Here is a 45228-nt window from a genome sequence, read left to right as displayed (position 1 = left end):
CCGCCCCCGCCGCGACCGCCGCCCGACGGACGCTGCCTCGCCGGCTTGCGCGCGGCGCGCGGCGGTTCGCCCCGCGACCGCTGCGGACGCGCGGGCCCGGGGACCTTCCGTCGCGGGTCGGGGCGCTGGCTCACTCGGTGACCTCCGCTGACTCGGCGTCGCCGCGGACGCTGCCGTCGGGTGCGAGGAAGACGGGGACGCCGCCGGGCACGAGCCCGAGCCCTTTGGCCCTGCGCTCCAGCACGGCGGGGGCCGAGTAGCCGTCGACCTGCTGCTGGAGCGCCTGCTGCTGGTCGGTGAGGCGCTCCGTCTCCTGCTCCAGCTTGCTCAGTCTGAACGACCCTTTGTTGAGCGAGGCGTTGAGGAGGAGCAGCGTCAGCAGTCCGGACCCGAGGAGAACGACGACGAGCAGGACGAAGGGTGTGCGCCGCGCGTGGGAGGCGCCCGCCGGAACCAACCGCGCCAGGCGCGCGATCCTGCCCTGCGCGCTCACGGGCGCACCTCCGCTGCCCCGCGCCGGCGGGCCGGCACCGCGGTTCCGCTCCCCCGCCTCGCTCCGCTGACGCTCACCGGTTCGCCTCCCTGATGCGCTCGGCGCCGCGCAGCCTCGCCGGTGCCGCACGGCGGTTGCTCGCCACCTCGTCGTCGTCCGGCAGTTCGGCGCCGCGGGTGAGCAGCCGCAGCCGCGGCTGGTACTGCTCGGGGACGACGGGCAGGTCGGCCGGCGCGGTGCTCGTCGCGCCGGCGCCGAGGACCCGCTTCGCCATGCGGTCCTCCAGCGAGTGGTAGGCGAGGACCACGACCCTGCCGCCGACGGCGAGCGCGTCGACGGCGCTCGGCAGCGCACGCTCCAGCACCGCCAACTCCCCGTTCACCTCGATCCGCAGGGCCTGGAAGGTCCGCTTCGCCGGGTTCCCTCCGGTGCGCTTCACCGCCTGCGGCAGCGCGTCCCTGATCACCTCGACGAGCCGCGCACTGGTACGGAACGGCTCGACGGCACGCTCCCGCACGACGGCCTCGACGATCCGCTTCGCCTGCTTCTCCTCGCCGTAGCTCCGCAGAATGCGCACGAGGTCGCCCGGCGGATAGGTGTTGAGCACGTCGGCGGCGCTCGGGCCCGTGCTCTGGTCCATGCGCATGTCGAGCGGCGCGTCCCGCGCGTAGGCGAAGCCGCGCTCCGCCTCGTCCAACTGCATCGAGGAGACGCCGAGATCGAAGAGCACACCCTGCACCCGGGGCGTGCCGAGCCGGTCCAGGACCTCGGGGAGTTCGTCGTAGACGGCGTGCACGAGGGTGGCCCGCTCGCCGTACGGCGCGAGCCGGGCGCGGGCGAGACGGAGCGCCTCGGTGTCGCGGTCGAGGCCGACGAGGCGGGCCTCGGGGAAGGTCTTGAGAAGCTCCTCGCCGTGACCGCCGAGCCCCAGGGTGCAGTCGACGACGACGGCACCCGGCTCCCGGAGCGCCGGAGCGAGCAGCTCCAGGGAGCGCCGGAGCATGACGGGGTCGTGCCTGCCGAAGGCCGGGCGCTCGTCGGTGGTCATGTGCCCTCTCAACTCTGGCGGGCAGCTGTGCACATGCTCCTTGGTCCCCGCCCGCTCGAAGGGGATACGGCGCGAGACCCCCGGGTCACGGGAGGCTGCGGGCCGGGAGCGGGAGGAGGCCGAGCCGCACGTACGCGCCCGCGCACGCGAGGGGATTCGGGGGTCCTTGGGGAGGTTCGCCTCCCACTGCGCGTCACTCTAGTCCACTGCACGCGCCGGTCAACTACGGGCCAAAGGCGCGTCCCTCCCCTGCATCGAGCCCCCGCTGCGCACCGGGAACCACTGTGGGTTACCTCACATCGACGCCACGCGGTCCCTTTCGCCCCCACCTGCGCGAGCCGAAGGGCGGCAGGGCGTCTACCGTCGTAGCCATGTCGAAATCCGCCTCCCCGCAATCCGGAGCAGCGCCGCAGGCGACCGTCACCGACCGCCTCGTGGCCGCCAACCACCGCTACTCCGAAGGGTTCACCGACCCCGGCATGGACGCCAGGCCGGTGCAGAGGGTCGCCGTCGTCGCCTGCATGGACGCCCGGCTCGACCTGCACAAGGCGCTCGGCCTCGACCTCGGCGACTGCCACACCATCCGCAACGCGGGCGGCGTCGTCACCGACGACACGATCCGCTCCCTGACGATCAGCCAGCGGGCGCTCGGCACCCGCTCGGTCGTCCTCATCCACCACACGGACTGCGGACTCCTCAACCTCACCGAGGAGTTCAGGAACGACCTGGAGGCCGAGGTCGGCCAGCGCCCCTCCTGGGCCGTGGAGTCCTTCCGCGACCTCGACCAGGACGTCCGGCAGTCGATGGAGCGCGTGCGCACCAACCCGTTCCTGCCGCATCGGGACGATGTGCGCGGATTCGTCTTCGACGTCTCCACCGGACTGCTCCGCGAGATCGACCCGGAGATCGCACGGTAACCGTGACGAAAGGCCCCGCGGGCGTGAAGAATACGCCGGTAGGAGCACGGGAGGTCGGCTGCGGCAGCGGGACGCCCAGTCAGCGACGAGGACGAACAGCACGGGGCCGAGGAGGGCCGGGTGACGACCTATGACGAGCGAGCGAGCCTCAGCGAACTGAGCGCGACCGCAGGGGCGGTGAGCCGTTCGGTGGAGTCCGTGATCGAGGGGAAGCCCGAGATCGTACGGATCTCGTTGACCGTGCTCCTCGCCGAGGGGCACCTCCTCCTGGAGGACGTCCCCGGGGTCGGCAAGACGATGCTCGCCAAGGCGCTGGCGAAGTCGATCGACTGCTCGGTGCGGCGCATCCAGTTCACGCCGGACCTGCTGCCGTCGGACATCACCGGGGTCAGCGTCTACGACCAGCAGCGCACGGACTTCGAGTTCAAGCCGGGCGCGATCTTCGCGCAGATCGTCATCGGGGACGAGATCAACCGCGCCTCCCCCAAGACGCAGTCGGCGCTGCTGGAGTCGATGGAGGAGCGCCAGGTCACCATCGACGGCGAGACGCACCAGCTCCCCGAGCCGTTCATGGTGGTCGCCACGCAGAACCCGGTGGAGATGGAGGGCACCTACCCGCTCCCCGAGGCGCAGCGCGACCGCTTCATGGCCCGCGTCTCGATCGGGTACCCGAGCCCCGCCGCCGAGTTGGAGATGCTCGACGTCCACGGTGCGACCTCCCCGCTCGACGACCTCCGGTCGGTGACGCACGCGCACGACGTGTGCAAGCTGATCGGGGCCGTCCGCGAGGTCCACGTCTCGGACGCCGTCCGGAGGTACGCGGTCGACCTCGTCGCCGCCACCCGTTCCCACCCCGAGCTGCGGCTGGGCGCCTCGCCGCGGGCCACCCTCCACCTGGTACGCGCGGCGAAGGCGGCGGCGGCGCTCGCCGGGCGCGAGTTCGCGCTCCCCGACGACCTCCAGTCGCTCGCCGTGCCCGTGCTCGCGCACCGTCTCCTGCCCACCGCGCAGGCGCAGTTGAACCGCCGCACGGCCGAGCAGATCGTCGGCGAGCTCCTCCAGCAGACACCCGTCCCCGCGTCCGACCAACGCGCAGGCGTACCGCCGCAGCCCCAGGCGCAGGGAGCACGCGGCACCCAGCAGGTCGCGCAGCCGCCCGCGGGCACCCCGCCCACGCCGGGCGTCCCGGCCGCGCCCCCGGCACCGGGTACGGCGCAGGCCGGGCGGGCTGCTCCCGCGGCGCCTCCGGCGCACCCCAGCCAGCCTCCGGCCGCCCCCGGTCCTTACCCGTACGGACCGCCGCAGCCCCGGACCCGATGATGCCGGCGGGCCCGGTACCCGGCCCCTACTCTGGCCGCACCGCCGACCGGCAACCGGATTCCCCGCAGGCCGAACAGAGCCGGGGACCGCTCCGCACGGCGCTGGGCGGGCTGACCACGCGGGGGCGTTCCTTCCTCGCCGCGGGCGTGGCCGCCGCCGTCTGCGCGTACCTGCTCGGGCAGCCCGAACTGCTGCGCGTCGGCCTGCTGTTGGCCGCCCTTCCCGTGGTGTGCGTCCTCGTGCTCCACCGCACCAGGCACCGCGTCGCCGGGTCGCGGAGGCTCTCCCCCGCGCGGGTGCCCGCACGCGCCGAGGCGCGGGTGCACCTGCGGATCGACAACGTCTCGCGCCTCCACACCGGGCTGCTGATGCTCCAGGACCGCGTCCCCTACGTACTCGGCCCGCGGCCGCGCTTCGTCCTCGACCGGGTGGAGCCGGGAGGCAGGCGCGAGGTCTCCTACAAGGTCCGCTCGGACCTGCGCGGGCAGTACCCGCTCGGACCGCTCCAACTGCGGCTCACCGACCCGTTCGGGATGTGCGAACTCACCCGCGCCTTCAGCACGCACGACACGCTCACCGTCGTACCGCCCACCGAGCCGCTGCCCGCCGTACGGCTCACGGGGGACGCCTCGGGGTACGGCGAGGGCCGCCAACGCTCCCTCGCGCACGCCGGGGACGACGACATCATCCCGCGCGGCTACCGCCACGGCGACGACCTGCGCCGAGTGCACTGGCGCTCCACCGCGCGGTACGGCCAGCTCATGGTGCGCCGCGAGGAGCAGCCGCAACAGGCCCGCGCCACCGTCCTGTTGGACGCCCGCAGGTCCGCATACCTCGGCTCGGGCCCGGACTCCGCCTTCGAATGGTCGGTCTCGGCCGCCGCCTCCGTCTGCCTCCACCTGCTGGAGCGCGGGTACGCCGTGCGCCTGCTCACCGACGCCGGCTCGGCGACCCCCGAGGGCAGCACAGGCGACTCCTCCGACACCGCCGGCATGCTCCTCGACGCGCTCGCCGTCCTCGACCATTCGCAGAGCAGCTCCCTCGCCCCGGCCTACGACGCGCTGCGCGGCGGGACGCCGGGTTCCGAGGGGCTCCTCGTCGCCTTCCTCGGCGAGCTCGACGAGGAACAGGCGCTGACGCTCGCCCGGATGCGCCAACGCACCACGCGCGCCCTCGCGTTCACCACCGCGCCGTCCGCGCAGGGGCAGGCCGCAGGGCCTCCGGCGCTCCAGGCGCTCCGCGCGGGCGGATGGCAGGTGCTGCCCGGGGGAGCCGGGCTCTCTCTTTCCGGTCTGTGGCAGGAGGCCGGGCGATCGACTGCGGAAGGGGTGGGCCGGTGAGCGTGGGGGGACGGTTGGCTTTCTGCGGGTGGGTGGCGACGCTCGCCGCGTCCTGTGCGCTGCTGCCGCTCGCCGAACCGGCGACGTGGCTGCTCCAGGCCGCGTTCCTCATCGGCGTGCAGAGCACGGTCGGTGTGGCGGGGCGCCGGGTCCCGCTCGCCCGACCGCTCACGGTGCTGCTCCAAGTCGTCGTCTCCGCGCTGCTGTTGACGCTGACCTTCGCCCGCGAACAGGCGATCGGCGCCGTGCTGCCGGGGCCCGACGCCATCGCGCGGTTCGGCGAGCTCCTCGCCTCGGGGGCCGAGGACGTCAACCGCTACGCCACCCCGGCGCCCGTGACCGACGGCATCCGGCTGATGCTCGTCGGCGGGGTCCTCGTCATCGGGCTCCTCGTCGACGTCCTCGCCGTCACCTACCGCACCGCGGCCCCCGCGGGGCTGCCTCTCCTCGCGCTCTACTCGGTCGCCGCCGGCCTCGCCCAAGGGAGCCTCGCCTGGCTCTGGTTCCTCTGCGCGGCCGCCGGCTACCTGCTGCTCCTGCTCGCCGAAGGGCGCGAAAGGCTGTCGCGGTGGGGGCGCCTCTTCGCCGAGCGCGGCCCCGAACGTCCGCTCGGCGGACGCTCGCGCGCGACGGTGCCGGTGCGCACCGGGCGGCGGATCGGTGTGGTCGCGCTCGGCATCGCCCTCGCCGTCCCCGCGGTGCTGCCCTCGCTCGGCGGCGGCCTGCTGGAGAACGCCGGCTCCGGCGGGGGCCGCGCGGAGAACGGCGGCAGCACGATCTCGGCCGTCAACCCGCTGGTGGCGCTCCAGGACAGCCTCAACCAGCCGCGGGACCGCACCGCCCTGACGTACACCACGAGTTCGGAGGAGACGGGCGAGCTGTACCTGCGCATCGTCGCGCTCGACCAGTTCGACGGCTCCGCCTGGAAGCCCTCGGAGCGGAGGATCACCGACATCCCCTCGGCGCTTCCCCCTCCGCGCGGCCTCTCCCCCGAGGTCAGCACCGAGGAGGTGCGGATCAACCTCAAGGCAGCCGACTGGTACGCGCAGGACTGGCTCCCGATGCCCTACCCGGCGCAGCAGGTGAAGCTCGACGGGGACTGGCGGTACGAGCCCGAGGGCCGCACGGTCGTCGGCTACCGGGGGCAGAACACCCGCGGCCAGGAGTACGAGGTGGAGAGCCTCCAAGTGGAGCCGACGCGGCAGCAGTTGAGCCAGGCACCCGAGCCGCCGCCCGAGCTGAAGCGGGAGTACACCGACGTACCCGAGTCCCTGCCCTCCGAGGTCCGCGAGAAGGCGCGCACGGTGACGCGCGGGGCCGACAACGACTACGAGCGCGCCGTCCGCCTTCAGGACTGGTTCGCGCGCGACGGCGGCTTCACCTACGACACCCAGGTCCGCGCAGGCAGCGGGTCGGCCGCGATCGTCAACTTCCTGGAGCAGAAGGAGGGTTTCTGCGTCCACTTCTCCTTCGCGATGGCCTCGATGGCCCGAACCCTCGGCATCCCCGCGCGGGTCGCGGTGGGTTTCACGCCCGGCACCCCGCGCGGCGACGGCGTGACGGCCGTCGGACTCCAGGACGCTCACGCCTGGCCCGAGCTGTACTTCGAGGGCGTCGGCTGGACGCGGTTCGAGCCGACACCGTCCCGCGGCATCGCCCCGCCCTACACGCAGCCCGACGCACCCGACCCCAGCGAGAACCCGGGCGAGCAGCTTCCCGAACGGAACCCCAGCACCTCGCCGACGCCCGAGCCGTCCGACTCTCCCTCCTGCACCGCGGAGGAGAAGCGTGCCGACCCGTCCTGCGGCGGCCCGGCCGCGCCCGCCGACGGTGCCGGCGGCGGGGGCGGGTTCCCCTGGGGCGAGGTCGCCGGGATCGCCGGGGCCGCGCTCGCCGTCCTCGCGGTACCTCTGCTCCCTCTCGCGTGGCGGGCCCGCAGACGGGCCGTACGGCTGCGCGCAGGCCGCGGGCCGGCCGAGACAGTCCTCTCCGGCTGGCGAGAACTCCTCGACACCGCCTGGGACCACGGCGTCGTGCCGATGGAGTCGGAGACACCGCGGAAGTCGGCGGAGCGGGTGGTGCGCGTCGGGGAGCTGGAAGGCGAGGCGGCGGCTGCGGTGCACCGTGTGGCCGACTCGGTCGAGCAGGTCCTCTACGCGCCTGCGCCGCGTCCGGCGCCCACCGTGCGCGGGGACGTGGAAGCCGTACGCGCCGGGTTGCGGCAGGCCGCGCCGCGCGGCGTGCGCCTGCGGGCGCTGCTGCTGCCGCGTTCCGGCGCCCGGCTGTGGTGGGCCGCGCGGGAACGCTCGTCGGCGCTGCGTGCGGGGATCGTCGGCAGGCTGACGCCGCGGTTCTCCAAGGGCTGACGAACGCGGGTGACCGCACGCGTCCGCCCGCGAACGGCGGGTACCTGCGGGCCCGGCGATCCGGTGGCCCGCGGTTGCTCCGAAAGGGTGAACTCCCCCTCTGCCGACGGTAGTTGGGGCAGGCAACGACCGCGGACCGTCACGCTCCCTGACGCACCGGAAGCGGCCCCGGGCACGAAGAAGCGCCCGACAGCGGGCGGTTGGCGCGATCGCCGGATGCGGCGCTCACGCACCTGCCTGTCGGACGCTCGGAGACGAAGCGGGAGGCCCGGCCCCTGGAGCCGGGTCCCCATCGGTGGCGGTGGATCGGGCGGCGGGCTGCTCCCGCCGCTCCTCAGCGACCGTTCAGTGCTGACCCTCGTCCCTGCGGCGCTGCCAGCGCTGCTCGATCCGGTTCATCATCGAACGGCGCTGTCTCGGCTGCTGTCGGCGGGAGCGGGGTGCCTCGGACGAGCCGCCGGCTGTCTGCCGGCCTTCGCCCTGCTCCCCTGTCTCCCCGGACTTGGGGGCCTTGCGCCAGCCGGTCACCGCGAGCACGGCACAGCCGAGCATGACGAGGAAACCCACGACGCTGACCCAGACCTGCTGCGCGACCATGCCGGCCATGAGGAGCGCGATGCCGACCAGAAAGCCAGCAACCGCTTGGTATACCCGCTTGCGGGTGTACCGGCGCAGCTCACTTCCTTCGAGCGCTGTCGCGAATTTGGGATCTTCGGCGTACAGCGCTCGCTCCATCTGTTCGAGCATCCGCTGCTCGTGATCAGAGAGCGGCACGGAGTCCTCCTACTCGTCGGTCGCGGGGGCGACCGGATGCGACTCTTCAAGGATAGGCAGGGAATCGCCCCCGTGAAACCCGCCCCTCTACGCCAATTCCTCCCACCACAAGCGACCTGCCGGAAGGCGGTCGGCCACGGCCTGTTCCGCGTTCATTCCCGCACCACCCTCCTGTCAACCCGGCGGTTCATTCCGATCATACGGCGCACGGCCGATGATCGGGCGGGCGGCGAGGAACTCCGCCGCAGGGCATCTCACCAGCACGGGGACGGAGCGCGACAACCCGGGACGAGGGTCCGGGGCGGTGTTCCCCTCAGGCCCCGGAAGCGGGTGGGACCTCCCGCCCCGTCTCGGCGAGGAGGTGCAGCCGGGCGGCGACGGCACGCAGGTCCGAGCGCTCGGCGGCGGCCGACTCGAGACGTGCGAGCGCTCCGAGCCCCTCGGGCTCCGTATCGACCAGCGCGCCCGGAACCAGGTCGCTGAAGACGCTGACGCCGTGCAGGGAGACGATCTCCAGCCCGCTCCCGGAGACGAGTTCGGCGAGGCCCTCAGGCGTGAACCGCCGCGGCATCGGGTCGCTCTCGCCCCAACGCCCGTCGGGGGAGCCGAGCGCGGCCCGCGCCTCGGTGAACCGCCCGGCGAGCGCCCTGCCGAGCACGGCACCGCCCAGCCCGGCGGCGAGCAGGCTGAGGGTCCCTCCCTCGGGCCGGAGGGCCTCGACCGCGTTGTGCAGACCGGCCGCCGGATCGTCGACGTGCTCCAGGACGCCGTGGAAGAAAACGACGTCGTACCCCTGGCGTTCGACGACGTCGAAGAGGCCGCCGACGTCCCCCTGCACCCCGTGCACCTGCTCGGCGACGCCCGCCTCGGCCGCGCGCCGCTCCAGCGCGAAGAGCGCGTTGGGGGAAGGGTCGACCACGGTGACCCGGTGGCCGAGCCGGGCGACGGGGACGGCGAAGTTGCCGGTTCCGCCGCCGGTGTCGAGGACGCGGAGCTCGTCGCGGCCCGACGCCTTGGCGCGCTGGTCGAGGGCTCCTTGCAGTGCCTCCCAGACCACGGTGGTACGGAGGGATGCGCTCGGGCGGGACATGCGGCTGCTCCTCGGCTCAGTTGCTGGCCGTCCCACCCTATTGCCTGCGGGACGGCGCCGAACCGAGCCGCCCCGGGCTCCGTGACGGGCGTCATGCCGCTCCCTCCCCGCCGGCCGTGCGGGGGCCCGGCAGCGCCGGCTGGTCGACGAGCATGCGCTCGACGGAGCGGAGGAAGGCACCGGCGGCCCGGAGGAGCTCGCGCGCCTGCGGCTCGTCCGCGGCGCCGGGGACGCCCGCTTCCGCGAGCTGCCGCCGGCGCGCGCCTGCGGCGAAGTAGGCGCTCCACTCGGCGAGTTCGGGAGCGGCCTCGGGGAGGGACTCCCACGCGCTGCGGATCGGCCGGCGTGCGGGCCGGGTGCGCAGTGCGCGGTGGGGGCGCGGCGGCTCGGGGCGGCCGGGGGCCGCGAGGACCGCCGCTGCCGTGCGGAGCGCGGCGAAGTGGGCTGCCGCGTAGCGGTCGTTGGGGTCGTTGAGTGCCGCGGCCTCGTCGAGTGCGAACTGCGCCTGGGCGAGGAGTTCGAGGACCGCCGGCGGGGTCGCCGCGCGGCGCAGGACCGGGTGGACGTCGCGCTGGGCGCGGCGGTGCGAGGGCTCCGGGGGCGGTGTACGGGACGTGCGCGCCACGGGGACCAACCTCCTGTCGGCCGTCTCCGACCCGGACGGGCCGGACGTACCACCACATCGTGGCGCCTCCCACTGACACTCCCCGCCGACCTGCACGAACGCCTCGGCGGTGCGTCCAACTCGCCTGCGGGGAACCGCGGGAGACCCCGGGTGCGGTCGCGGTCGCACGCCCTTGCATACTTGAACTGACCAGTCAGTCCAAGCGTGCCGTCAGGAAGAGGAGGGCCAGTGTCGGACGACGAGGCCGGCGGAGCTCCCGCGGACGAAAACGACCGGACGGACGCCGCCGGGCGGGCCGCGAGCCGCAACGAGGCGGAGGAAAGCGGACGCCGCATGCCACGCCGGCGAAGCGCACCCGGACGCTCCGACGACGAGGGCGCCGCGGTGCACGCCGAGCGATTGGGTCTCGTCGGGCCGCACGGGCCCGTCTTCACCGACGTCCGACTCGACGCGGCACCCGGCGCGTTGGTGGCGGCGGAGGGACCCGCGGGATCGGGGCGGACCTGCCTGCTCCTGGCGCTCACCGGACGCATGAAGCCCAGCTCTGGACGGGCGGAGGTCGGCGGGCACCCTCTGCCGAAGAAGATGGCGGCCGTGCGGCGGATCAGCGGGGTCGGCTCGATGCCGGGCGTCACCGACCTCGATCCGTCGCTGAGCGTCGCCGAGCACCTGCGCGAACGGGTGCTGCTCCAGCGGCGGTTCGTCGGACGTCCCGGAGCGCTGCTCCTCCCCCGCAGGCGGCGGGCGGCCGACGTGCGGGAGCGGGCGCACGCCGCGCTCGACGCCGTCGGTCTCGACCCGGACGAGCTCCCCAAGGGCTCCCGCACGCGCGTCCGCGACCTGGAGCGCCTCGACGAACTGCGGCTCTCGCTCGCCCTCGCGCTCGTGGCCGAGCCGCGGGTGCTCGCCGTCGACGACGTCGAACTCGGACTGCCGGCAGCGGAGCGGGAAGCGGCCTGGGACCTGCTCCGGCGGCTCGCCGCGGCGGGGACGACCGTCCTCGCCGCGTGCACCCAGGCACCGCCGGACGCCGTCGTGGTCCGGACCCGTCCGGACCACGAGACGGACCGACCGGAGCGTGAGGAAGGGGAGGAGAGCGGGGATGCGTTCGCCGAGACTGGCCGCGCTTGAGCTGAAGCGCTTCACGAGGGGGCGGATGCCGCGGGCCGCGCTCGTCGCGATGGTCCTGCTGCCGCTGCTCTACGGCGCCCTGTACCTGTGGTCGTTCTGGGATCCCTACGAGCGGCTCGACCGGATACCGGTGGCGCTCGTCAACGAGGACGAGGGCACCGCGATATCCGGCGAGAAGCTGCACGTCGGCGACTCGATCGTGGAGGCGCTCCACGACAGCGACACCTTCGACTGGCGGGAGACCGACGCCGCGGACGCCCGCGAAGGCGTCGAGGACGGGCGCTACTACCTCTCCCTCACCATGCCGTCCGACTTCAGCAAGAAGGTCGGCTCGGCCTCCGGCGACGAACCGGACACCGGCGCCCTCCAGGTACGGAGCAACGACGCGAGCAACTACATCGTGGGGCAGATCTCCCGCACCGTCTTCTCCGAGGTGCGGGCCGCCGCCTCCAGCAAGGTGTCGCGCGGCTTCTACGACCGGATCTACCTCTCCTTCTCCACCCTGCACGGCAAGACCACGGAGGCCGCCGAGGGAGCGGACGAACTCGGCAGCGGCATCGGCAGGGCGAAGAGCGGCGCGGGTGAACTCGACGGGAAGCTCGGCGAGCTCCACGAGGGCACCGGCGACCTGAAGTCGGGCACCTCCGAACTCCGCAAGGGCGCGGGAAAGTTGAAGAAGGGCTCCGCGCAGGTCGCGGAGGGCACGGGAGAGCTCGCCGGCAAGGTGAACAAGGCGGCGGACGCGCTCCGGCCCGTCCTCGACGAGCACGGGGACGAGATCGGGAAGACCGCTCGCGGCGTCGCACGCGCGAGCAAGGAGCTCAAGGACGACCTCGGCGCACTCCCCCGCGAGGCACGGAAGGCGGAGTCGGAGGCGCAGCGCGCGGCGAAGACCCTCGCCGTGCTGGAACGCACACGCTGCGGGGAGGATTCCACCGACCCGGAGTGCCCGGCGCTGAAGAAGGCGGTCGACGCGGCCGAGCGCTCGGCGGAAGTCGCCTCGGACGTCAACGACTTCGTGGCCGACCAGGCCGAGCAGCGCAACCTCGACCGGCTCGGCGAACGCCTCGACGACCTGCACGGCGTCGCGACGCTCCTCGCCGACCGCGCGCCCGCACTCGGCGACGACCTCGACTCCGCGGTACGCCAGATCGACAAGCTCGACCGCGGCGCGCAACAGGTCTCCAAGGGAGCCTCGCGGTTGCACACGGGGCTCGCCTCGGCCGACCGCGGCGCGGGCGAGGTGGACGAGGGCGCTGGCCGCCTCCAGGCCGGAGCCGGGGAGCTCAAGAGCGGTCTGGTCCGACTCTCGGAGGGTTCCGGCGAGTTGTCCACCGGACTCCACGAGGGCGCCGAGCAGATCCCCGACCTCGGCGACGAGGAGCGGAACGACCGTACGGGGCCGATGTCCGACCCCGTCGACCTGGAGTCGGAGAAGGCGCACGCGGCGCCCAACTACGGCACGGGGTTCGCGCCGTACTTCATCCCGCTCGCGCTCTGGGTCGGCGCCATGATCGCGTACATGCTGCTGCCGCCGCTGAGCAGGCGCGCGCTGGCGGCCGGAGCCCCGGCATGGCGGATCGCGCTCGCCGGCTGGCTGCCGGTGGCCGGGCTCGGCGTCGCGCAGGCGGGAGCGCTCCTCGCCGTCCTGCACTGGGGCCTCGGGCTCCAACTCGCCAGAGGCGCAGGGACGGTGGGCTTCCTGCTGCTGGTGACGGCCTGCTTCACGGCGATCGTGCAGTTCCTCAACGCCCGCTTCGGTCCGGCGGGGCGCATCCTCGTGCTCGCGATGCTCATGCTCCAGCTCACCTCGGCCGGCGGCACCTACCCGATCCAGACGAGCCCGGAGTTCTTCAACGCGCTCCATCCCTTCCTCCCGATGAGCTACGTGGTCGAGGGGCTGCGGCATCTGATCACCGGTGGCGGTCTCGGCCCCGTGTGGCAGGCGTGCGGGGTGCTCGCCGCGTACGCGGCGGGTGCGCTGGCGCTCACGGCGTGGACCGCGCGACGGCGCCAGGTGTGGACCGTCGACCGGCTCCATCCTGAGCTGGCGCTGTGAGGAGGGAGAATCGACGCATGTCGAGGAGGACCACAGCGAACGGGACGGGCGGCACGCAGCCCGCGGCGGGCGGCGCGCCCGAGGACGAGTCCGGCCCGAAGGGCAGGCGCAGTCGGATTTCCACCCGGCAGAAGCTCTTCCACGCTGCGGTGACCCTCATCGCCGAACAGGGCTTCTCCTCCACGACGGTGGAGGAGATCGCCGAGCGCGCGGGAGTCGCCAAAGGCACCGTCTACTACAACTTCAGCAGCAAGACGGAGCTCTTCGAGGAGTTGCTGCGGCACGGCGTCGGGCTGCTCGCAGCGGATCTCCAGCAAGCGGCGACGGAGACGGTCGCGGCCGGAGGCACCCGCGTCGACGCGCTCGACCGCATGATCCGGGCCGGCCTGGTCTTCATCGACAGGTACCCCGCCTTCACCCAGCTCTACGTGGCGGAGCTGTGGCGGACCAACAGGGCGTGGAACGACACCCTGCTCGTCGTGCGGAAGCAGGCCGTCGCGATCGTGGAGGAGGTGCTCCAGGACGGCGTGCGCGAGGGCGAGTTGAGCGAGGAGATCGACGTCCCGCTCACCGCGGCCGCGCTCGTCGGGATGGTGCTGGTGGCGGCGCTCGACTGGAAGGCGTTCCAACCGGAGCGGTCCCTCGAGGACGTGCACGCCGCGCTCTCGCTGCTGCTCCAGGGGCGGGTGGGCGGCGGTGCGCGTCTCCGGTAGCCGTTCGGCCACCGGAGACGCGCACGGCGCATCCCCCGTTCCCCCGTTCCCCCGTGCACCGGTATCCCCCGATTCCCGGTGCCCGTTCCCCCGTATCCCCCGTACCGCGCGGGACGCTCCCGAACCGCCGCCCCGTGCCGGCGGTCCCGGGTGCGTCCCGGCTGCGCATCACTCTGCCGTTCCTGCCGCTTCCGTCCCATCCGCGTGGGTACTCAACCAGCGCGCTGAGTCACCGTGAGTACCTGTACTCACCGCCGCACGGCCCACGCTGAGCACCCCGGCGGACAGGCCGGATGCGGGTCACGCCGGACGCGCGGCTAGAGTCACGGGCCATGGCACGAATCGCGGTGATCGGCGCGGGGATGGGCGCGATGGCGGCGGCGGCGCGGTTGGCCACCGCGGGCCACCGGGTCGAGGTCTACGAGCGCACGGGGACGTACGGCGGTTCCGTCGGGCGCTTCGCGCGCGACGGGTTCGCCTTCGACACCGGTCCCGGGCTGCTCCACCTCCCCGCCGTCTACCGCGACCTCTTCGTCAAGACCGGCCGACGGCCGCTCGAGGACGCCGTCCAAATGCGGCAGGTCGAGCCGGCAGCGCGGCATCTCTTCCCGGGCGGTGTCCGCGTCGACTTCCCCAACTCGTCGCGAGGGAAGGCGATCGAGGCGCTCGACGGCGGTCTCGGTCCGGGCGTCGGCGAGCGGTGGGCCGCCTTGATGGGGAAGGCGCGCGACGTCTGGGACGCCACCCGGCGCCCGCTCCTGGAGGAACCGCTCCGCGCCGGCGCACCCGGGCCGGAGGTCGCACTCCGTGACCCGTACCCCGCGCCGCGGCGCGGGTTGCTCCGCCGGCGTGCGCCCTCGTTCGCGCGCACGGTCCTGCGCGAGCTGGGGGACAGGCGGGCCGCTGCGCTGCTCTCGGCGCAGGTCGCGGGGTTCGGCGTGGACCCGGCGAGCGCGCCCGCGGGCGCCGTCGTGCTGCCGTACCTGGAGCACACCTTCGGCACCTGGTACGTCGGCGGCGGCCTGCGGGCGCTCGCCGAGGCGCTCCACGAACGGTGCCGGGAGCGGGGCGTCGAGTTCCGCTTCGACGCTGAGGTACGCACCGTCCACGAGGCGGCCGGCCGCGCGGCAGGCGTCGAACTCGCCGACGGCAGCACCGAGTCGAGCGACCTGGTGATCGCCGCCGCACCCGGCCCCGGACACCCGGCCGACGCACCCACCGCGCCCGCACGCTGCACGCTCCTGCTCGCGCTCCGCGGCGGCCGGCCCGCGGGCACACCGCACCGGACGGTCGTCCACCGCGCCGACTCCCCCGACCCCGTCACCGTCCTGCGCCCCGACGACCCGGCCCTGCGCCCCGACGACGACCACGAGGCCGCCGTCCTCACCGCCCACGTCCCGGCCGGCCGCGCCCCCGACCCCGACGCGCTCCTCGCCGCCGCGGACGCCGCGGGGCTGGGCCTCGGTCCTCGGGTGCTGTGGCGGGAGGTGCGCACGGCCGACGACGTCGCAGCGCAGACCGGCGCACCCGGTGGTGCGGTCCCGGGACCCGCGCTCTCCGGGCAGCCCGACGCCCGGACGAACACGGCGGAGCTGCCCGGGCTCTACCGCGCAGGCGGCTGGGCGCATCCGGGCGGCGGACTGGCGCACGCGGGGATGTCTGGGGCGCTCGTCGCGGGGTTGATCGTGGAGGGAGACGGCTGGCAGGGGTCGTACTGAGCCGGGCGCCCGCCGGCGGGTCGGTCAGTACCGCCAGTCCCCGTAGTAGCCGTTCTGCTGCTCGTTCTGCTGCGGCTGCTGGTACTCGCCGTACTGCTCGTACCCGTACTCCGGCCGCGCGTACGGGAAGCCTTGGCCGTCGCTTCCGTACCCCTGCTGCCAGGACTGGTACTGCTGCTCCTGCTGGGCCTCGGGCGCCCGCTGCTGCGGGACCCAGACGCCGCCGGGCGGGGTGTCGCCGGGCTGCTGGTAGGAGGGCGCCGGCTGGTAGCCCTGGTCCCAGCCGTAAGTGGCCGCGGGATAGGCCGGGTCGGGCACCTGGTCCGGGTGGGCCGCGGAGTGGTCCGGCTGCGGAGCGTAGGGCTGTTCCGGGGCGTAACCGGTGCCGCCGAAGACGTTGGGGCCCTCGTCGAAGGCCGCGGCCGTGCCGTAGGCGGGATCCTGGTAGGCGGGCTGGCCGTAGCCGTCGGTCCACGGCTGGTAGGCGGGCGCGTAGCCGTCGTAGCCCTGGTAGCCGGCGTACTCGTACGGGTCGGGCTGGGGAGGCCGGCCGTACTGCTGGTCGGCGAACGCGTAGGCGTGGGACGGCTGTTCGCCGTAGAACGGCTGCTGTGCGTAACCGTCCTGGAAGGTGCCGTACGGGTCGTAGAAGGTCTCCTGGCCCGGGTCGGCAGCGGCGTACGCGGCAGGGGCGCCCTCCTGCGCCTCGGCGTACGGGGCGTCGTGCGTCTGCGGAGGCACGGGGCCGGCCTCCAGGTCGCTCACTTCGAGCGAGGGCTCGGAGTCCGCGGCGTCGTCACGACGACGCCGGCTGGACCCCGGCATACCGCCGAGGGCCCAGCCGGTGGCGAATCCGCGCCGGTAGGAGAGCGTCACGAAGGTCTGGCCGACGGCGAACGCGGCGACGCCCACCGCGATCACCAGCATCGAGGGCATCAGGGTGCCGACGACGACACCCATGAACCCGAGGAAGGCCAGCACCCTCCAGCGGAGCCGTGCCTTGTGCTGCAGCAGCACTTCAGCGAGCAGCCAGAGCGCGACGCCGCCGAATGCGATGTAGAGGACCGTCCAGCCCATGTACGCCCCTCTCCCGCTCCCGAGCCGGCGCCGAGGGCTCAGGATTTGTTGGTCAGGCCCAGATTCTGGTGGATCTCCAGTGTCGCCGTTGAGTGGTTGAGCGTGATGAAGTGCAGCCCGGGGACGCCCTCGGACAGCAGCCGCTCGCACATCTCAGTGGCGTACTCGATGCCAACAGAGCGTACCGCCGCCGGATCGTCCGCGACGGCCTGCAGCCGATCCGTCAGCGCCTTGGGGAACGTCGTCCCCGAGAGCTGCGAAAACTTCTCCAGCTGGCCGATGTTGGTGAGGGGCATGATCTCCGGGATGATCGGGGTTTGGCAACCGGCGGCTGCGACCCTGTCCCGGAGCCTGAGGTAGTCCTCCGGCTCGAAGAACATCTGCGTGATGGCGTAGTCGGCGCCGGCCCGGCACTTGTCGACGAAGTGCTTGATGTCCGTCTCCCAGTCGGTGGAGCGCGGGTGCATCTCGGGGAAGGCGGCGACGCCGACGCAGAAGTCGCCCGACTCCTTGAGAAGTTCGACGAGTTCGGAGGCGTACTCCAGTCCTTCGGGGTGCTTGACCCACTCGCCCATGGGGTCGCCGGGCGGGTCGCCGCGGAGGGCGAGGACGTTCGTGATCCCCACGTCGGCGAACTGGCCGATGACGTTGCGCAGCTCCGCTCGGGAGTGGCTGACGGCCGTGAGGTGGGCTACCGCGGTGAGTGTGGTCTCGGTCGCGATCCGCTCGGTCTGCCGCACGGTTCCGTCGCGGGACGAGCCGCCGGCTCCGTAGGTCACGGAGACGAAGGTCGGCGAGACGGCCTCGACACGGCGCAGGGCGTCCCAGAGGGTCCGCTCGCCCTTCTCCGTCTTCGGTGCGAAGAACTCGAAGGAGAAGGACTGTTCGCCGGAGGCGAGCAGGTCACGGACGGTCAGGGAACGTTCGGTCCTTGGGGGTGAGATACCGATGGCCATGGCTGAAGGCTAGTGCCACCTTCCTGCGAGCGGACGAAAAAGTTTTTCAGAATGCTCCCCCTTGTACAGATTGTTCCCCTTATCTCTGACGGAAAGTGTCCAGTAACTGGACGGACATTGGCCTCTTGACGAGCGGCGACGCCGACTGGCATCGACGTCGCCGCCGGTCAACGGCGACGGAGGCGCCCTGCGAGCTCCGCGGCAGCCGCACCCGGGTCCGCCGCATCGGTCACTGCGCGTACCACAACCACCCGCGAAGCTCCGGCCTCCATCACCTCGTCCAGGTTCCCCTCGTCGATCCCGCCAATCGCGAACCACGGCTTCGCCGTCCCCAGCGAGGCCGCGTACCGCACCAGCGCGAGGCCGGGGGCGCGGCGGCCGGGCTTGGTGGGGGTGGGCCAGCAGGGGCCCGTGCAGAAGTAGTCGACCTCCCGGTCCGCGGCGGCCGCCGCTGCCTCGCTCTCGGCGTGCGTGGAGCGGCCGAGCAGGGGCGAGGGGCCGAGGAGGCTGCGGGCCGCGCCGAGGGGGAGGTCGCCCTGGCCGAGGTGGAGGACGTCCGAGCCGGCGGCGAAGGCGACGTCGGCGCGGTCGTTGACGGCGAGCAGGGCGCCGTGCTGGCGGCAGGCGTCGCGGAAGACCTCCAGGTACTCCAGCTCCTCGCCCGCCTCCAGCCCCTTCTCCCTGAGCTGGACGATGTCGACGCCGGCCGCGAGGACGGCGTCGAGGAACGCGGGCAGGTCCCCCTGGCGGCGGCGCGCGTCGGTGCAGAGGTACAGCCGGGCGTCGGCTAGGCGTTGGCGGAGCCGGGCGCCCTCGGGCGCGGGCTCCGTCGACTTGGCGGGCATGGGTCCCTCTCCCCCTGCGCAGCGCTGTGCGGGCCGCGCACGCGGCCCGCACAGCATCGGTCTCCTCCGCGGCCGGCGGCCGCGGGACTCTCTCTCAAGGTTCCGGCGCGGAGCGCGCCGGCGCACTCAGACGGCGAGCGCCTGGGCCCGGCGCTTCACCTCCGTCCCGCGGTTCTCCCGCAGTGCGGTGACAGGGCTTCCCGGGAGGCTCTCATCCTCGGTGAAGAGCCACTCCAGCATCTCCTCGTCGGTGAAGCCGTCGTCCTTGAGCAGGGTGATGGTTCCGGCGAGGCCCTTGACGATCCTGCCCTCGCCGAGGAAAGCGGCGGGGATCTGCAGCACACGCTCCTCTCCGCGCCGTACCGCGATCAGCTGGCCCTCCTTGACCAACTGGCGGACTCGGGTCACCTCGACGCCGAGCTCTTCGGCGGCGTCGGGAAGGGTGATCCAGGCGGGGACGAGAGCATCGGTCTTCGCGTCAATCTCGGTCACGCCTCCCAGAGTGCCACCTGCCACCGACAGCCACTAGACGGGCCGGCGCAGCCGGCCCACCGCGCACCCCTGGACGCCGGGGTCACCCCTCCAAGGCGGCACGCTTCAGCGGGAGTCCGGCGTCCGCGAGCAGCGCGCGGTCCACCCGGGCTCCCCGCTGCACCAGCTTGCGCCCCTGGGCGAGGTCCCGTGGCCTGCCCACGGCGAGCAGCGCGACGAGTACGCCCTCCCGCAGCCAGCACACCGACCAGGCGGCATCCTCCCCGTCGCCCCGCCACACCAGGTCGTCGCCGGGGGCGTGGTGCCCCGCGTACTGCACGAACCTGCCGAACTGCTCCGACCAGAAGTACGGCACCGGGTCGTGGACGAGGTCCTCGGCAGCGCCGTCCGGGTGCCCCTCCGCGATCAGGTTGGCGGCGACGATCTGCGGGGCGCGCAGCGCGTTGTCCCAGTGGTGGACGAGGAGCCGCTCGCCGTACCTGCGGGAGGGGAAGGACGCGCAGTCCCCGACGGCGTAGACGCCGGGGACGTCGGTGCGCAGCCGGTCGTCGACGAGGACGGAGCCGTCGCTGCCGAGCGCGACGCCCGAGCCGGCGAGCCAGTCCGTCGCCGGGCGGGCACCGATGCCGACGAGGACGGCGTCGGCCGGCAGCTCGGCGCCTCCGTCGAGCAGGACACGGCCCGGCTCGACACCCACCACCCGTACACCCGTGCGGAGTTCGGCGCCGCTCTCCTCGTACCAGGCCCGCATCGGCGCCGCGACCTCGGCCGGGAGCGCGCCCGGCAGCGGCTCGTCCGCCGCCTCGACGACCGTGACGGTGCAGCCGCGTTCGCGCGCGGCCGTCGCGAACTCGGCGCCGATCCAGCCGGCGCCGACGACGACGATCCGTCCCCGCGCGGCGAGGACGGGGCGCAGCGCCGCCGCGTCGTCGAGCGTGCGGAGCTGGTGGACGCCGGGTACGCCTGCCGCGCCGGGTAGTTGGAGCGGTTCGGCGCCGGTCGCGAGGACGAGCCTGTCGTAGTGGACGGAGCCGGCGTCGGTCTCGACGGCGCTCTCGCCGGGGCGGAGCGCGGTGACCGTGCGACCCAGCTCCAGGTCGATGTCGAGCGCGGTGAAGTCGATGTCGAAAGCGGTCGGGCCGGACGGGGGCTCCTCGGCCGCGCGGTCGAGGAGCACCGCCTTGGAGAGCGGCGGCCTGTCGTAGGGGTGGTGCGGTTCCGCTCCGAGCAGTCGGATCCCGCCCTGCCAGCCCTGCTCCCGCAGTTGCACCGCCGTCTGCACCCCGGCCATCCCCGCACCGGCGACGACCACACGCTGCCGCTTCTGACTCTCGCTCACCCGCGCCACTCTATGCGCCTCCTTCCCCACCGCGCGGCCCGCACTCGGCGAGGGAGCAGTAGGCTGGGCGGCGGTACGCACGAAGAGCCGCACCGACGGCGGAGCCGGAAGCCCGGTCGCCGTCCTCGGGCGGCACCGCGGGAGCCCGGCGCACCGGGCTGAGAGGGAGGCTGACGGCCTCCGACCGTACGAACCTGATCCGGTTCATACCGGCGAAGGGAGGAGCAACGCCCCCATGTCCAGTACGCGTTCGGCTCCGGACGTCGCCGTGGTCGGCGGCGGGCTCATCGGCCTGGTGACGGCGTGGCGCGCGGCGCAGCACGGGCTGCGGACCGCCGTCGTCGATCCCTCTCCCGGTGGCGGCGCGGCGCACGTCGCCGCCGGGATGCTCGCGCCCGTCACCGAACTCCACCACGGCGAGGAGCGGTTGCTCGCGCTCAACCTCGCTTCGCTCGCCCGGTACCCCTCGTTCGTCGAGGAGTTGGAGGAGGCGAGCGGGCAGCGGGTCGGCCACCGCACCGAGGGGACGCTCGCCGTCGCCTTCGACGCCGACGACCGCGCGCAGCTCCGCGAGCTCCACGCGCTGCACCTGCGGTGCGGGCTCGACTCCGAGTGGCTCGGTGCCCGCGAGACCCGGCGCCTCGAACCGATGCTCGCGCCCTCCGTCCGCGGCGCCCTGCGCGCCGGCGGCGACCACCAGGTCGACCCACGGCTCCTCGGCGCCGCCCTGGTCTCCGCCTGCACGCGTGCGGGCGTCGCGCTGCACCGCACGACGGCGGTAGGGCTGCGCTCCTCCGCCGGCCGCGCGCACGGCCTCGACCTCGCCGACGGCACCCGCCTCGACGCCGGGCGCACCGTGCTCGCCGCGGGTTGCCGGAGCGGCGAACTCGCCGGACTGCCGCCGGAGGCCGCTCCCCCGGTACGTCCCGTCAAGGGCCAGGTCCTCCGCCTGCGCATGCCGGAGGCCGGCGGCCCCTTCCTCACCCGTACCGTCCGCGCCGTCGTCCACGGGCACACCGTGTACCTGGTGCCGCGCCGCAGCGGTGAACTCGTCGTCGGTGCGACGAGCGAGGAGACCGGGTGGGAGACGAGCGTCACGGCGGGCGGCGTCTACGAGCTGCTCCGCAACGCGCACGTGCTCGTCCCGGGGGTCACCGAGCTCCCGCTCGTCGAGACGCTCGCCGGGCTGCGCCCCGCCTCCCCCGACAACGCACCGCTCCTCGGCGACTCGCCGCTCCCCGGACTCCTCCACGCCACCGGGCACCACCGCAACGGCGTGCTGCTCACCCCCGTCACGGGCGACGCCATGGGCACGCTCCTCGCCACCGGTGAACTGCCGCCGGAGGCGCAGGGGTTCGCGCCCGACCGGTTCGCGGGCAGCCGGTGACCGGCGTGCACCCGCCGACCGGGCAATCCCACACGAGACAAGGAGAGGCGATGCCCACCGAGGACGCCGCACCCGTCACGCTCTCCGTCAACGGCGCCGTCCGACGCGTCGCGCGAGGGCTCGCGCTGGACGCGCTCGTCGCGGAGACCACGGCCGCGCCCTCCGGCGTGGCCGTCGCCGTCAACGAGGACGTGGTGCCGCGCAGCCAGTGGCCGTCCACCCGGCTCGGCGAGGGCGACCGCGTGGAGATCCTCACCGCCGTCCAGGGAGGCTGACCGATGACCGACACGGCACCTGCGCCGCTCACCGAACTCGACCGACTCTCCCTCGGCAGCGCCCGCTTCGGCTCCCGGCTGATCATGGGGACCGGTGGGGCGCCGAGCCTGGAGGTGCTGGAGCGGGCGCTGCTCGCCTCGGGCACCGAGCTGACGACGGTCGCGATGCGCCGGTTCGACCCGACGGTGCGGGGCTCGGTCCTGAGCGTCCTGGAGCGCAACGGCATCCGCGCCCTCCCCAACACGGCGGGCTGCTACACCGCGGGCGAGGCCGTCCTCACCGCACGGCTCGCACGTGAGGCGCTCGGCACCGACCTGGTGAAGCTGGAGGTGGTCGCGGACGAGCGGACGCTGCTGCCCGACCCGGTCGAACTCCTCGACGCCGCCGAGGTCCTCGTCGAGGACGGGTTCACCGTCCTCCCGTACACCAACGACGACCCCGTCCTCGCGCGGAAGCTGGAGGACGCCGGGTGCGCCGCCGTGATGCCGCTCGGCTCGCCGATCGGCTCGGGCCTCGGCATCCGGAACCCGCACAACTTCGAGCTGATCACCGAGCGCGCCGGGGTGCCGGTGCTCCTCGACGCGGGCGCGGGCACGGCGTCGGACGCCGCGTTCGCCATGGAGCTCGGGTGCGCGGGCGTGATGCTCGCCTCCGCCGTGACGCGGGCGCAGGACCCGGAGCGGATGGCCGCGGCGATGCGGCACGCGGTCGAGGCGGGGCGGTTGGCCCGCGAGGCGGGGCGCATACCCGTGCGGCGCATCGCCGAGGCGTCGTCGCCCGCCGACGGGGTCGCCGCGCTCGATCCGGAGCGGCCCGCCTTCAGTTGACCCGACGGCTTGTCACCGTTGGGCTGCAATCGGTGCCCGTGCTCCCGACCGGGCCGCCGTCGGCTCGTAGACTCTCCGCGATGGACACGACCCTTCAGGACCCGTCCCACGGGTCGAACCACGACGACCCCATGCTCGGACAGGTCCTCGACGGCCGTTACCGGGTGGAAGCGCGGATCGCGGTGGGCGGCATGGCCACCGTCTACCGCGCCGTCGACACGCGTCTGGACCGGGTCCTCGCGGTGAAGGTGATGCACCCCTCGCTCGCCGGGGACGAGAGCTTCGTCGAGCGGTTCATAAGGGAGGCCAAGTCGGCGGCGCGGCTCGGCCACACCAACGTCGTCGGCGTCTACGACCAGGGCACGGACGGGCAGTACGTCTACCTCGCCATGGAGTACGTCTCGGGCTGCACGCTCCGCGACGTCCTGCGCAACCGGGGGGCGCTCCAGCCGCGGGCGGCGCTCGACGTCCTGGAGCCGGTGCTCGCCGCGCTCGGCGCCGCGCACCGGGCGGGGCTCGTCCACCGTGACGTGAAACCGGAGAACGTCCTCATAGGAGAGGACGGCCGGGTCAAGGTCGCCGACTTCGGACTCGTCCGCGCCGTGGACACCCAGACCTCGGCGACGACCGACTCCGTCCTCGGCACCGTCTCCTACCTCGCACCGGAGCAGATCGAGGACGGTACGGCCGACCCGCGCGCCGACCTGTACGCGTGCGGCGTGATGTTCCACGAGATGCTCACGGGCACCAAGCCGCACACGGGCGGCACCCCGGCGCAGGTCCTCTACCGGCATCTCAACGAGCCGATCCCCGCGCCTTCGGAGAGCGTCCCCGGCCTCGCGCCCGAGCTCGACGCGCTCACGGCGCGCGCCACGGCACGCGACCCCGACCTGCGCCCCGACGACGCCGTCGCGCTCCTCTCCGAGACGCGCGCCGCCCGCGCCGCGCTCACCGAGGAGCAGCTCGACGCCGTCCCTCCGGCCGCCACCTCCGAGGGCGCGAGCCTGGCGAGCGAGGCGCGCACCAGCGTCATCCCGCGCCCGGCGGAGCCGGCGGAGGACGCCGTCGACCGCACCACCCGGCTGAGCGCCCCGCCGCCCGAGCCGGCGCCGCGGTCGCGCCGCGGCCGGTCCCTCTGGGTCCTCGTGACGCTCGGCGTGCTGCTGGTGCTGCTGGTGGGGACCGGCATCTGGTACATCAACTCCGGTCAGTTCACCAAGACGCCGGCGGTGCTCGACCGTCCCCAGGCCGAGGCGGTGCGCACGCTCCAGGACGCGGGCCTCGGCGTGGAGGTGGAGCGGGAGTACAGCGAACGGACCGATCGCGGGCACGTCGTCTCCACCGACCCCTCGCCCGGCGACCGCGTACGGCGGAACGGCACCGTGACGCTCTCCGTCTCGCGCGGTCCGCAGATCGTCAAGGTGCCCGATCTCTCGGGCACCCCGCTCGCCAACGCCCGGCGCAAGCTCAAGGACGCCGGGCTCACGCCCGGCACGGTGAAGCGGAAGTTCGACGAGGAGGCGGCGCGGGGTTCCGTGGTCGCGACCGACCCGAAGCCGGGCGCCGAGCGCCGGCCGGGCGCCGCCGTCGCGCTCACCGTCTCCAAGGGCGCACCGGTCCGGGTGCCCGACGTCGTGGGCGACGACGAGAGCGAGGCCAGGGACGAGCTGCGCGAGGCGGGGTTCGAGGTGCGCACGGCCTCGAAGCGCGTCTTCTCCGAGGAGGACGAGGGAGACGTGGCGCGGCAGTCCCCCGGCGAGGGGCGCACCGCGGCCAAGGGGCAGACGGTGACGCTCACCCTCTCCAAGGGCCAGGACATGGTCGAGGTCCCCGATGTCGAGGGGATGGACGAGGACGAGGCGCGCGAGGAGCTCGAGGACGCCGGCTTCGAGGTGAAGGTGCGGAGGCTCTTCGTCGGGGACAGCGTCTTCAACCAGTCGCCCGACGGCGGGGAGGAGTCCGCGCGCGGCTCCACCGTCACTCTCTGGTTGCGCTAGCCGGAGCGCGGCACGGGGCCGGAAGCACTGCCTGCGGGCGGCTTCCGGCCCCGTTCTCGTGGACGGGTCGTCCGGGCGCCCTCAACCTCCGGTCATACATGGCCATTTCGGGCATTAGGGAACTCACCCCTCGCGCACCTTTCGGAGCGGAAGGTGACACAAACCCCTCTTTCCTGTGACGCCTGACATAGGGCGCAGATCACTTACGACGCGGCTTAGTCGACGTACCGGGCGCCCGTGCCACCGCTGCGGGGACGAGACGGGAAAAGAAAAAGCGGCTTTCAACGATGCCGGGTAGTACGTCACACCTTTGATCTGCGGATTTGGACGCTCTAACAATGGGGCCTCGTCGCAAGGCGCCGGAATAGAAAACGGTGCTTCCCTCATTCGTCCCCCGCGGCGCCAGCTACCCGAAAGGCTCAGCACACCTCATGCCCAGCATTTCTCGCAGCCTCCGCTCTGCCAAGGCCCAGAAGTTCTCAGCAGCCGGCCTCGGCATCGCGGGAGCCGCGGCGCTCGCCGTCACCGTCGTCCCCGCAGGCAACGCGTCGGCCGACTCGGCCCGCTCCGCGGCCAGGACCGTCGACGCCAAGCCCGCAGCAGTGAGCGACCAGGCGCCGATCGCGCAGACCCAGTCCCTCGGCGCCAGCAGCTCCAGCCTCGTCAGCGCCAAGACCGAAGCCGGCGGTGAGAAGCGCGGCTCGATCGCGGAGGCGCTCGCCGCCGACGAGGCGCTCAACGGCACCATCGCAGCGAAGACCCAGGCCGAGTCCCGCGCCAAGGCCGACGTCGTGAAGAAGAAGGAGGCGGCCGAGAAGAAGGCCGCCGCCGAGCGGGACGGCGAGGAGACGAGCCGCTCCGGCGACCGCAAGGCCGACTACCCGGACAACCTCGACGGCTGGATCCGCGAGGCCCGCGCCATCATGCAGGAGAAGGGCATCCCCGGCTCCTACGAGGGCATCCACCGCAACATCATCCGCGAGTCCGGCGGCGACCCGCGGGCCATCAACAACTGGGACATCAACGCCCAGAACGGCGTCCCCTCCAAGGGACTCCTCCAGGTCATCCAGCCGACCTTCGATGCGTACCACGTCGAGGGCACCGACTACGACCTCTACGACCCGGTCGCGAACATCGTCGCCGCGTGCAACTACGCGGCCGACCGGTACGGTTCGATGGACAACGTCAATTCGGCATACTGAGCCGGGTGACAGTCCAACCTCAGCGCAACGCCATCGGCGGCCACGTCCCCGTAGCAGGGGGCCTGGCCGCCAACGGCATTCCGTACGCAGAAGAAATCGGCGCGGAGAGCGTCCAGGTATTCACGGCGAATCCGCGTTCCTGGGCCACGTCGCGCGGAAACCCGGCGCAGGACGAGGAATTCAGAAGGCTCTGCCGCCGACTCGACGTCCCCGCATACGTGCACGCGCCCTACCTCATCAATTTCGGTTCGCACAACGAGGAGACGGCCGAGAGGTCCGTCGCCTCACTGAGCCATTCCCTCGGACGCGGCAGGGAGATCGGCGCCAACGGCGTGGTGGTGCACACGGGTTCGGCCACGGGCGGACGCACCCGCGAGGCCGCGCTCGACCAGGTACGCGCGCTGGTGCTGCCGCTCCTCGACGGGTTGACGCACCCCGAGGACCCTCCGCTGCTCCTGGAGCCGACCGCGGGCCAGGGCTTCTCCCTCTGCTCCCAAGTCGCGGACCTCGGCCCGTACTTCGACGCGCTCGACCACCATCCACGGCTCGGCGTCTGCCTCGACACCTGCCACGTCTTCGCCGCCGGGCACGACCTCACCGTCGAGGGCGAGGCGGCGCGCATGCTCGACCTGCTCGTGGAGACGGTCGGGCCCGGACGCCTGCAACTGGTGCACGCCAACGACTCGAAAGCGGGCGCGGGCTCGCGCCTCGACCGGCACGAGAACATCGGCGCCGGGCACATCGGCCCCGCGGCCTTCGGCGAACTCCTCGCCCACCCGGCGACCGCCGGCGTCCCGTTCGTCATCGAGACACCGGGCGGGAAGGAGGGTCAGGCGGCCGACGTGGCGCTCCTGAAGAGCCTCCGCAAGCCGTGACGGAATACCCCCTAGGGGTATAACGTTCGGAACCGTCGACGCTCCCGCCCCGGAAAGGTGTCGGACATGACGGAACCCCCGGACCAGCCCCGCGGCCCCACCCCCGCGCACCACGGGCACGCGCACGACGCCGCCCCGCACCAGGAAGGGCACCACCACGCACCGGCGAGTTGGGGCACCGCGCTGCGAGCCACCCTCCACTGCCTCACCGGCTGCGCCATCGGGGAGATCCTCGGCATGGTCGTCGGGACGGCGCTCGCCTGGCACGCGGCGCCCACCATGGCCCTGGCGATCGCCCTCGCCTTCGTCTTCGGCTACAGCCTCACCATGCTCGCCGTCCTCCGCGCGGGCCTCGCCCTCGGTGCGGCGGTGAAGGTGGCGCTCGCGGCCGACACCGTCTCCATCGTCGTCATGGAGCTCGTGGACAACGGCGTCATCCTGGTGGTGCCCGGCGCGCTCGGCGCCCACCTGTCGGAGGGTCTGTTCTGGTGGACGCTCGCGCTCGCGTTCGCCGTCGCGTTGGTGCTGACGGTGCCGGTCAACCGGTGGCTGATCGGCAGGGGCAAGGGCCACGCCGTGGCGCACGCGTACCACTGAGCGGGCGCGGGCCCCGGCTCACAGCTCGGGGCCCTCGCCCGGCTCCTCCTGGTAGGAGTAGCGCTGCTCGCGCCACGGGTCACCGAGGTTGTGGTAGCCGCGCTCCTCCCAGAACCCCCGCCGGTCGGCCGTCATGTACTCGACGCCGCGGACCCACTTCGGGCCCTTCCACGCGTACAACTGCGGCACGACGAGGCGGAGCGGGAACCCGTGCTCGGCGGTGAGGAGTTCGCCGTCCCTGTGGGTGGCGAAGACGGTGCGGGAGGAACGGAAGTCCTCCAGGCGGAGGTTGGCGCTGTAGCCGTACTCGGCCCAGACCATCACGTGGGTCGCCTCGGGCGCGGGCGGCGCCAGGTCGAGGAGGTCGCGCGCCGAGACCCCGCCCCACTCGACGCCGAGCATGCTGAACTTCGCCACGCAGTGGAGGTCGGCGACGACCGTCGCGTACGGAAGCGCCGTGAACTCGGCGTGCGTCCAGCAGTGCTTGTCCCCGCTGGCGGTGGCACCGAAGACTCGGAACTCCCACCGCTCGGGCTTGAATCGGGGGACCGGACCGTAGTGCGTCACCGGCCAGCCCCGCTGGAGTCTCTGACCGGGCGGCAGCCCCGACCGCTCCCCCTCACGGCTGTGCGGCTGACCCATCCTCCCATGGTGACAGACCCCCGCAGACGATCACGCAGTGCCCCGCACCACCCCACGCCCGTCGACCTTGACCGGTCCGGTCGTCGACGGCCGGCTTCGTCGTGCACCGGGAGCGACGGAGCCGTGCGCGTCGGGCGGACGACCGTCCACACGCTCGCCTTCCCGGCGTACCGGGGACGGCTAAACCGAACCGATCAGCTCCAGGATCAGCGCGGCGGTGTCCTCGGGGGCCTCTTCCGCCATGAAGTGCCCGGCCTCGGTGGTGAAGTGGCGGAGGTCGGTGGTCCACGGGTGCCAGACGGCGGTGGCGTCGTAACCCAACTGGCGCCCCCAGTCCTGCTGGACGACCATCGTGGGCATGGTGAGCCGGTTGCCCGCTGCGAGGTCGGCCCGGTCGTGCGCGAGGTCGACGGTCGCGGTCGCGCGGTAGTCGGCGACGATCGAAGGGACGGCCTCCCGTGACGCGCGCAGGTACTCGGCGCGGACGTCGTCGGGGATGGCGTCGGGCCCGTTCGACCAGGCGTCGAGGAAGTGGCCGAAGAACGCGTCGGCGCTGCCGGAGATCATCTGCTCGGGCAGGCCGGGCGGTTGTGCCATCAGGAAGAGGTGGAAGCCGACCGCGGCATCGATCCCGTGGAGGACGTCCCAGGTGTCCGGCGTGGGGACGACGTCGAGGATGCCCAGGTGGCTGATCCGATCCGGGTGGTCGAGGCCGGCCCGGAAGGCGACGTGCGCGCCGCGGTCGTGGCCGACGAGCGCGAACCGCTCGGCGCCGAGTGCGTCGGCGAGCCCGACCACGTCCGAGGCCATCGTCCGCTTCGCGTAGGTGTCCGCGGTGGCGGCCTCCGGCTTGCTGCTGGCGCCGTATCCGCGGAGGTCGGGGCAGACCACGGTGCGGTGCTCGGCGAGGACGGGCGCGACGTGCCGCCACATCAGGTGCGTCTCGGGGAAGCCGTGGAGCAGCACGAGCGCCGGACCCTCTCCACCGATCGCCGCGTGCAGCTCGACACCGTCCGCCACACCGATCGTTCTCGTCTCGAACCCGGGGATGGTGATGCTCATCGTCGTCGCTCCTTCTGCTCGGTGCGTGAGCTGCTGCCGCTCACACCGGGAAGGATCGGGCAGCCGGGTCAGCAGCCGATCAGCGGCGCCGACGACAATGAGGGCATGGAGATTCGCGTCGAGGTGCTCGGCCCGGTCCGGGTCACGGACGCCGACGGCCGTCCCGTGGCCGTCGGCAGCCGCCGCCGCCGCGAACTCCTCGGGCGGCTGGTCGCGGCCGGCGGCCGGGCAGTCCCGCTGCCGGTGCTCGTCGACGATCTCTGGGAGGACCCTCCGTCCACGGCGGCCGGGACGGTTCGCACCTTCGTCGCCGAACTGCGCCGCGCCCTCGAACCGGGGCGTCCGCCGCGGGCCGAGTCCCGTGCGATCGAGACCGTCGGCGCCGGGTACGCGCTGCGGGTGCCGCGCGACCACGTCGACGCGCACCGGTTCGAGGACGCCCTGCGGTCCGTACGCGCCGAGCCCGGAGGACAGGTCGCCCACGTGCTCGGCGAGGCGCTCTCGTGGTGGCAGGGCGAGCCGTACGCCGATCTCGACGCCGTGCGCTGGCTGGCGCCGGAGCGCGCCCGCCTCGCCGAACTCCACGACCAGGCCGTCGAGCTGCGGGCCCGAGCGGTGCTCGACCTCGGACGCGGGGCGCCGCTCGTCCCGGAGCTGGAGGCGTTCGCGACGGCGCATCCGTGGCGGGAGCACGCCTGGGTGCTGCTCTCCCACGCGCTCTACCAAGCAGGCCGCCAGGTCGACGCGTTGGCCTCGCTCCGCGACGCGCGGGCTGCGCTGCTGGACCGGTTCGGGCTGAGCTCCGCGCACGGTCTCGACCACCTCGAACGCGACATCCTCCGGCACGCCCCGCACCTCGTACCCGCGCCCCGCGACGAGGACCGGCTGCGCCTCCTCACGCGCACGGAGGCGACGGGCACGTACACCCGGCTGCGCTCGATGAGCACCGTGGCCGGTGCCGCCGCACTCACCGGGGGCAGCAACCTCGTCCTCGCCCAGGAGCAGCGCGCGGCGGCAGCGGCGGAAGCGGAACGCGCGGGAGATCCCGTGCTCACCGCGCGCGTGATCGCGGCGTACGACGTTCCCACCGTCTGGACGCGCGTCGACGACCCGGCGCGTTCCGCGGCACTCGTCGCGACGACCCGGCGCACGCTCCAGCGCCTCGGGCCGGGGGTGTCCCCCGCGCTCCGGGCGCGTCTCCTCGCCACCGTCGGGCTGGAGCACCGCGGCAGCCGGGACCGCTGGGCCGCCGAGGCGGCGGCGGAAGCCGAACGCCTCGCCCGCGACCTGCACGATCCCGACGTCCTGGCCCGCGCGCTCAACGCCCGGTTCGTGCAGTCCTTCCAGCGTCCCGGGCGCACCGGCGAGCGCGATGCCGTCGCTGGCGAGCTCGTCGCCCTCGCCGCCCGGCACGATCTGCCGACGTTCGAGATCCTCGGCCACTTGATCAAGGTCCAGGTCCACTCGGCCCGCGGCGACACCGAGGCCGCCCGGCGCCACGTCGTGGCGGCCGAGGAGCTCGCCACCGTCCACGAGTCCCCGCTCGTCCACGTCCTCGCCGCGGCCTTTCGCGCCCGGCGGCTCGCTGAGTCGGGCGATCCCGCCGAGGTCGCGCGCGCCTACCGCGCGGTCGCCGCCGACCTCGCCGGTGCCGGCATGCCCGGGCTGGAGGCCGGCGTCCTTCCGTTGGCGCTCCTCTCGATCCGCCTCCGCCACCACCGCCCGGCACCGACGGAACCCGGCCTCGACTGGGGCCCGCACCGCCCCTGGGTCCAACCCCTCCTCGCCCTCGCCCGCGACGACCTCGCGGCTGCCCGCCGCGCCGTCGCCGCCCTGCCCGAGCCCCCTGCCGACCACCTGTACGACGCGCTCTGGGCCGTCAACGCGCACACCGCGCTCCGGCTCCGGGACGAGCAACTCGCCGTGCGGGCCCGCGCGGCGCTCCTTCCGCTGCGCGGCGAGGTCGCGGGCGGCGCGACCGCGCTGCTGACGTTCGGGCCCGTCGACGACATCCTGGACGCCCTCGCTCGGCACCTCGACCGGTGAAGACCCGTTCCCGTCCCGGGTGACGCGGCGCGGCCCAACTCGCCCGCAACCGTGCCCAGTTCCGGCCGGCCTCTGCGCCTGCGCCCTCCGCCCCGGCCCGCCCGCCCCCGGACAGGAGGAACGGCCTCCGGCCGCGCGGTCCCGCGAGGAGAGCGCAGACGGGACGAATCAGCGCGAACCGCGCGCAAGTAAGGGTCGCTTGGCTGGATATGGGCGAGCACGGATGCCAAGATGCGCGACAGATCAGCCCGAAAAGGACAGATCTCACCTATCCAGCACAGCGCGCGTCCCCTCCGCGCCGTACGGCGGGAGGCCGCCGCGTCGCGCCGGACCGAGCAGACCGCGTACGAAGCGAGGGGCCATGCAGGGCGACACCGAGGTCATCGAGTTCCTGAACGAGCAGCTCACCGGAGAGCTGACCGCGATCAACCAGTACTACCTGCACAGCCGGATGCAGGACAACTTCGGCTGGTACAAGCTCGCCGAGTACACGCGGGCCGAGTCGTTCGACGAGATGAGGCACGCCGAGCGGATCACCGACCGGATCCTCTTCCTGGAGGGGCTCCCCAACTACCAGCGACTCTTCCACGTCCGCGTGGGCCAGACCGTCACGGAGATGCTCCGGGCCGACCGGGAGGTGGAGCTGGAGGCGGTCGACCGCCTGCGCCGGGGGATCGAGGTGATGCGCGCCAAGCACGACGTCACCTCGGCGAAGCTCTTCGAGGACCTGCTCCGCGACGAGGAGCACCATGTCGACTACCTGGACGCGCAGTTGGAGCTGATCGACAAGCTCGGCGAACCGCTCTACCTCTCCACCGTCGTCAAGCAGCCGGACGGCGAGGCCGGCACGTTCTGAACACCTCAGGCAGCGACCGAAGAGGGCGGCGTCGCCGACTCCACCGCTGCCGGGCGCCGCGGGACAACGGGCTCCGGGAGCACGACGGGCCCCTCGTCGGCCGGCGGCCCGGACACCGCTTCCCCTTCCTCCGCGACCGGACCGAGCGCGGGCTCGCCCCGGTCGACGGCCGCTCGGCGCGGGCAGACGTCTCGGCCGAGGAGCCCCTGGATACGGCGGACGCAGGACCCGCAGTCCGTACCGGCCTTGCAGGCGGAGGCGATCTGCCGCGGCGTACAGGCGCCGTTCTCCGCGTGCTCCTTCACCTGCTGCTCCGTGACGCCGAAGCACGAGCAGACGTACACGCGGACTCACCTCCGTACGGGCGCGGGCAGACGATCGCCTGCGGGGTCACTGAGGTTAACCTAACCTAAGCCACCTGCAGTCTCCCGCTCACCCCGAGGCGGGGAAAGGGGTGACAACGCGATGGGACCCGCATCACACGATGCGGGTCCCATGAGTGTGCGCGGTGCCGGTTACTGGTCCCGGTACATCTCGGCGACGAGGAAGGCGAGGTCGAGCGACTGGCTGCGGTTGAGCCGGGGGTCGCACGCCGTCTCGTAGCGCTGGTGGAGGTCGTCGACGAAGATCTCGTCGCCGCCGCCGACGCACTCGGTGACGTCGTCGCCCGTGAGCTCCACGTGGATGCCGCCGGGGTGGGTGCCGAGGCTCTTGTGGACCTCGAAGAAGCCCTTCACCTCGTCGAGGACGTCGTCGAAACGGCGGGTCTTGTGGCCGCTCGCCGCCTCGAAGGTGTTGCCGTGCATCGGGTCGCAGACCCAGACGACCTGGGCACCCGAGGCCGAGACCTTCTCGACCAGCTCGGGCAGGCGGTCCCGGATCTTGTCGGCGCCCATCCGCGTGATGAAGGTGAGCCGGCCGGGTTCGCGCTCCGGGTCGAGCCGCTCGATGAGCGCCAGGGCGTCCTCCGAGGTGGAATCGGGACCGAGCTTGACACCGACGGGGTTGCGGACCCGGGAGGCGAACTCGATGTGCGCGTTGTCGAGTTGGCGGGTGCGCTCGCCGATCCAGAGCATGTGGCCCGAGACGTCGTACAGCTCGCCGCTGCGGGAGTCGGTGCGGGTGAGGGCCGACTCGTAGTCGAGGAGGAGCGCCTCGTGCGACGAGTAGAACTCGACGGTGCGCAGCTCCTCGGGGTCGGCGCCGCAGGCGCGCATGAACTTCATCGCCTGGTCGATCTCGCGCGCGAGCGCCTCGTACCGCTGGCCCGAGGGCGAGTTGCGGACGAAGTCCTGGTTCCAGGCGTGCACCTGACGCAGGTCCGCGTAGCCGCCCGTGGTGAAGGCGCGGACGAGGTTCAGCGTGGAGGCCGAGGCGTGGTACATCTGCTTCAGGCGCTCCGGGTCCGGGCGCCTCGCCTCTTCGGTGAACTCGAAGCCGTTCACCGAGTCCCCGCGGTAGGAGGGGAGGGTGACGCCGTCGCGCGTCTCCGTCGGCTTCGAGCGGGGCTTGCTGTATTGGCCGGCGATGCGGCCGACCTTCACCACGGGGACCGAGCCAGCGTAGGTGAGCACGGCGCCCATCTGGAGAAGCGTCTTGAGCTTGTTCCTGATGTGCTCGGCGCCGACGCCGTCGAACGCCTCGGCGCAGTCGCCGCCCTGGAGGAGGAACGCCTCGCCCCGCGCGACGGACGCCAGGCGACTGCGCAACTGGTCGCACTCGCCGGCGAAGACGAGCGGCGGATAGGACTCCAACTCGGCCAGGGCAGTGTGGAGCTCCTGCTTGTCAGGCCACTCGGGCTGCTGCTCGGCAGGGAGGTTCCGCCATGTGTTCACGCCGGTGTCGGTAGTCGCGTTTCCAGTCACGTGCTCCAGATTACGTCGTGGAGTCGACCGCTTCTCGCCTTTCTCGAAAGTTGAGACGGAGAACGCATCCAGCAGCGCGGACGCGGTAGGGTGCGCCGCATGTACGCGCTGCGCACAACCGCTGCCTGGTGGTGGACCGCTGATCCGGCGGCCCACTGACTGCGCGTACCCAGAAGATCGCGAAGGCCGCCCGAGGGCGGCCTTTTTCCTGTTCGGGGCCGACCCTCCCGCACAGGGAAGAGACCCGCTCATGCACCACGCTCGCGCCCACGCCGAACCCGCCGAAACGACGGCCGCACTCCTGACCCGGCTCTGCTCCCCCGACGCTCCGCCCTTCGCGCTCCTGCGCCGGCGCGGTCCTGCAGCGCCCGACGGCGTCGAGGTGCTGACCGGGCCCGTCGTCCCGTACGAGCGCCTCGCCGAACTCCCCGAGGGCCCGCACGGCACGCTGGCGCTCGTGCCGTTCCGGCAGATCGCCGAGCGCGGGTTCACCGTGCGCGACGACGGGACTCAGCTCGCCGCGCTCGTCGCGGAGGAGCGCGGCCTGCTGCCGTACGAGGAGGTACGCGCCGCGCTCCCCGACCGTCCGGTGCGCGTGGAGCGCGGCGGCTTCGACACGGACGACGCGGCCTACGAGGAGGTCGTCCGGCGAGTGGTGGCCGACGAGATCGGAGCCGGCGAGGGCGCCAACTTCGTCCTCCGCCGGACCTTCTCCGCGGCCGTGCCCGGATTCTCGCGCCCGGACGCGCTCGCCCTGTTCCGGCGGCTCCTGGAGGGCGAGCGCGGCGCCTACTGGACGTTCGTCGTGCACACGGGAGAGCGGGTGCTCGTCGGCGCCAGCCCCGAGGTGCACGTGCGGATGAGCGGCGGGACGGTGGTGCTGAACCCGATCAGCGGGACGTACCGGTATCCGCCCCAAGGGCCCGATGTGGAAGGACTGTTGACGTTTCTCGGGGACCGGAAGGAGCGCGAGGAGCTCTCCATGGTCGTCGACGAGGAGCTGAAGATGATGTGCACCGTGGGCGACCGCGGCGGGGTCGTCGTCGGGCCGCGGCTGAAGGAGATGGCGCACCTGGCCCACACCGAGTACGAACTGCGCGGTCGCACCACGCTCGACGCCAGGGAGGTGCTGCGCGAGACGATGTTCGCGGCGACGGTGACGGGGTCGCCCGTGGAGAACGCCTGCCGCGTCATCGAGCGGTACGAGCCGGGCGGAGAGGGACGCGGGTACTACTCCGGTGCGCTCGCGCTCCTCGGCCGCGACGCCTCGGGCGCGCAGACGCTCGATTCGCCGATCCTGATCCGTACCGCCGAGATCGATCCCGCGGGCGGCCGGCTGCGGCTGTCGGTCGGTGCCACGCTCGTGCGCGATTCGGACCCGGCGGGCGAGGTCGCGGAGACGCACGCGAAGGCAGCGGCGGTACTGACGGCGCTCGGAGTGCGGGAGGCGCCGCCGGCCGGGGAGTCGGAGCGCCCGAGGCTCGGCGACGACCCGCGGGTGCGGGCCGCGTTGGAGTCGCGGCGGGCCGGGCTCTCGCCGTTCTGGCTGCGGATGCGGACGGCGGGCGTCGAAGGGGCGTACGGCGGTGAGGCGGGCGCTGCTGCGCACGCGCCGTCGGGGGCCGCCCCCGGGGTGCTCGTCGTCGACGCCGAGGACACGTTCACCTCGATGCTGGCGCACCTCCTCCGCGCCTCGGGCAGGACGGTCGAGGTACGGCGGCACGACGCGGAGGGGACCGTCGCCGCTGCGCTCGCGCACCCCGGCCCCGTGGTGCTCGGGCCGGGTCCTGGGAACCCGCTCGACGTGCTCGACCCGCGGATCGCGCGGCTGCGCGGGCTCGCCGCCGAGCTGGTCAGGGGGCATCCGCACGGCGTGCTCGGGGTCTGCCTCGGGCACGAACTCCTCGCTGCGGAGCTCGGGTTGGAGCTGGTACGCAGGGAGCGGCCGCACCAGGGGACGCAGGGACGGATCGACCTCTTCGGCCGTGCGCGGACCGTCGGGTTCTACAACTCCTGGGCCGCGCGGTGCGGTGACGGGGTCGCCGAGGAACTCGCCCTCCACCGCGTCGAGGTGAGCCGCGACGAGGGCACAGGCGAGGTCCACGGGCTGCGCGGCCCCGGGTTCGCCGGGGTGCAGTTCCATCCCGAGTCGGTGCTGACGCTGGAAGGTCCCGAGATCCTCGCCGAGTTGCTCGCCCCCGTGCCGGTCTGAGCACCGCGGCCGCTCCGGCCCGACGTTCGCGGGCGCTGTCTCTCGGACAGCGCCCGCGAGCGGCAGGGCGACGGTGCGCGGGACCCCCGCGGACGGCGCGCGTGCCGGCACCGGGCGTCGGACGGTGAAGCGCCCTCGGACTCCTTACGTCCGGGAGGCGCCGCCGAAGCCGTCCGGTGCCGGGCAGCGGCCGGCGAACACCCCTTCCGTCAGCGGCCTTTCGCCGTCCCGCGGCCCGGAGACACCTCCCATCAGCGGGAGCGCACGCCCCGGCGCCCTCAGCACGGCGGACACGGGGCCTCGGGCCCGGTCCGGAAGGCAGGTGTCAGCCGAAGAACACGCCTGCCTCCGCGTAGAGTCCGGGACTCACCGTCTTCAGCTTGGCGGTCGCTTCGGAGAGGGGGACGCGGACGATCTCGGTGCCGCGGAGCGCGACCATCGTGCCCCATGCCTCCTCGCGGACCGCGTCGATGGCGTGTAGGCCGAAGCGCGTGGCGAGCCAGCGGTCGTACGCGGTGGGGGTGCCGCCGCGCTGGGTGTGGCCGAGGACGGTGGTGCGGGCCTCCTTGCCGGTGCGGGACTCGATCTCCTTGGCGAGCCACTCGCCGACGCCGGAGAGGCGGACGTGCCCGAAGGCGTCCGTCGAGCCGTCCTTGAGGACCATCTCGCCGTCCTTCGGCATCGCCCCCTCGGCCACGACGACGATGGGGGCGTAGCTCGCGCGGAACCGCGAGGTGACCCAGGAGCAGACCTGGCCGACGTCGAAGCGCTGCTCGGGGATGAGGATGCAGTTGGCCCCGCCTGCGAGGCCGGAGTGGAGTGCGATCCAGCCCGCATGGCGGCCCATCACCTCGACGACGAGCACACGCATGTGGGACTCGGCCGTGGTGTGGAGGCGGTCGATGGCCTCCGTGGCCACGGTGACCGCGGTGTTGAAGCCGAAGGTGTAGTCGGTGGCCGAGAGGTCGTTGTCGATGGTCTTGGGGACGCCGACGCACGGGATGCCGTGCTCGTCGGTGAGGCGTGCGGCGACGCCCAGGGTGTCCTCGCCGCCGATGGCGACGAGCGAGTCGACCTCGTACTTGGCGAGGTTCTCGCGGATACGGCGGACACCGTTCTCCTGCTTGAACGGGTTGGTCCGGGAGGAGCCGAGCAGGGTGCCGCCGCGCGGCAGCATGCCGCGGACCGCGGGGATGTCCAACCGGACGGTCTCTCCCTCCAGCAGTCCGCGCCAGCCGTCGCGGAAGCCGAGGAAGTCGTACGCGTACTCCTGGACGCCCTTTCGGACGGCGGCCCGCATGACCGCGTTGAGACCGGGGCAGTCACCGCCGCCTGTCAGCACTCCGACCCGCATGGGATCTCCCTTCACATGACGCACCTGGACGTGGCAGGGGTTCAACTCGGGCCACGCTAACGGTGATCCACGTCACAGGGGAGCGCGCGGACGGCGCCGCTCGTACCGCCGAAACCCAACCGGCGAAGGGGAGTTGCTCCTCGAACGGGGGCGGGGCCGGCCCCTCTGCCTCACCCGCACGAGCGACAGGAAACGGCCCCGCACCTGCACGCCGACGCACCCGGAACGCCGCGACCTGCGCTTACCGCGTCAACTCGTCAACCGCCCTACCGGAAGCGGACGTTCCAGATACACGAGGGGCCAGGCGGGCGGCGTCCTCAGGAGTCGAGGCCGCGCTCGATGGCGTACCGCACCAGCTCGACGCGGTTGTGGAGCTGGAGTTTGCCGAGGGTGTTCTGCACGTGGTTCTGCACGGTGCGGTGGGAGATCACCAAGCGCTCGGCGATCTGCTTGTACCCGAGCCCCTTCGCGACCAGCCGCAGCACCTCCTTCTCCCGCGCCGTCAACTGCGGTACGTCGCCCGCCGATCGGGCCTCGCCCGCCGGCTCCACGGCGAGCCGGCGGTACTCGCCCAGCACGAGCCCGGCGAGCCCCGGCGTGAAGACCGGATCGCCGACGGCGGTGCGCCGCACCGCTTCGAGGAGCTCCTCGGGACCCGCCGACTTCACCAGGTACCCGGTCGCGCCCGACTTCACCGCCTCCAGCACGTCCGCGTGCTCGCCGCTCGCGGAGAGGACGAGCACCCGCAACGACGTCTCCGGGCCGACGAGTCGGCGGCAGACCTCGACGCCCGGCAGCTCCGGCAGGTTGAGGTCGAGGACGAGGACGTCCGGCTCGGTCGCGCGGGCGCGCACCACCGCCTGCCGGCCGTCGCCCGCCGTCGCCACCACGTCGAAACCCGCCGCCTGGAGGTCGCGCGCGACGGCGTCCCGCCACATCGGATGGTCGTCCACGACCATCACTCGTACCGGACCCGCTTCCTCAGCCATCCCTCGGCACCCTCATCTCGACTTCCGTTCCCTGCCCCCGCACCGTCTCCAGCGCGGCCGACCCGCCGAGTTCGCCCAGCCGGCCGCGGATCGAGAGCGCCACCCCGAGCCGGCCCTCGCGCGCCGCCTCGTCGAGCCGTCCCGCCGGGATACCGGGGCCGTCGTCGCGCACGGTGACGACGACCTCGTCGCCGTCGTCCTCCAGGAGAATCCACGCCCGCGCGGGTTCGCCCTTCTCGTCGCACGTGTGAGTGCGCACGTTGTCGAGCGCGGCGCTCACGGCCGCCGCCAACTCACCTGCGGCGTGCGGCGGGAGGAGCACGGGCCGCCCCGGTTCCGCGAAGCTGACGCCGGGCCCCGCGTGGACGGCCAGCAGGCTGCGCAGGTCGCTGCTCGTGCCGCTCTCCGCTTCCTGCGGCTCCTCCCGCGGCTGCTGCGCCGGCCGGGCCTCCCGCGGCTCCCGCGGCTGCGGTACGACGCCGCTGGAGACGAGGGTGCGCAGGGCGACCTCCTGCTCCCCCGCCATGCGCCCCAACTCCGCGGCCTCGCCCCCGATCGCCGTCCCGCGCCGCTGCACCATGGCGAGGACCTGGAGGACGCTGTCGTGGATGTCGCGCGCGAGCCGCTCCCGCTCACGCGTCGCCGCCTCGATCTGGAGCGCCCGCGCAAGAGTGCGCTCGCTCGCCCGCGCGACCTCCACCACGTAGCCGATGGCGACGCTCGCGACGCAGACCAGCAGCGCGTTGTGGAGCGTCGCGCGAGTGAGCGCCCCGCTCTCCGCGACGTTGGCGGCGCCGACGAGCAGCGCGCTCGCGCCGCCCCAGCGCCAACCGCCCTTGATCGCGAAGGCGAGCACGGGCGCCGCCGTCCAGATCGAGGGCAGGGTGGGCCCGACCTGTCCGTGGGCGTCGACGTACGGCGTGAGGAGGATGCCGACGAGCGCGAACGAGAGGTCGGCCGCGAGGAACCACCGGGTGCAGCGCTCGGCGGAGGAGACCTGCCCCAGCGTCAGCGACGTCCACACCAGGAGCGCCGCGAGGTAGACGGTGCCCGGCACCGGGTGCGCGAACTCCCCGTAGGACCAGGCGAATCCGACGCCCGCGTAGCAGAGCGTCAGCACGCGGTACCCGGCGAGCGCGCGCCAGAGCGGCTGCTCGACGGACATCCTCAAGGCCACTGCCGAACCTCCCCCCGGGGTGGTCCCCCGGACCCCCGTCGACTCCGCCCGGACCGGGCGCGGGCACGACGCTACCGCCTCGTCGCGCGCCGGCGCTCGGCCGCCCGTCCGCTACGCGGCGCGGTCGGGGGCCCGCTCGCCGTCCTCGGACGCGACGCGCTGCCGCTCGCGTTCGGCCTGCTTGCGCTCCGCCTCGGCCGCTTTCGAAGCCTCGGCGAGCTGGCGCTTCGCCGCCGTGGCGTAGATGTCGACGTACTCCTGTCCCGAGAGCTTGAGGATCGCGTACATCACCTCGTCCGTGACGGCGCGCTGGATGAAGCGGTCCTCGTCCATGCCCTGGTAGCGGCTGAAGTCGAGCGGTTCGCCGATGCGGATGCCCGGGCGCTTCAGCTTCGGAACGACCTTGCCGGGCGGCTGGATCTCCTCGGTGCCGATCATGGCGACGGGGAGCACGGGGGCGCCCGAGCGCAGCGCGACGCGTGCGAGGCCGCCGGGCTTGCCGCGGTAGAGGCGGCCGTCGGGCGAGCGCGTCCCCTCCGGGTAGATGCCGAACAGCTCGCCGCGCTCCAGCACTTCGAGGCCGCTGCGGATGGCGGCCTCGCCTGCGCCGCGCCCGCCGGAGCGGTCGACCGGGAGCTGGCCGACGCCCTTGAAGAACGCCGCCGTGAGCTTCCCCTTGACGCCGGGCGACGTGAAGTACTCGGCCTTCGCGATGAAAGTGACCTTCCGCTCCAGGACGGAGGGCAGGAAGAAGGAGTCGGAGAAGGAGAGGTGGTTGCTGGCGAGGATGGCGGGGCCCTCGTCGGGCACGTTCTCCAGGCCCTCCACCCACGGGCGGAAGGTGAGCTTCAGTGCGTTGCCGACGGACAGCTTCATCGCGCCGTAGAACACCCGGGACCTCCTTGTCTGCGATGAGCAGACCCTATCTCGCCTCCGCGTCCGCGCGGCCCCCTGCGTACGGAGCGGCCGGCAACGGCCGCCGGGAGGAGCGGGATCGGCTGCGGAACTACCGGGCTGTCGGTGCGCACGCGTAGGGTTGGCAGCCCGTCCCCAGCGACCGCCGGACGACCCCCTGGAGGCCACCGGTGCCCATACTTCCCGGAGCCGAGCCGCTGTTCCGCGACGGCGGCAGCGTCGGCGTCCTGGTCTGCCACGGATTCACCGGCTCCCCGCAGTCGGTCCGCCCCTGGGCCGAACACCTCGCCGAGCAGGGGCTGACGGTCTCCCTTCCGCTGCTGCCGGGACACGGCACCCGCTGGGAGGACCTCGCCGTCACCTGCTGGGAGGACTGGTACGCGACCGTCGAGCGCGCACTGCTGACCCTCATGGACAGGTGCACGCAGGTCTTCGTCGTCGGCCTCTCCATGGGCGGCACCCTCGCGCTGCGCCTCGCCGCACGCCACCGGGGAGTGGCAGGGCTGGTGCTCGTCAACCCGGCGATGACCTTCCCCCGCGTGCAGGGGGCGCTGCTGCCGGCGGCGGGGCTGCTGCTTCGCTCGGCGCCGGGGATCGCGAGCGACATAGCCCGCGAGGGCGTCGAGGAGTTGGGGTACGAGCGGACGCCCGTCCGCGCGGCCCGCTCGCTCCGGCAGCTCTTCCGCGTGGTGCGCTCGGAGCTGCCGAGGGTCGTGCAGCCGCTGTTGGTGCTCCACAGCCGCACGGACCACGTCGTCCCGCCGAGCGACTCGGAGGTCGTGCTCAGCGAGGTCTCCTCGACGGACGTGACGGAGACTGTCCTGGAGCACAGCCTCCACGTGGCGACTCTCGACCACGACGCGGAGCGGATCTTCGCAGATTCGCACTCCTTCATCGACCGGCTCACAGCAAGGAAGGCGGCTAGTGACGGAGCGTGATCCGGACGCCGAGCGCGGCGAGGAGCCGGAGCGACAGGGCCCCGAGGGCAGCGGCGCATCCCTGCCTCCCGAGGAGGAGGCGGCGTGGGCGGCGATCGTCGCGGGGTACGGCAAGGAGCCCGACCTCGACGAGCCCGCCGCACCGTCGCAGGACGACGAGGAGCCGGCGGACGAGACCGAACGGAAGCCGGACGGCGAGCGGTTGCGGAAGTCCGACGGCGCGGAGCCGGCACCCGACTCCCCCGCGCCCGACGACGACGCAGCGGGCGAGGCACCCCCCGCGCCCCGCTCCCCCGGCGAGGTGGTGCGCAGCTTCACCGTCTACGCGCCGGGCACGGGCCCGCGGGACTGGAGCGCTCCGGAGGAGCCGGACGACGACCACTTCGTGCCGCCCGAGCCGCCCCCGCTCCCCGAGACGGACACCGCGACGAAGTTCGCGTGGCTGGGCGCGGTCGGCGGTCCGCTGCTGCTGATCGGCGCGGCGGTCTTCGGGATCGAGTACACCTGGTGGCTCGTGACGCTCGGGTTCGGCGGCTTCATCGTGGGCTTCGGCACGCTGCTCACCCACCTCAGGGACGGCAACGACGAGGGGGACGACCCGGGCGGCGGCGCCGTCGTCTGACGGCGCCCCTCGCGCCAAGTCCCGCGGCACGAGGGCGCATCGGGATGCGACGGCGCGGGGCGGGAAGCCTGGACGCCCTCCTCGCTTCCGGAAAACGGAAGTGCGCGAAGGCCTCGGAAGGAGGAGGATGGCGGGGGCCCGTCGCTTGCGCGCGGGCCTCGCTGCACTGAGCAATCGGGGGGCTCATGATGCTGACACTGCTGCTGGCTTTCACCGTCGTCGCCGCACTCACCGGCTGGCTGATCAACGTCGAACTGCGGCGCGAACGCGAGCGCCGTTCCTGACACCCGCACGCCTCGTAGGCGCCTCCCCCGGGGAGGCGCCTACGAGGCGTGCGTCAACCGGCGTGCGTGCGGGCGGAGTCGGCCGCCCCGCGGGCTGCCGGGACCCGCAGCACGGCGAGGACGGGCAGGTGGTCGGTGGCAGCCCGAAGGTCCCGCTCCGCGACGCCCGGCAGCCCTTTCGGCACCCCGCACCCGAGGACCTCGACGCCGGGCGAGGTGAGTACCGCGTCGATCCGCCGGCGCGGTTCTGCCGCGCTGTAGGTCGCCTCCTCGCCCCAGGGCGCCGCGGTCCTGGCGTCCCCGAGGTGTTCCGTCAGCCGGCGGGAAGTGCGGCCGGACGACGGCTCGTTGAGGTCCCCCGCGACGACGGCGTGCTCGGCGCCGAGGGCGCCGACCCGCTCCAGCAGCAGCTCTCCCTGGCGGTACCGCTCGGCGGCGTCGAGGCCGAGATGGCAGCTGACGACGCCGAGCGGCGCCGCGCCCCCGAAGCGGAGCACCGCGGTCGCCAGTCCCCTGCGGTGCAGGCCGGGGGTGTGCGGCAGCAGTACGTCCTCGGCACGGACCACACCGGCGCGGAGCGCGGCGAGGATCATGGGACCCGTCGCCGTCGCGCCGCCCGTGACGTAGGTGAGCCCGGTGGTGCGTGCGAGCCGCGCGGCGTGCTTGCGCCAGCGGAAGAACCGCGGCGCCTCCTGGACGCAGAGGACGTCGGGCGCGCACGCCCGGACCACCCGGGCGAGCGCCTCCCGATCGTCGCGCAGGGAACGCACGTTGTAGCTCAGCAGGCGTACGACAGCCGAGCCGTCCGGCTCCGTACGGGAGTCCGGCAGGTCCGCGAGCGGCATCCGCTCAGCCCTGGCGGGCGAGGTCGGCGACGCCCACCATGCCTGCCCCGCCGCCGAGTTGGGCCGCGAGCACCTCCGCGTGCGGCCGCCAGCGGCTGCCGACGAGCTGGCGCCTGTAGGACTTACGGATCGGCCCGAGGACCAGTTCCCCCTCGTCCGAGACGCCGCCGCCGACGATGAAGGCGCCCGGGTCGAAGAGCGAGGCGAGGTCGGCGAGTCCCGCGCCGGCCCAACGGGCAAGCTCCCGGAAGGCGTCGGTCGCCACGCGGTCGCCCTGGCGGGCGGCCTCGCTGATGTGCTTCCCCCTGATCCCCTCCGGCGTGCCGTCCCCCAGCGCGAGGAGGGCGACGGCGCGCTCGGGGGTGGCCGTCGCGCGCTGCTGTGCGTACCGGACGAGGGCGCTGCCCGAGGCGTACTGCTCCCAGCAGCCCTGGTTGCCGCAGCCGCAGAGGAGGCCGTCGGGAACCATCCGGATGTGCCCGAACTCGCCCGCGATGCCGAAGCGTCCGCGGTGGAGCCGGCCGCCGATGATCACGCCGCCGCCGAGGCCGGTCCCGATGGTGACGCAGACGACGTCCCCGTGCCCCGTGCCCGCACCGAACTTGTACTCGCCCCAGGCCGCGGCGTTGGCGTCGTTCTCGATCACCACGGGGAGGTCGATGCGCTGCTCGACCATGTCCTTGAGCGGCTCGTGCCGCCAACTGAGGTTGGGGGTGAAGAGCACGGTGGCGCGCTTGTCGTCGACGTAGCCGGGGGCGCCGATGCCCACCGCGTCGACGTCGTACTCGGTGTTGGCGCCGCGCACCGCCTCGGCGATCGCGTCGATCACCCCCTCGGGGGTGGGAGGAGTCGGCACCTGGTTCGTGGTGAGGATCGTGCCCTCTTCGTCGACAACTCCCGCTGCGATCTTGGTGCCGCCGATGTCGACGCCGATAGTGAGTCCCATGTGTCCCTCAGTTATTCGGTTCGAACCCCGCCGCTGACCACCGTACCGGAGGGGCCGTCGCCGCACCGTCGACTCGGGAGGCGGACCCGGGCGTCACGGGCGCCCCGAGGACGGTGGGTCCTCCGGGTCGTCGAGGTCGATCGGCTGGCGCTCGGACGGTTCGGGCCCGTCCTTCTCGAACGACGGGCCCTCGGAGGGCGGCTGCTCCCCCGCGCGCTCCGTCCAGCGGCGCTCGGCCTCGCCGACGGCCGCGCGGTAGGCGGCGAGCAACTCCCCGCCGGCCGCGGCGAGATGGTCGACGACCTCGGGATTGCGCCGCAGGACGGGGTCGACGGTGTCCTTCGCCTGCCTGGCGAACTGCTTCGCCACGCCCTCGACGGCGGCGGTGCCCGCGCTGCCCAGCAGCGGCCGGCCGAACTCCGCGAGGCGGTCGCCGACCGCCTCCGCGAGCCGCCGCAGCTCCTCGGCCGCGCTGCCGGGCTCGGGCCCGTACTTGGCGCGCCTCCGCGCGCGTTCGGCGGCGAGGTCCTCGGCGCACGCCTCCGCCCAGGCGTCCGGGTCGGGGGGCGGCTGGACGCCGTCCTCGGCCCGCTCCGAGCGGTCGGGGTGCTCGGCTGAGTCGCTCATGGTCTCCTCCGCTGGGCGAGGTCTGCGGTTGCCCTCGACGTTACCCGAACGACCGCACGGCGGCCGCTGCTCGTCGCCGCCGCCTCGTCACGGCGCCAACGCCCGCGGCCGGCAGCGGAGTTGCCGCCTGCGCCCGCCCGCGGTCACCGCACGGAGCCCTCCCGCTCGTCCCGCGCCGCCGGCCACACCGCGGTGTCGGGCTCCCACCGGAGCCGCAGCTCCCCTTCCTCCAGCGCGGCCCCGACGACGCGGCACCTGCGCAGCGCCGAGGGCAGCGACAGCACCCGTCGGTAAGGGCCGACGGTGACGGCGAGCTCGTCGCCGCGGCGCACCAAATCCAACTCGCCCCGCTCGGCGCCCGGCAGAGCGAGGCGCCACACGAGG

Annotated in this window: 42 protein-coding genes and 1 riboswitch; of the genes, 20 read left to right on the top strand and 22 right to left on the bottom strand. The window is 73.3% G+C overall.

All coding sequences use genetic code 11. The features are described from left to right. Window positions 1-130: 130 nt before the first annotated feature. Together ftsL and rsmH are read right to left on the bottom strand one after the other, a co-directional pair. Window positions 131-493: a cell division protein FtsL gene (gene ftsL / locus UWG_RS0109575; RefSeq protein ID WP_016906986.1), complete on the bottom strand. Its 363-nt coding sequence runs from the start codon at window positions 491-493 to the stop codon at window positions 131-133. A 73-nt stretch (window positions 494-566) separates the two neighbouring features. Further along, a complete protein-coding gene (gene rsmH, locus UWG_RS0109570) occupies window positions 567-1541 on the bottom strand; it encodes a 16S rRNA (cytosine(1402)-N(4))-methyltransferase RsmH (protein WP_016906985.1) in 975 nt (324 codons plus the stop codon). A 371-nt stretch (window positions 1542-1912) separates the two neighbouring features. On the opposite strand from rsmH, the gene UWG_RS0109565 reads away from it, so the two are divergent. From UWG_RS0109565 to UWG_RS0109550, 4 genes are all read left to right on the top strand, one after another. Next, window positions 1913-2458 (top strand): beta-class carbonic anhydrase, encoded by a 546-nt coding sequence (locus UWG_RS0109565; protein ID WP_016906984.1) that lies wholly within the window; start codon window positions 1913-1915, stop codon window positions 2456-2458. A gap of 120 nt (window positions 2459-2578) precedes the next feature. Continuing rightward, on the top strand, window positions 2579-3778 hold the full coding sequence (locus UWG_RS0109560) for an AAA family ATPase (RefSeq protein WP_016906983.1): 1200 nt from the start codon (window positions 2579-2581) through the stop codon (window positions 3776-3778). Further along, on the top strand, window positions 3778-5118 hold the full coding sequence (locus tag UWG_RS0109555; RefSeq protein WP_016906982.1) for a DUF58 domain-containing protein: 1341 nt from the start codon (window positions 3778-3780) through the stop codon (window positions 5116-5118). Before UWG_RS0109560 ends, UWG_RS0109555 begins: the two co-directional genes overlap by 1 nt. Continuing rightward, a complete protein-coding gene (locus tag UWG_RS0109550) occupies window positions 5115-7484 on the top strand; it encodes a transglutaminase TgpA family protein (RefSeq protein WP_033196054.1) in 2370 nt (789 codons plus the stop codon). Before UWG_RS0109555 ends, UWG_RS0109550 begins: the two co-directional genes overlap by 4 nt. A 345-nt stretch (window positions 7485-7829) precedes the next feature. Here the strand turns inward: UWG_RS0109550 and UWG_RS0109545 are convergent, their stop codons facing one another. The 3 genes from UWG_RS0109545 to UWG_RS0109535 form a co-directional block, all read right to left on the bottom strand. Then, entirely contained in the window at window positions 7830-8258 is a 429-nt protein-coding gene (locus UWG_RS0109545; protein ID WP_016906980.1) for a DUF3040 domain-containing protein, read from the bottom strand. A gap of 313 nt (window positions 8259-8571) precedes the next feature. Beyond that, a complete protein-coding gene (locus tag UWG_RS0109540) occupies window positions 8572-9348 on the bottom strand; it encodes a methyltransferase (RefSeq protein WP_016906979.1) in 777 nt (258 codons plus the stop codon). Window positions 9349-9439: 91 nt separating this feature from the next. Further along, window positions 9440-9973: an SAV_6107 family HEPN domain-containing protein gene (locus UWG_RS0109535; RefSeq protein WP_016906978.1), complete on the bottom strand. Its 534-nt coding sequence runs from the start codon at window positions 9971-9973 to the stop codon at window positions 9440-9442. Between the two features lie 333 nt (window positions 9974-10306). Between UWG_RS0109535 and UWG_RS0109530 the strand changes: the two genes are divergently transcribed. The 4 genes from UWG_RS0109530 (at window position 10307) to UWG_RS0109515 (ending at window position 15594) form a co-directional block, all read left to right on the top strand. After that, a complete protein-coding gene (locus tag UWG_RS0109530) occupies window positions 10307-11104 on the top strand; it encodes an ATP-binding cassette domain-containing protein (RefSeq protein WP_050988539.1) in 798 nt (265 codons plus the stop codon). Continuing rightward, complete coding sequence (locus UWG_RS0109525; protein ID WP_016906976.1) at window positions 11076-13163, top strand: YhgE/Pip domain-containing protein; 2088 nt, start codon at window positions 11076-11078, stop codon at window positions 13161-13163. Before UWG_RS0109530 ends, UWG_RS0109525 begins: the two co-directional genes overlap by 29 nt. Window positions 13164-13180: 17 nt before the next feature. After that, window positions 13181-13876 (top strand): TetR/AcrR family transcriptional regulator, encoded by a 696-nt coding sequence (locus UWG_RS0109520; protein WP_016906975.1) that lies wholly within the window; start codon window positions 13181-13183, stop codon window positions 13874-13876. Between the two features lie 332 nt (window positions 13877-14208). After that, on the top strand, window positions 14209-15594 hold the full coding sequence (locus UWG_RS0109515; protein ID WP_029391306.1) for a phytoene desaturase family protein: 1386 nt from the start codon (window positions 14209-14211) through the stop codon (window positions 15592-15594). 24 nt (window positions 15595-15618) lie between these two features. On the opposite strand, the gene UWG_RS0109510 is transcribed toward UWG_RS0109515, so the two are convergent. The 5 genes from UWG_RS0109510 to UWG_RS0109490 form a co-directional block, all read right to left on the bottom strand. Continuing rightward, on the bottom strand, window positions 15619-16671 hold the full coding sequence (locus UWG_RS0109510; RefSeq protein ID WP_016906973.1) for a hypothetical protein: 1053 nt from the start codon (window positions 16669-16671) through the stop codon (window positions 15619-15621). Window positions 16672-16709: 38 nt separating this feature from the next. Next, complete coding sequence (gene metF, locus UWG_RS0109505; RefSeq protein WP_016906972.1) at window positions 16710-17627, bottom strand: methylenetetrahydrofolate reductase [NAD(P)H]; 918 nt, start codon at window positions 17625-17627, stop codon at window positions 16710-16712. A gap of 167 nt (window positions 17628-17794) precedes the next feature. After that, a complete protein-coding gene (thiE, locus tag UWG_RS0109500; RefSeq protein WP_016906971.1) occupies window positions 17795-18472 on the bottom strand; it encodes a thiamine phosphate synthase in 678 nt (225 codons plus the stop codon). Between the two features lie 126 nt (window positions 18473-18598). Then, window positions 18599-18964, bottom strand: a complete 366-nt coding sequence (locus UWG_RS0109495) for an Rv2175c family DNA-binding protein (RefSeq protein WP_016906970.1) — start codon at window positions 18962-18964, stop codon at window positions 18599-18601. An 82-nt stretch (window positions 18965-19046) separates the two neighbouring features. Further along, window positions 19047-20303 (bottom strand): NAD(P)/FAD-dependent oxidoreductase, encoded by a 1257-nt coding sequence (locus UWG_RS0109490; RefSeq protein ID WP_029391305.1) that lies wholly within the window; start codon window positions 20301-20303, stop codon window positions 19047-19049. A 127-nt stretch (window positions 20304-20430) separates the two neighbouring features. Next, window positions 20431-20541, top strand: a riboswitch (TPP riboswitch). Here UWG_RS0109490 and thiO point away from each other — a divergent pair. The 7 genes from thiO to UWG_RS0109455 all read left to right on the top strand — a co-directional run bounded on the left by thiO (window position 20539) and on the right by UWG_RS0109455 (window position 27464). Continuing rightward, entirely contained in the window at window positions 20539-21690 is a 1152-nt protein-coding gene (gene thiO / locus UWG_RS0109485; RefSeq protein ID WP_016906968.1) for a glycine oxidase ThiO, read from the top strand. Its footprint overlaps the riboswitch before it by 3 nt. 50 nt (window positions 21691-21740) lie before the next feature. Continuing rightward, window positions 21741-21965 (top strand): sulfur carrier protein ThiS, encoded by a 225-nt coding sequence (gene thiS / locus UWG_RS0109480; protein ID WP_016906967.1) that lies wholly within the window; start codon window positions 21741-21743, stop codon window positions 21963-21965. Window positions 21966-21968: 3 nt separating this feature from the next. Beyond that, a complete protein-coding gene (locus tag UWG_RS0109475) occupies window positions 21969-22793 on the top strand; it encodes a thiazole synthase (protein ID WP_016906966.1) in 825 nt (274 codons plus the stop codon). 80 nt (window positions 22794-22873) lie between these two features. Then, a complete protein-coding gene (pknB, locus tag UWG_RS0109470; protein ID WP_016906965.1) occupies window positions 22874-24790 on the top strand; it encodes a Stk1 family PASTA domain-containing Ser/Thr kinase in 1917 nt (638 codons plus the stop codon). 431 nt (window positions 24791-25221) lie between these two features. Continuing rightward, a complete protein-coding gene (locus UWG_RS0109465) occupies window positions 25222-25992 on the top strand; it encodes a transglycosylase SLT domain-containing protein (protein ID WP_016906964.1) in 771 nt (256 codons plus the stop codon). A 5-nt stretch (window positions 25993-25997) separates the two neighbouring features. Further along, complete coding sequence (locus tag UWG_RS0109460; protein ID WP_016906963.1) at window positions 25998-26867, top strand: deoxyribonuclease IV; 870 nt, start codon at window positions 25998-26000, stop codon at window positions 26865-26867. A gap of 66 nt (window positions 26868-26933) precedes the next feature. Further along, window positions 26934-27464, top strand: a complete 531-nt coding sequence (locus UWG_RS0109455) for a DUF4396 domain-containing protein (RefSeq protein ID WP_016906962.1) — start codon at window positions 26934-26936, stop codon at window positions 27462-27464. A gap of 18 nt (window positions 27465-27482) precedes the next feature. Here UWG_RS0109455 and UWG_RS0109450 read toward each other — a convergent pair whose 3' ends face one another. Together UWG_RS0109450 and UWG_RS0109445 are read right to left on the bottom strand one after the other, a co-directional pair. Beyond that, window positions 27483-28106 carry a sulfite oxidase-like oxidoreductase gene (locus UWG_RS0109450; protein WP_029391304.1) on the bottom strand — a complete coding sequence of 208 codons (624 nt, stop codon included), beginning with the start codon at window positions 28104-28106 and terminating at the stop codon, window positions 27483-27485. 180 nt (window positions 28107-28286) lie between these two features. Next, window positions 28287-29168 carry an alpha/beta fold hydrolase gene (locus UWG_RS0109445; protein ID WP_016906960.1) on the bottom strand — a complete coding sequence of 294 codons (882 nt, stop codon included), beginning with the start codon at window positions 29166-29168 and terminating at the stop codon, window positions 28287-28289. Window positions 29169-29189: 21 nt separating this feature from the next. On the opposite strand from UWG_RS0109445, the gene UWG_RS0109440 reads away from it, so the two are divergent. Continuing rightward, on the top strand, window positions 29190-31214 hold the full coding sequence (locus tag UWG_RS0109440) for a BTAD domain-containing putative transcriptional regulator (RefSeq protein ID WP_016906959.1): 2025 nt from the start codon (window positions 29190-29192) through the stop codon (window positions 31212-31214). A 361-nt stretch (window positions 31215-31575) separates the two neighbouring features. Next, a complete protein-coding gene (bfr, locus tag UWG_RS0109435; protein WP_016906958.1) occupies window positions 31576-32070 on the top strand; it encodes a bacterioferritin in 495 nt (164 codons plus the stop codon). 5 nt (window positions 32071-32075) lie between these two features. On the opposite strand, the gene UWG_RS0109430 is transcribed toward bfr, so the two are convergent. Together UWG_RS0109430 and UWG_RS0109425 are read right to left on the bottom strand one after the other, a co-directional pair. Then, window positions 32076-32414 (bottom strand): (2Fe-2S)-binding protein, encoded by a 339-nt coding sequence (locus UWG_RS0109430; RefSeq protein WP_016906957.1) that lies wholly within the window; start codon window positions 32412-32414, stop codon window positions 32076-32078. A gap of 171 nt (window positions 32415-32585) precedes the next feature. Then, window positions 32586-33905 (bottom strand): class II 3-deoxy-7-phosphoheptulonate synthase, encoded by a 1320-nt coding sequence (locus tag UWG_RS0109425; RefSeq protein WP_016906956.1) that lies wholly within the window; start codon window positions 33903-33905, stop codon window positions 32586-32588. 280 nt (window positions 33906-34185) lie between these two features. Here UWG_RS0109425 and UWG_RS0109420 point away from each other — a divergent pair, with 280 nt between their 5' ends. Beyond that, window positions 34186-36147: a phenazine-specific anthranilate synthase component I gene (locus UWG_RS0109420; protein ID WP_016906955.1), complete on the top strand. Its 1962-nt coding sequence runs from the start codon at window positions 34186-34188 to the stop codon at window positions 36145-36147. Window positions 36148-36472: 325 nt separating this feature from the next. Here the strand turns inward: UWG_RS0109420 and UWG_RS0109410 are convergent, their stop codons facing one another. The 4 genes from UWG_RS0109410 to UWG_RS0109395 all read right to left on the bottom strand — a co-directional run bounded on the left by UWG_RS0109410 (window position 36473) and on the right by UWG_RS0109395 (window position 40558). Continuing rightward, window positions 36473-37501 carry a 6-phosphofructokinase gene (locus UWG_RS0109410; protein ID WP_016906953.1) on the bottom strand — a complete coding sequence of 343 codons (1029 nt, stop codon included), beginning with the start codon at window positions 37499-37501 and terminating at the stop codon, window positions 36473-36475. Window positions 37502-37818: 317 nt separating this feature from the next. After that, complete coding sequence (locus UWG_RS0109405) at window positions 37819-38490, bottom strand: response regulator (RefSeq protein WP_029391301.1); 672 nt, start codon at window positions 38488-38490, stop codon at window positions 37819-37821. Next, complete coding sequence (gene macS, locus UWG_RS0109400; RefSeq protein WP_016906951.1) at window positions 38483-39655, bottom strand: MacS family sensor histidine kinase; 1173 nt, start codon at window positions 39653-39655, stop codon at window positions 38483-38485. Before macS ends, UWG_RS0109405 begins: the two co-directional genes overlap by 8 nt. A 123-nt stretch (window positions 39656-39778) precedes the next feature. After that, window positions 39779-40558, bottom strand: coding sequence for a lysophospholipid acyltransferase family protein (locus tag UWG_RS0109395; RefSeq protein WP_016906950.1), 780 nt, complete (start codon window positions 40556-40558; stop codon window positions 39779-39781). A gap of 194 nt (window positions 40559-40752) precedes the next feature. Here UWG_RS0109395 and UWG_RS0109390 point away from each other — a divergent pair, with 194 nt between their 5' ends. After that, window positions 40753-41520, top strand: a complete 768-nt coding sequence (locus tag UWG_RS0109390) for an alpha/beta hydrolase (RefSeq protein WP_016906949.1) — start codon at window positions 40753-40755, stop codon at window positions 41518-41520. Then, a complete protein-coding gene (locus UWG_RS0109385; protein ID WP_016906948.1) occupies window positions 41507-42142 on the top strand; it encodes a prolipoprotein diacylglyceryl transferase in 636 nt (211 codons plus the stop codon). The genes UWG_RS0109390 and UWG_RS0109385 overlap by 14 nt, the downstream gene beginning before the upstream one ends. 337 nt (window positions 42143-42479) lie before the next feature. Here UWG_RS0109385 and UWG_RS0109375 read toward each other — a convergent pair whose 3' ends face one another. From UWG_RS0109375 to UWG_RS29770, 4 genes are all read right to left on the bottom strand, one after another. Beyond that, entirely contained in the window at window positions 42480-43271 is a 792-nt protein-coding gene (locus tag UWG_RS0109375) for an endonuclease/exonuclease/phosphatase family protein (RefSeq protein ID WP_016906946.1), read from the bottom strand. A gap of 4 nt (window positions 43272-43275) precedes the next feature. Further along, window positions 43276-44217, bottom strand: coding sequence for an ROK family glucokinase (locus tag UWG_RS0109370; protein ID WP_016906945.1), 942 nt, complete (start codon window positions 44215-44217; stop codon window positions 43276-43278). A 93-nt stretch (window positions 44218-44310) separates the two neighbouring features. Next, entirely contained in the window at window positions 44311-44844 is a 534-nt protein-coding gene (locus UWG_RS0109365; RefSeq protein ID WP_016906944.1) for a DUF5304 family protein, read from the bottom strand. A gap of 143 nt (window positions 44845-44987) precedes the next feature. Beyond that, the coding region (locus UWG_RS29770; RefSeq protein ID WP_016906943.1) for a hypothetical protein at window positions 44988-45228 on the bottom strand (241 nt) is incomplete at its 5' end.

The organism is Streptomyces xiaopingdaonensis (assembly GCF_000262345.1).
In the GTDB taxonomy this organism is placed as follows: domain Bacteria; phylum Actinomycetota; class Actinomycetes; order Streptomycetales; family Streptomycetaceae; genus Streptomyces; species Streptomyces xiaopingdaonensis.
Note: the sequence above shows the minus strand (reverse complement) of the source record. Positions and strands in the feature narration are given on the sequence as shown.

What these genes read in the sequence shown, in the direction of transcription:
- rsmH (WP_016906985.1), bottom strand. Translation starts at nt 1,541, where the DNA reads ATGACCACCGACGAGCGCCCGGCCTTCGGCAGGCACGACCCCGTCATG.
- UWG_RS0109565 (WP_016906984.1), top strand. Translation starts at nt 1,913, where the DNA reads ATGTCGAAATCCGCCTCCCCGCAATCCGGAGCAGCGCCGCAGGCGACC.
- UWG_RS0109555 (WP_016906982.1), top strand. Translation starts at nt 3,778, where the DNA reads ATGCCGGCGGGCCCGGTACCCGGCCCCTACTCTGGCCGCACCGCCGAC.
- UWG_RS0109540 (WP_016906979.1), bottom strand. Translation starts at nt 9,348, where the DNA reads ATGTCCCGCCCGAGCGCATCCCTCCGTACCACCGTGGTCTGGGAGGCA.
- UWG_RS0109530 (WP_050988539.1), top strand. Translation starts at nt 10,307, where the DNA reads ATGCCACGCCGGCGAAGCGCACCCGGACGCTCCGACGACGAGGGCGCC.
- UWG_RS0109525 (WP_016906976.1), top strand. Translation starts at nt 11,076, where the DNA reads ATGCGTTCGCCGAGACTGGCCGCGCTTGAGCTGAAGCGCTTCACGAGG.
- UWG_RS0109520 (WP_016906975.1), top strand. Translation starts at nt 13,181, where the DNA reads ATGTCGAGGAGGACCACAGCGAACGGGACGGGCGGCACGCAGCCCGCG.
- UWG_RS0109515 (WP_029391306.1), top strand. Translation starts at nt 14,209, where the DNA reads ATGGCACGAATCGCGGTGATCGGCGCGGGGATGGGCGCGATGGCGGCG.
- UWG_RS0109510 (WP_016906973.1), bottom strand. Translation starts at nt 16,671, where the DNA reads ATGGGCTGGACGGTCCTCTACATCGCATTCGGCGGCGTCGCGCTCTGG.
- metF (WP_016906972.1), bottom strand. Translation starts at nt 17,627, where the DNA reads ATGGCCATCGGTATCTCACCCCCAAGGACCGAACGTTCCCTGACCGTC.
- thiE (WP_016906971.1), bottom strand. Translation starts at nt 18,472, where the DNA reads ATGCCCGCCAAGTCGACGGAGCCCGCGCCCGAGGGCGCCCGGCTCCGC.
- thiO (WP_016906968.1), top strand. Translation starts at nt 20,539, where the DNA reads ATGTCCAGTACGCGTTCGGCTCCGGACGTCGCCGTGGTCGGCGGCGGG.
- thiS (WP_016906967.1), top strand. Translation starts at nt 21,741, where the DNA reads ATGCCCACCGAGGACGCCGCACCCGTCACGCTCTCCGTCAACGGCGCC.
- UWG_RS0109475 (WP_016906966.1), top strand. Translation starts at nt 21,969, where the DNA reads ATGACCGACACGGCACCTGCGCCGCTCACCGAACTCGACCGACTCTCC.
- pknB (WP_016906965.1), top strand. Translation starts at nt 22,874, where the DNA reads ATGGACACGACCCTTCAGGACCCGTCCCACGGGTCGAACCACGACGAC.
- UWG_RS0109465 (WP_016906964.1), top strand. Translation starts at nt 25,222, where the DNA reads ATGCCCAGCATTTCTCGCAGCCTCCGCTCTGCCAAGGCCCAGAAGTTC.
- UWG_RS0109455 (WP_016906962.1), top strand. Translation starts at nt 26,934, where the DNA reads ATGACGGAACCCCCGGACCAGCCCCGCGGCCCCACCCCCGCGCACCAC.
- UWG_RS0109450 (WP_029391304.1), bottom strand. Translation starts at nt 28,106, where the DNA reads ATGGGTCAGCCGCACAGCCGTGAGGGGGAGCGGTCGGGGCTGCCGCCC.
- UWG_RS0109445 (WP_016906960.1), bottom strand. Translation starts at nt 29,168, where the DNA reads ATGAGCATCACCATCCCCGGGTTCGAGACGAGAACGATCGGTGTGGCG.
- bfr (WP_016906958.1), top strand. Translation starts at nt 31,576, where the DNA reads ATGCAGGGCGACACCGAGGTCATCGAGTTCCTGAACGAGCAGCTCACC.
- UWG_RS0109420 (WP_016906955.1), top strand. Translation starts at nt 34,186, where the DNA reads ATGCACCACGCTCGCGCCCACGCCGAACCCGCCGAAACGACGGCCGCA.
- UWG_RS0109410 (WP_016906953.1), bottom strand. Translation starts at nt 37,501, where the DNA reads ATGCGGGTCGGAGTGCTGACAGGCGGCGGTGACTGCCCCGGTCTCAAC.
- UWG_RS0109405 (WP_029391301.1), bottom strand. Translation starts at nt 38,490, where the DNA reads ATGGCTGAGGAAGCGGGTCCGGTACGAGTGATGGTCGTGGACGACCAT.
- macS (WP_016906951.1), bottom strand. Translation starts at nt 39,655, where the DNA reads ATGTCCGTCGAGCAGCCGCTCTGGCGCGCGCTCGCCGGGTACCGCGTG.
- UWG_RS0109375 (WP_016906946.1), bottom strand. Translation starts at nt 43,271, where the DNA reads ATGCCGCTCGCGGACCTGCCGGACTCCCGTACGGAGCCGGACGGCTCG.
- UWG_RS0109370 (WP_016906945.1), bottom strand. Translation starts at nt 44,217, where the DNA reads ATGGGACTCACTATCGGCGTCGACATCGGCGGCACCAAGATCGCAGCG.
- UWG_RS0109365 (WP_016906944.1), bottom strand. Translation starts at nt 44,844, where the DNA reads ATGAGCGACTCAGCCGAGCACCCCGACCGCTCGGAGCGGGCCGAGGAC.